52 protein-coding genes (1 of these 52 running past the window's edge) are annotated in these 55,573 nt (G+C 64.0%); 30 read left to right on the forward strand and 22 right to left on the reverse strand.

Translation table 11 applies throughout. The features are described 5' to 3' along the window. Positions 1–106 precede the first annotated feature (106 nt). A complete protein-coding gene (locus R3355_RS18245; protein WP_318962497.1) occupies positions 107–1,207 on the forward strand; it encodes a TRAP transporter substrate-binding protein in 1,101 nt (366 codons plus the stop codon). A gap of 153 nt (positions 1,208–1,360) precedes the next feature. On the opposite strand, the gene R3355_RS18250 is transcribed toward R3355_RS18245, so the two are convergent. Further along, positions 1,361–1,765 (reverse strand): acyl-CoA thioesterase, encoded by a 405-nt coding sequence (locus tag R3355_RS18250; RefSeq protein WP_318950325.1) that lies wholly within the window; start codon positions 1,763–1,765, stop codon positions 1,361–1,363. A 245-nt stretch (positions 1,766–2,010) separates the two neighbouring features. Between R3355_RS18250 and R3355_RS18255 the strand changes: the two genes are divergently transcribed. From R3355_RS18255 to R3355_RS18280, 6 genes are all read left to right on the forward strand, one after another. Continuing rightward, positions 2,011–2,979 (forward strand): phosphate ABC transporter substrate-binding protein PstS family protein, encoded by a 969-nt coding sequence (locus R3355_RS18255; RefSeq protein WP_318962498.1) that lies wholly within the window; start codon positions 2,011–2,013, stop codon positions 2,977–2,979. 181 nt (positions 2,980–3,160) lie between these two features. Next, positions 3,161–5,446: an ABC transporter permease subunit gene (locus R3355_RS18260; RefSeq protein WP_318962499.1), complete on the forward strand. Its 2,286-nt coding sequence runs from the start codon at positions 3,161–3,163 to the stop codon at positions 5,444–5,446. A gap of 174 nt (positions 5,447–5,620) precedes the next feature. Next, on the forward strand, positions 5,621–7,237 hold the full coding sequence (pstA, locus tag R3355_RS18265) for a phosphate ABC transporter permease PstA (protein ID WP_318962569.1): 1,617 nt from the start codon (positions 5,621–5,623) through the stop codon (positions 7,235–7,237). A 64-nt stretch (positions 7,238–7,301) separates the two neighbouring features. Further along, entirely contained in the window at positions 7,302–8,135 is an 834-nt protein-coding gene (gene pstB / locus R3355_RS18270; protein WP_318962501.1) for a phosphate ABC transporter ATP-binding protein PstB, read from the forward strand. A gap of 176 nt (positions 8,136–8,311) precedes the next feature. Then, positions 8,312–9,043, forward strand: coding sequence for a phosphate signaling complex protein PhoU (gene phoU / locus R3355_RS18275; protein ID WP_318950316.1), 732 nt, complete (start codon positions 8,312–8,314; stop codon positions 9,041–9,043). Positions 9,044–9,191: 148 nt separating this feature from the next. Next, positions 9,192–10,112 (forward strand): response regulator, encoded by a 921-nt coding sequence (locus R3355_RS18280; protein ID WP_318962503.1) that lies wholly within the window; start codon positions 9,192–9,194, stop codon positions 10,110–10,112. 12 nt (positions 10,113–10,124) lie between these two features. On the opposite strand, the gene R3355_RS18285 is transcribed toward R3355_RS18280, so the two are convergent. Then, positions 10,125–10,448 (reverse strand): hypothetical protein, encoded by a 324-nt coding sequence (locus R3355_RS18285; RefSeq protein WP_318962504.1) that lies wholly within the window; start codon positions 10,446–10,448, stop codon positions 10,125–10,127. Positions 10,449–10,682: 234 nt separating this feature from the next. Here R3355_RS18285 and R3355_RS18290 point away from each other — a divergent pair, with 234 nt between their 5' ends. After that, the gene (locus R3355_RS18290) at positions 10,683–11,579 is read left to right on the forward strand and encodes a M23 family metallopeptidase (RefSeq protein ID WP_318962506.1); all 897 of its coding nucleotides are present in this window, start codon (positions 10,683–10,685) and stop codon (positions 11,577–11,579) included. 137 nt (positions 11,580–11,716) lie between these two features. Here R3355_RS18290 and R3355_RS18295 read toward each other — a convergent pair whose 3' ends face one another. From R3355_RS18295 to glcC, 6 genes are all read right to left on the reverse strand, one after another. Continuing rightward, the gene (locus R3355_RS18295; RefSeq protein WP_318948427.1) at positions 11,717–13,057 is read right to left on the reverse strand and encodes a hemolysin family protein; all 1,341 of its coding nucleotides are present in this window, start codon (positions 13,055–13,057) and stop codon (positions 11,717–11,719) included. Between the two features lie 77 nt (positions 13,058–13,134). Continuing rightward, positions 13,135–14,478 carry a phosphate regulon sensor histidine kinase PhoR gene (gene phoR / locus R3355_RS18300; protein WP_318948426.1) on the reverse strand — a complete coding sequence of 448 codons (1,344 nt, stop codon included), beginning with the start codon at positions 14,476–14,478 and terminating at the stop codon, positions 13,135–13,137. A gap of 57 nt (positions 14,479–14,535) precedes the next feature. Then, on the reverse strand, positions 14,536–15,225 hold the full coding sequence (gene phoB, locus R3355_RS18305) for a phosphate regulon transcriptional regulator PhoB (protein ID WP_318948428.1): 690 nt from the start codon (positions 15,223–15,225) through the stop codon (positions 14,536–14,538). Positions 15,226–15,401: 176 nt separating this feature from the next. Continuing rightward, positions 15,402–16,295: a 4-hydroxybenzoate octaprenyltransferase gene (ubiA, locus tag R3355_RS18310; RefSeq protein ID WP_318962507.1), complete on the reverse strand. Its 894-nt coding sequence runs from the start codon at positions 16,293–16,295 to the stop codon at positions 15,402–15,404. Positions 16,296–16,413: 118 nt separating this feature from the next. Beyond that, on the reverse strand, positions 16,414–16,965 hold the full coding sequence (locus R3355_RS18315) for a chorismate--pyruvate lyase family protein (protein ID WP_318962508.1): 552 nt from the start codon (positions 16,963–16,965) through the stop codon (positions 16,414–16,416). Positions 16,966–17,159: 194 nt separating this feature from the next. Next, complete coding sequence (gene glcC / locus R3355_RS18320; RefSeq protein WP_318948423.1) at positions 17,160–17,936, reverse strand: transcriptional regulator GlcC; 777 nt, start codon at positions 17,934–17,936, stop codon at positions 17,160–17,162. Positions 17,937–18,192: 256 nt separating this feature from the next. Here glcC and glcD point away from each other — a divergent pair, with 256 nt between their 5' ends. The 12 genes from glcD to R3355_RS18380 all read left to right on the forward strand — a co-directional run bounded on the left by glcD (position 18,193) and on the right by R3355_RS18380 (position 30,279). Further along, positions 18,193–19,692, forward strand: coding sequence for a glycolate oxidase subunit GlcD (gene glcD, locus R3355_RS18325; protein ID WP_318962510.1), 1,500 nt, complete (start codon positions 18,193–18,195; stop codon positions 19,690–19,692). Between the two features lie 5 nt (positions 19,693–19,697). Continuing rightward, positions 19,698–20,756 (forward strand): glycolate oxidase subunit GlcE, encoded by a 1,059-nt coding sequence (gene glcE / locus R3355_RS18330; RefSeq protein WP_413243537.1) that lies wholly within the window; start codon positions 19,698–19,700, stop codon positions 20,754–20,756. Continuing rightward, on the forward strand, positions 20,757–21,974 hold the full coding sequence (glcF, locus tag R3355_RS18335) for a glycolate oxidase subunit GlcF (protein WP_318962513.1): 1,218 nt from the start codon (positions 20,757–20,759) through the stop codon (positions 21,972–21,974). It abuts the gene before it with no gap. Positions 21,975–22,029: 55 nt separating this feature from the next. Further along, on the forward strand, positions 22,030–22,428 hold the full coding sequence (locus R3355_RS18340; RefSeq protein WP_318962515.1) for a heme-binding protein: 399 nt from the start codon (positions 22,030–22,032) through the stop codon (positions 22,426–22,428). A 111-nt stretch (positions 22,429–22,539) separates the two neighbouring features. Beyond that, positions 22,540–24,717 (forward strand): malate synthase G, encoded by a 2,178-nt coding sequence (locus tag R3355_RS18345; RefSeq protein ID WP_318962517.1) that lies wholly within the window; start codon positions 22,540–22,542, stop codon positions 24,715–24,717. A 158-nt stretch (positions 24,718–24,875) separates the two neighbouring features. Next, complete coding sequence (locus R3355_RS18350; protein ID WP_318962518.1) at positions 24,876–26,576, forward strand: L-lactate permease; 1,701 nt, start codon at positions 24,876–24,878, stop codon at positions 26,574–26,576. A 105-nt stretch (positions 26,577–26,681) separates the two neighbouring features. After that, on the forward strand, positions 26,682–26,849 hold the full coding sequence (locus tag R3355_RS18355) for a rubredoxin (protein WP_079203891.1): 168 nt from the start codon (positions 26,682–26,684) through the stop codon (positions 26,847–26,849). A gap of 144 nt (positions 26,850–26,993) precedes the next feature. Next, positions 26,994–27,161: a rubredoxin gene (locus R3355_RS18360; protein WP_318948416.1), complete on the forward strand. Its 168-nt coding sequence runs from the start codon at positions 26,994–26,996 to the stop codon at positions 27,159–27,161. An 80-nt stretch (positions 27,162–27,241) separates the two neighbouring features. Then, positions 27,242–28,414: an NAD(P)/FAD-dependent oxidoreductase gene (locus R3355_RS18365; RefSeq protein ID WP_318962520.1), complete on the forward strand. Its 1,173-nt coding sequence runs from the start codon at positions 27,242–27,244 to the stop codon at positions 28,412–28,414. Positions 28,415–28,602: 188 nt separating this feature from the next. Continuing rightward, the gene (locus tag R3355_RS18370) at positions 28,603–28,875 is read left to right on the forward strand and encodes an HU family DNA-binding protein (protein WP_172148432.1); all 273 of its coding nucleotides are present in this window, start codon (positions 28,603–28,605) and stop codon (positions 28,873–28,875) included. A 177-nt stretch (positions 28,876–29,052) separates the two neighbouring features. Further along, positions 29,053–29,445 carry a helicase gene (locus R3355_RS18375; protein WP_318962522.1) on the forward strand — a complete coding sequence of 131 codons (393 nt, stop codon included), beginning with the start codon at positions 29,053–29,055 and terminating at the stop codon, positions 29,443–29,445. Between the two features lie 81 nt (positions 29,446–29,526). Next, positions 29,527–30,279 carry a hypothetical protein gene (locus R3355_RS18380; protein ID WP_318962523.1) on the forward strand — a complete coding sequence of 251 codons (753 nt, stop codon included), beginning with the start codon at positions 29,527–29,529 and terminating at the stop codon, positions 30,277–30,279. A gap of 272 nt (positions 30,280–30,551) precedes the next feature. Here R3355_RS18380 and R3355_RS18385 read toward each other — a convergent pair whose 3' ends face one another. From R3355_RS18385 to R3355_RS18395, 3 genes are all read right to left on the reverse strand, one after another. Then, positions 30,552–31,958, reverse strand: coding sequence for an aminoacyl-tRNA deacylase and HDOD domain-containing protein (locus R3355_RS18385; RefSeq protein WP_318962525.1), 1,407 nt, complete (start codon positions 31,956–31,958; stop codon positions 30,552–30,554). Positions 31,959–32,052: 94 nt separating this feature from the next. Next, on the reverse strand, positions 32,053–34,128 hold the full coding sequence (gene recG / locus R3355_RS18390; RefSeq protein ID WP_318962526.1) for an ATP-dependent DNA helicase RecG: 2,076 nt from the start codon (positions 34,126–34,128) through the stop codon (positions 32,053–32,055). Between the two features lie 10 nt (positions 34,129–34,138). Continuing rightward, positions 34,139–35,065 (reverse strand): hydrogen peroxide-inducible genes activator, encoded by a 927-nt coding sequence (locus R3355_RS18395; RefSeq protein ID WP_172148436.1) that lies wholly within the window; start codon positions 35,063–35,065, stop codon positions 34,139–34,141. Between the two features lie 112 nt (positions 35,066–35,177). On the opposite strand from R3355_RS18395, the gene R3355_RS18400 reads away from it, so the two are divergent. The 3 genes from R3355_RS18400 (at position 35,178) to R3355_RS18410 (ending at position 37,621) form a co-directional block, all read left to right on the forward strand. Further along, positions 35,178–36,035: an NAD-dependent epimerase/dehydratase family protein gene (locus tag R3355_RS18400; protein ID WP_318962527.1), complete on the forward strand. Its 858-nt coding sequence runs from the start codon at positions 35,178–35,180 to the stop codon at positions 36,033–36,035. A gap of 1 nt (position 36,036) precedes the next feature. After that, positions 36,037–36,834, forward strand: coding sequence for an AraC family transcriptional regulator (locus R3355_RS18405; RefSeq protein ID WP_318962528.1), 798 nt, complete (start codon positions 36,037–36,039; stop codon positions 36,832–36,834). Between the two features lie 172 nt (positions 36,835–37,006). After that, complete coding sequence (locus R3355_RS18410) at positions 37,007–37,621, forward strand: LysE family translocator (protein ID WP_318962529.1); 615 nt, start codon at positions 37,007–37,009, stop codon at positions 37,619–37,621. 97 nt (positions 37,622–37,718) lie between these two features. On the opposite strand, the gene R3355_RS18415 is transcribed toward R3355_RS18410, so the two are convergent. The 5 genes from R3355_RS18415 to R3355_RS18435 all read right to left on the reverse strand — a co-directional run bounded on the left by R3355_RS18415 (position 37,719) and on the right by R3355_RS18435 (position 42,412). After that, on the reverse strand, positions 37,719–38,099 hold the full coding sequence (locus R3355_RS18415; protein ID WP_318948407.1) for a RidA family protein: 381 nt from the start codon (positions 38,097–38,099) through the stop codon (positions 37,719–37,721). A 136-nt stretch (positions 38,100–38,235) separates the two neighbouring features. Next, a complete protein-coding gene (spoT, locus tag R3355_RS18420) occupies positions 38,236–40,344 on the reverse strand; it encodes a bifunctional GTP diphosphokinase/guanosine-3',5'-bis pyrophosphate 3'-pyrophosphohydrolase (RefSeq protein ID WP_318962530.1) in 2,109 nt (702 codons plus the stop codon). Positions 40,345–40,404: 60 nt separating this feature from the next. Further along, complete coding sequence (gene rpoZ / locus R3355_RS18425) at positions 40,405–40,668, reverse strand: DNA-directed RNA polymerase subunit omega (protein ID WP_318950029.1); 264 nt, start codon at positions 40,666–40,668, stop codon at positions 40,405–40,407. 192 nt (positions 40,669–40,860) lie between these two features. Then, positions 40,861–41,481: a guanylate kinase gene (gmk, locus tag R3355_RS18430; protein WP_318962532.1), complete on the reverse strand. Its 621-nt coding sequence runs from the start codon at positions 41,479–41,481 to the stop codon at positions 40,861–40,863. A 67-nt stretch (positions 41,482–41,548) separates the two neighbouring features. Then, positions 41,549–42,412 carry a YicC/YloC family endoribonuclease gene (locus R3355_RS18435; protein ID WP_318962534.1) on the reverse strand — a complete coding sequence of 288 codons (864 nt, stop codon included), beginning with the start codon at positions 42,410–42,412 and terminating at the stop codon, positions 41,549–41,551. A gap of 279 nt (positions 42,413–42,691) precedes the next feature. Between R3355_RS18435 and rph the strand changes: the two genes are divergently transcribed. After that, a complete protein-coding gene (rph, locus tag R3355_RS18440; protein ID WP_318950025.1) occupies positions 42,692–43,414 on the forward strand; it encodes a ribonuclease PH in 723 nt (240 codons plus the stop codon). A 135-nt stretch (positions 43,415–43,549) separates the two neighbouring features. Then, positions 43,550–43,921, forward strand: a complete 372-nt coding sequence (locus R3355_RS18445; protein ID WP_318950023.1) for a DUF4870 domain-containing protein — start codon at positions 43,550–43,552, stop codon at positions 43,919–43,921. A gap of 60 nt (positions 43,922–43,981) precedes the next feature. Here R3355_RS18445 and R3355_RS18450 read toward each other — a convergent pair whose 3' ends face one another. Then, positions 43,982–44,761: an exodeoxyribonuclease III gene (locus tag R3355_RS18450; protein WP_318950021.1), complete on the reverse strand. Its 780-nt coding sequence runs from the start codon at positions 44,759–44,761 to the stop codon at positions 43,982–43,984. A 93-nt stretch (positions 44,762–44,854) separates the two neighbouring features. On the opposite strand from R3355_RS18450, the gene pyrE reads away from it, so the two are divergent. Next, positions 44,855–45,496 (forward strand): orotate phosphoribosyltransferase, encoded by a 642-nt coding sequence (pyrE, locus tag R3355_RS18455; protein ID WP_318962536.1) that lies wholly within the window; start codon positions 44,855–44,857, stop codon positions 45,494–45,496. A gap of 25 nt (positions 45,497–45,521) precedes the next feature. After that, a complete protein-coding gene (locus R3355_RS18460; protein WP_318962538.1) occupies positions 45,522–46,115 on the forward strand; it encodes a DUF4124 domain-containing protein in 594 nt (197 codons plus the stop codon). An 896-nt stretch (positions 46,116–47,011) separates the two neighbouring features. On the opposite strand, the gene argB is transcribed toward R3355_RS18460, so the two are convergent. The 4 genes from argB to coaBC all read right to left on the reverse strand — a co-directional run bounded on the left by argB (position 47,012) and on the right by coaBC (position 52,275). Continuing rightward, a complete protein-coding gene (gene argB / locus R3355_RS18465) occupies positions 47,012–47,917 on the reverse strand; it encodes an acetylglutamate kinase (RefSeq protein WP_318950013.1) in 906 nt (301 codons plus the stop codon). Between the two features lie 24 nt (positions 47,918–47,941). Beyond that, positions 47,942–49,336 (reverse strand): phosphomannomutase/phosphoglucomutase, encoded by a 1,395-nt coding sequence (gene algC / locus R3355_RS18470; RefSeq protein ID WP_318962570.1) that lies wholly within the window; start codon positions 49,334–49,336, stop codon positions 47,942–47,944. Between the two features lie 1,244 nt (positions 49,337–50,580). After that, positions 50,581–51,036: a dUTP diphosphatase gene (gene dut / locus R3355_RS18475; protein WP_318950011.1), complete on the reverse strand. Its 456-nt coding sequence runs from the start codon at positions 51,034–51,036 to the stop codon at positions 50,581–50,583. A 30-nt stretch (positions 51,037–51,066) separates the two neighbouring features. Next, entirely contained in the window at positions 51,067–52,275 is a 1,209-nt protein-coding gene (coaBC, locus tag R3355_RS18480; RefSeq protein WP_318950009.1) for a bifunctional phosphopantothenoylcysteine decarboxylase/phosphopantothenate--cysteine ligase CoaBC, read from the reverse strand. Between the two features lie 187 nt (positions 52,276–52,462). On the opposite strand from coaBC, the gene radC reads away from it, so the two are divergent. Beyond that, positions 52,463–53,137, forward strand: a complete 675-nt coding sequence (gene radC, locus R3355_RS18485) for a RadC family protein (protein WP_318950008.1) — start codon at positions 52,463–52,465, stop codon at positions 53,135–53,137. Between the two features lie 99 nt (positions 53,138–53,236). Here the strand turns inward: radC and R3355_RS18490 are convergent, their stop codons facing one another. Next, complete coding sequence (locus R3355_RS18490) at positions 53,237–54,826, reverse strand: ABC transporter substrate-binding protein (RefSeq protein ID WP_318962539.1); 1,590 nt, start codon at positions 54,824–54,826, stop codon at positions 53,237–53,239. Positions 54,827–55,189: 363 nt separating this feature from the next. On the opposite strand from R3355_RS18490, the gene rpmB reads away from it, so the two are divergent. After that, entirely contained in the window at positions 55,190–55,426 is a 237-nt protein-coding gene (rpmB, locus tag R3355_RS18495; protein WP_079203858.1) for a 50S ribosomal protein L28, read from the forward strand. Positions 55,427–55,436: 10 nt separating this feature from the next. Beyond that, a protein-coding gene (gene rpmG, locus R3355_RS18500; RefSeq protein WP_090499893.1) for a 50S ribosomal protein L33 crosses the window boundary here: on the forward strand, positions 55,437–55,573 show its 5' portion. 19 nt of this gene lie beyond the right edge of the window; the window shows 137 of its 156 coding nt (coding positions 1–137); the start codon lies at positions 55,437–55,439; its stop codon lies off the right edge, out of view.

The following is a 55,573-nucleotide window of genomic DNA, read 5'->3' on the forward strand; positions in this document are numbered from 1 at the left end:
AGTCGCTAAGCTTGAGAGGCATAGATTCCTGTGTTACTCAACGTATAGCTGAATACCGGCGATCCCGGTGCTCAGACCATTAAGTACAACAACAAGGAGTTATTACATGAAGCGTCGTCAAATTCTCGCAGCAGCGGGTGTAGGCCTTGCAGCCACGGCATTGGCCGGTTGCAACAAAGAGGCTGAGACCGCCGCCAAGCCCGAAGAAGGTGCGAGTAGCGAGACTTTCAGCTGGAAGATGGTTACCTCCTGGCCGAAGAATTTTCCGGGCGTAGGCGTGGGTGCCGAACGCTTCGCCACGCTGGTCGAGCAAATGAGTAATGGCCGCCTGAAGGTCAAGGTGTATGCCGCCGGCGAGCTGGTGCCGGCTCTGGAAGTGTTCGATGCGGTATCCCGTGGCACCGCCGAGATGGGCCATGGTGCGCCTTATTACTGGAAAGGCAAGGTGCCTGCTGCGCAGTTCTTCTGTGCTCTGCCATTCGGCCCCAATGCCCAGGAAATGAACGCCTGGCTGCACAAGGGCGGCGGCATCGAGCTGTGGGAAGAGGTCTACAAACCCTTCGGCGTACTGCCGATGGCCTGTGGTAACACGGGCGTGCAGACCGCTGGCTGGTTCAACAAGGAAATCAACAGCGTCGAGGATTTCCAGGGGCTGAAGATGCGTACCCCGGGCCTGGGCGGCGAAGTGCTGACCAAGATGGGCGGCACCGTGGTCAATATGCCGGCCGGCGAGATCTTCACCGCCATGCAGACCGGCGCCATCGACGCCACCGAGTGGATCGGTCCATACAACGATCAGGCCCTGGGCCTGCACAAAGCGGCCAAATATTACTACACCCCGGGCTGGCAGGAGCCGAGCGTGCTGTTTGAGCTGGACATCAACATCAAGGCCTGGGAAACCCTGCCGGCCGACCTGCAAACCATCGTCCGTGCCGCGGCGCGTGATGTGAACGGCGACATGCTCGACGATTACAACGCCAAGAACATGGAAGCCCTGGAGCAACTCAAGGGCGAAGGCGTGGACGTACGCCGCCTGCCGGACGAGGTGCTGGCCAAACTCAAGGAAGTGGCCGCCGAAGTGGTCGATGCCAGCGCCGCAGCCGATCCGGTGGCGAGCAAGGTGTGGGAGCAGCAGAAGGCCTATCTGCAGCGTCTGTACGACTACGCCGAGCTCAACGAGAAGGACATCTACAATATCCGCGGCTGATTCCGGGCCACAAAAAAACGCCGGCTCTCGAGCCGGCGTTTGCGTATCTGCTGTCCGGGTTTTTCGCGCGAAGAAGGCGTAGGCGATGGTTCGGTAGGACGCGGCCCGCACATCCTGCGATTTGCAGTCCGCAGGATGGCTCGGCTGGTTGCTTCAGCGGCGCGCCGGTACCGGGCGGGTGCGGCCGCTGCCGTCGATGGCGACGAAGACGAATACCGCCTCGGTGACCTTGCGCCATTCGCTGGACAGCGGGTCGTCGCTCCACACCTCGACCAGCATCTGGATCGAGCTGCGGCCGATCTCGAGGGCCTGGGTGTAAAACGACAGTTGTGCACCGACGGCGACCGGCACCAGAAAGGCCATGCGATCGATTGCCACCGTTGCCACGCGGCCGCTTGCGACCTTGCTGGCCATGGCGGTACCGGCCAAATCCATTTGCGATACCAGCCAGCCACCATAGATGTCGCCGAAACCATTGGTTTCGCGTGGTAGCGCGGTGATCTGCAGTGCCAGATCGCCTTGGGGAATCGGATCATCCTGTTCGAAGTCGTTGTTCATCTCGAGTACGGCTCGCGGCGCGGTTGTTGTTATTGGTGCAGGCCCGTAAGGATGCGGGTTTGGCGAGTATAGCGACTGAATGGTCGGCGGGCGACCATGGCGCTATGCCTTCAATGCAGGTAGCCGGTGGCCGGTGAAGTCGCGCGCGGTCATCTAACTGTCACATTGTTTTCATAGATTGGTCACAGGAGCTGCAGATACTTGGGCTCGTTCAATCCAACACTAAATTCTGCTAGGAGCAAGGCATGAAACTTAAGCGTTTGATGGCGGCCATGACTTTCGTCGCCGCTGGCGTCGCCACCGCCACTGCGGTCGCCGCTGTCGACCCGGCTCTGCCGACCTATGAAAAGACTTCCGGTGTGTCAGGCAACCTGTCCAGCGTCGGCTCCGATTCGCTGGCCAACCTGATGACCCTGTGGGCCGAAGAGTTCAAGAAGAACTACCCGAACGTCAACATCCAGATCCAGGCCGCCGGCTCCTCTACCGCGCCACCGGCGATGACCGAAGGCACTGCCAACATGGGCCCGATGAGCCGCGCCATGAAGGACAGCGAGATCCAGGCCTTCGAGCAGAAGTATGGCTACAAGCCGACTGCCATTCCGGTGGCTATCGATGCCCTGGCGGTCTTCGTGCACAAGGACAACCCGATCAAGAGCCTGTCGATCGAGCAGGTCGACGCGATCTTCTCCAGCACCCGCCTGTGCGGTGGCGCCAGCGACATCAAGACCTGGGGCGACGTCGGCCTGACCGGCGAGTGGGCCGCCAAGCCGCTGCAGCTGTTCGGGCGTAACTCGGTATCCGGCACCTACGGCTACTTCAAGGAAGAAGCCCTGTGCAAAGGCGACTACAAGGCTAACGTCAACGAGCAGCCGGGTTCGGCTTCCGTTGTACAGTCGATCTCCAGCACCCTGAATGCCATCGGCTACTCGGGTATCGGCTACAAGACTTCCAGCGTCAAGGCTGTAGCGCTGTCCAAGAAAGGCGGCGAAGCCTTTGAAGCCAACGAAGAAAACGCCCTGGCTGGCAAGTTCCCGCTGGCCCGCTTCTTCTACGTGTATGTCAACAAGGCGCCGAACAAGGCCCTGAGCCCGCTGGACGCCGAGTTCGTCAAGCTGGTGCTGTCCAAGCAAGGCCAGGAAGTCGTGGTCAAGGATGGCTACATCCCGCTGCCGAGCAAAGTGGTCGAGAAGACCATGAAGGAGCTGGGTCTCTAAGCACCTGGCTCTACTGGCAGGGACGCCAGCTTTGTAGCCACGCCCGCCTCTCGGATAGAGAGGCGGGCGTCGCTTTGTCAGCACGCTGTAACTTTTCTGTCACATAAGCTGGCTAGATTATTCAGCCTGTGCCACGAATGAATTTACGGCGCGCTCATGGCCGCGCAGAGATGCCCTTACTATGAATGACCTGGCTCGAGAAACCGTGACTGCCTCGCCCAAATCCCTGAGGCTGGACTTCAATACCCCGGCCTTGCTGCGCAAGCGCCGCATCCGCGCGCTGAAAGATCACCTGGCCCGCTGGCTTGTGTCCATTGGCGGTATGGCGGTGCTTGGCGCCATCATGCTGATCTTCTTCTACCTGGCCTATATCGTCTTGCCGATGTTTCAGGGCGCTGACCTCGATACACGCCAGCCGGTGCAGCCGGCCTGGTTGGCGAATGCCGGCAAACCCTTGTTGATGGCGGTGGAAGAGCAGAACCGCGTGGCCATGCGCCTCGATGAGCGTGGTCAGGTGCAGTTTTTCAATGCCAAGAGCATGGCCTTGCTGAGCGCGGTAACCCTGCCGCTGCCGGCCAATGCTCAGGTAGCTTCCGTGGGTCTCGATCAACCGGGCAGTAACCGGGTGGCCTTGGGCCTGTCCAACGGCCAAGTGCTGGTGTTCGAGCATGCCTACCCGGTCAGTTACCCGAACGACGTGAAAACCATCACGCCGCGGATCGACTACCCGTTCGGTGAAGCCGCGATCAGTCTCGACGAGCAAGGACGCGCGCTGGATCACGTCGGCGTCAGCCTGAACGGCGGCACCCTGTTGCTGAGCGCTTCCACCGGTACCGATCTGCATGTGCTGAGCCTCGGCCGCGAAGAAAACATGATGACCGGTGAGGTGACCCTCAGCGAGGACCGCATCGCCCTGGCGCAGATCTCCGAACCGATCAAGGCATTGATCGTCGATCCGCGCCATCAGTGGCTGTACGTGATCAATGGCCGCGCCACGGCGGATGTCTTCAGCCTGCGCACCAAGGAACTGAATGGTCGCTACAAGCTGCTCAGCGATGGCGCCACCGATGTCACCAATGCGACTGGGCTGCTCGGCGGTATCTCGCTGATGATCGGCGACAGCAAGGGCGCTATCCAGCAGTGGTTCATGGTTCGCGACAAGGACGGCAAGCAGTACCTGAAGTCGATTCGCAGCTTCCAGATGGGCGACAGCGCCATCACCCAGATTCTCCCGGAGGAGCGGCGCAAGGGCTTCATGGCCCTGGATGCCAAAGGCAACCTGGGTATCTTCCACAGCACCGCGCACCGCACCCTGCTGGTCGAGCCGGTGGCCGACGGCGCCGCCCTGGCCGGCTTGTCGCCGCGCGCCAACCGTGTGCTGGTCGAGTCGCAAGGGCAACTGCAGCGCCTGTTGATCGACAACCCGCACCCGGAAGTCTCCTGGAGTTCGCTGTGGGGCAAGGTCTGGTACGAAAACTACGACGAGGCTGACTATGTCTGGCAGTCGACTTCCGCCAGCACCGACAACGAACCCAAGCTGAGCCTCGCGCCACTGGCGTTCGGTACCCTGAAAGCCGCGTTCTACGCGATGTTGCTGGCGGCGCCGCTGGCAATTGCCGCGGCCATATACACCGCCTACTTCATGGCCCCGGCCATGCGCGGCAAGATCAAGCCGGTGATCGAGCTGATGGAAGCGCTGCCGACGGTGATTCTCGGCTTCTTCGCCGGCCTGTTCCTCGCGCCCTATGTCGAGGGCCATCTACCCGGCATCTTCAGCCTGCTGATCTTTACCCCGATCGGCATCCTGCTGGCCGGTTTCGCCTGGAGCCGTCTGCCCGAGTCGGTCCGTCTGCTGGTTCCGGATGGCTGGGAAGCGGCGCTGCTGATCCCGGTGATCCTGCTGATTGGCATCGTCTCGTTGGGCATGAGCGGCCACCTGGAAGTCTGGCTGTTCGACGGCAACATGCGCGCCTGGCTGAGCAATGACCTGGGCATCGCGTTTGACCAGCGCAACGCCCTGGTGGTCGGCTTGGCCATGGGTTTCGCGGTGATCCCGACGATCTACTCGATTGCCGAAGACGCCGTGTTCAGCGTGCCGAAGAGCCTGACCTTCGGTTCCCTGGCCCTCGGTGCGACGCCCTGGCAGACCCTGACGCGGGTGGTCATCCTCACCGCCAGCCCGGGCATCTTCTCGGCGATCATGATCGGCATGGGCCGCGCGGTCGGCGAAACCATGATCGTGCTGATGGCCACCGGCAACACCGCGATCATGGACATGAACATCTTCGAGGGCCTGCGCACCCTGGCCGCCAACGTGGCGGTGGAAATGCCCGAATCGGCGGTCGGCGGCACCCATTACCGGGTGCTGTTCCTCTCGGCGCTGGTGCTGCTGTCCTTCACCTTCGTCATGAACACGCTCGCGGAACTGGTGCGCCAGCGTCTGCGCGTCAAGTATGCGTCCCTATAAAGCATGGCCTGCGCAGCAGGCCCATCCGACGGCCCTCTCCCTCAGGGAGCGGGTGCCCGCAGGGTGGGTGAGGGCTTCAGCGCACGTTGCGGCAAGCGATTTCAGTGAAGGTGTAGCACTGTGAAAAAGAATTCCGTAAAAGCCTGGGTCAAAAGCGGTTCGCCGTGGATCTGGATGAATGCCGGTGCGGTGTCCATCGCCGTGATCATGACCCTGGGTCTGCTCGCCGTGATCGCCACCCGTGGCCTCGCACACTTCTGGCCGGCCGATATCGTCGAGGCGGTCTATCAGGTGCCGGGCCAGGAGGCCAAGGTCATGGCCGGCGAGATCACCCAGATCGAAGAGATTCCGCGTGCGCGCCTGGCCGCTTCCGGCTTGCCGGTGGCGGCCGAGGGTGGCGAGTTCATGACCCGCGAGCTGTTCAAGGTGGGCAACCGCGATCTGTACGGCGCCGACTTCACCTGGGTGGTGGGCGAATGGTTGAGCGACCTGCGCACCCCGGAGGCCCTCACGGCATTCGAGCGCCGTGAATGGGGCAACCTCTACGGCTACCTGGTCAACGTCAAGGAAAACGGCCAACTGGTCGCCGAGGGCGATGCGGCCTGGACTGCCCTGCAGGAGCGTCTGGCGCGGGTCGACGAACTGCATGCGCAAGTGGTGCGCCTGGAAAAGAAAGACATCGGCCGGATCAATGCCGGGCTCGAACGCATTCGCCTGCAAACCCGCAAGCTGGAACTGCAGGGCAAGCTGGATGCACAGGCCCAGGCTGATCTGGACATGGACCAGGCGCAGTGGGATGCCGAGTACAAGGTGCTGGAAACCCAGTTGGTGGCGCTCTACGCGGCCTTCAACCGCGATAGCGCCATGGTGCGCACCGCCGATGGCCGCGAGGTCGAACTGAGCCTGGGCAAGGTGGTGCGGGCCTATCAGCCGAACGCCATGTCGCCCCTCGGCAAGCTGCAGTTCTACGGCGCCAAGCTGTGGGAGTTCGTCAGCGAGGACCCGCGCGAGGCCAACACCGAGGGCGGCATCTTTCCGGCGATCTTCGGTACGGTGATGATGACCCTGATCATGGCAGTGATCGTCACCCCGTTCGGCGTGGTGGCGGCCATCTACCTGCGCGAGTACGCCAAGCAGGGGCCGTTGACCCGGGTGATCCGCATTGCGGTGAACAACCTGGCCGGCGTACCGGCCATCGTCTACGGGGTGTTCGGTCTGGGCTTCTTCGTCTATGTACTGGGTGGTTCGATCGACCGCTTGTTCTACCCCGAGTCCGCGCCGGCACCGACCTTCGGTACGCCGGGGCTGTTGTGGGCCTCGCTGACCCTGGCGCTGCTTGCCGTGCCGGTGGTGATCGTCGCCACCGAGGAAGGCCTGGCGCGAATTCCGCGGGCGCTGCGCGAAGGTTCCCTGGCCCTCGGCGCGACCAAGATCGAGACCCTGTGGCGGGTGGTGCTGCCGATGGCCAGCCCGGCGATGATGACCGGTCTGATTCTCGCCGTGGCGCGTGCCGCCGGCGAAGTGGCGCCGCTGATGCTGGTCGGCGTGGTCAAACTGGCGCCCTCGCTGCCCCTGGACGGCAACTACCCGTACCTGCACCTGGATCAGAAGATCATGCACCTGGGTTTCCACATCTACGACGTCGGCTTCCAGAGCCCCAACGTCGAGGCCGCGCGGCCGCTGGTCTACGCCACGGCATTGCTGCTGGTGCTGGTGATCGCGATTCTGAACCTCACCGCGGTGTTCATGCGTAACCGCCTGCGTGAGAAGTACAAGGCGCTGGATCACTAAAGACTTTTGTCCTCTGCCTGCGGGCGGAGGATGATCAACGAATTGTTAGCGTAGGGAGCATCCCATGCAGCACCAAGCACACACACACGGCATCGACATCACGGCCCTGGGCCGGGACAAGCAGAGCCTCAACCTGGCCGGGGAAACCGTGGCGATTCAGGTGCCGGGTCTGAACCTGTACTACGGCGACAAGCAGGCGCTGTTCGACGTCAAGCTGAAGATCCCCAAGCAACGCGTCACCGCCTTTATCGGCCCGTCCGGTTGCGGCAAGTCGACCCTGCTGCGCACCTTCAACCGGATGAACGATCTGGTCGACGGTTGCCGCGTCGAGGGTGAAGTCAACCTCGATGGGCGCGACATCTACCGCAAGGGCGAAGACGTCGCCGAGCTGCGTCGCCGGGTCGGCATGGTGTTCCAGAAGCCCAACCCCTTCCCCAAGAGCATCTACGAGAACGTGGTCTATGGCCTGCGGATCCAGGGCATCAACCAGAAGCGCGTGCTCGACGAAGCGGTGGAGTGGGGCCTGAAAAGCGCGGCCTTGTGGGACGAGGTCAAGGACCGCCTGCACGAGTCGGCCCTCGGCCTGTCCGGCGGTCAGCAGCAGCGCCTGGTAATCGCCCGTACCGTGGCGGTGCAGCCGGAAGTGCTGCTGCTCGACGAACCCTGCTCGGCGCTGGATCCGATCTCGACGCTGAAAGTCGAAGAGCTGATCTATGAACTGAAATCCAAATACACCATCGTTATCGTCACCCACAACATGCAGCAGGCGGCGCGGGTGTCGGATTACACCGCCTTCATGTATATGGGTAAGCTGATCGAGTTCGGTGATACCGATACGCTGTTCACCAACCCGGAGATGAAGCAGACAGAAGACTACATCACCGGCCGCTACGGCTAAGGCCATGGCAAATACTCCCTGGCTTTGTCGGGCGCGCTTGCCGTACTACTCGTACTGTCAGCGCGCGCCCTTCGCGCCAGAGAGCATTTTCCAAGGGCCTTAGTACTGAACTCAACGTGTAGGGTGCGCTGTGCGCACCACGGCCACCCAAGCCGGCAGCTTTCGCGGAGCGAAATATGATCAACAAAGATAACCTCACCCAGCACATCTCCCAGCAGTTCAACGCCGAGCTGGAGGAGGTGCGCAGCCGTCTGCTGGCCATGGGCGGGCTGGTCGAGAAGCAGGTCAACGACGCGGTGACCGCGCTGATCGACGCCGACTCGGGCCTGGCTCAGCAAGTGCGCGAGATCGACGACCAGATCAACCAGATGGAGCGCAACATCGACGAAGAGTGCGTGCGCATCCTCGCCCGCCGTCAACCGGCGGCCTCCGACCTGCGCCTGATCATCAGCATCTCCAAGTCGGTGATCGACCTCGAGCGCATCGGCGACGAAGCGACCAAGATCGCCAAGCGCGCCATCCTCCTGTGCGAGGAAGGCGAGGCGCCGCGCGGCTACGTGGAAGTGCGGCATATCGGCGACCAGGTGCGCCGGATGGTGCAGGAGGCGCTGGACGCCTTCGCCCGCTTCGATGCCGACCTGGCGCTGTCGGTGGCGCAGTACGACAAGACCGTCGACCGTGAATACAAGACCGCCCTGCGCGAGTTGGTCACCTACATGATGGAAGACCCGCGTTCGATCTCGCGGGTGCTCAACATCATCTGGGCCCTGCGCTCGCTGGAGCGCATCGGCGACCATGCACGCAATATCGCCGAATTGGTGATCTACCTGGTGCGTGGCACCGACGTCAAGCACATAGGCCTGACCCGCATGAAAGAAGAAGTAGAAGGCATCGGCAAGGACCGTTGAGTGCCGCGCCTGCGAGCCTGATGCAGCGGAGTCCTGGCGCCCTCGGCAAGGCCGATCGACCAACCCTAAAATGGCGAACAGCCACTTTAGGGTTGGCCTTTGGCCAGTCGCCGCGCTTATGCTTGGGCCATTCGAACAGGAGTGGCCGATGAGCAAAGTCAGCGTACTGGTGGTGGACGACGCCACCTTTATCCGTGACCTGGTGAAGAAAGGCCTGCGCGACCACTTTCCCGGCGTGCAGATCGTCGAAGCCATCAATGGGCGCAAGGCCCAGCAGTTGCTCGGCCGGCAGAGCGTCGACCTGATTCTCTGCGATTGGGAAATGCCCGAGCTGTCCGGACTCGAGTTGCTCAGCTGGTGCCGTGAGCAGGACAATCTGAAAACCGTGCCCTTCATCATGGTCACCAGCCGTGGCGACAAGGACAACGTGATCCAGGCGATCCAGGCCGGTGTTTCCGATTTCATAGGCAAGCCCTTTTCCAACGAGCAGTTGGTGACCAAGGTCAAGAAGGCCCTGAGCCGTGCCGGCAAGCTGCAAGCCCTGATGGCCAGTGCGCCGCCGAAAATGCTCAGCAGTGGCGGCTTTGCCAATGACTCCCTGGCAGCGCTGACCGGTGGTCAGACCCAGGCGATCAAGCCGGCGGCCGCCGCTCCGGCAGAGGCCGTGGCGGCGCGTCAGGAGGCTCCCGCAGCGCCCGCCGCTTCGGCCAAGTCGGCGGGGCAGGCTCCGGGCGGACGTGGCCAGGGTCAATTGCGCCTGCCTGGCGGCACCATGAACTGCGTGATCAAGGCGCTCAGCCTCAAGGATGCGCAACTGGTGGTCAAGCGCGCCGAACTGCTGCCGCAAGTGCTGGAGAGTGCGGTGCTCGATCTGGAGCAGGGCGAGGGGGCGGAGGTGGCGCGGCTCAATGGCTACCTGCATGCGGTGGCGGCGCTGGAGCCCAAGCCGGACAGCGAATGGCTGCTGCTGACGTTCAAGTTCGTCGACCGCGATCCGCAGAAACTCGACTACCTGTCACGCCTGATCGCCCGCGGCACCACGCAGAAACACTTCGTCCCTGGCGCCTGATCTGTTACCTGCTCAGCCCAGGCGCTGCAGCAGCAGGAAGGACACCAGCAGCAGCGTATTGATCGCCCAGGCGGCGGTGAGGACGCGGGCGATGTCACCGTGGGTTGGGTTTTTCACGTTGCCGCTGCAGTACCAGATCTCGCCGATTATCCAGGCGGTATAGCCCAGCAGCACGGCGAACATGAGCACCACTGTGGCCAGTGCGGCGCCGCTGAAATACACCGCGAGGGTTACGGCCCAGAGCATATTGCTGGGGATCACGCCGTAGAACCAGAAAATCTCCCGCAGCGGTTTGTCGATCAGCAGGGTGTTGAACATCGAGGTTTTCATGGTCATTAATCCTCCTGGCAGTACAGGCACGCTGGTGTTGCCCGGTGGCCCGTTGCGTGTCGCCCCGCCGGCAATCACTCACCTTGAGGTTAGCTTGCCCAGGCGTTGCGTCAAAAAGCTGCACGGGCTCGGGCGCAGTGACAAATGCGCCAGGTCACATTCCATGGCCCTGGCCCTCGCATGCATGCAGCCGCGCTGCTAGTCTCAGTGCTCTGGAGAGCCACCGCAGTCCGTGAGCCCATGCCCCTTCGCCTGATCGTTCTTTGCGCCCTGCTGCTGGTTGCCAGCCAGGCCGCCGCCCTGACCATCTACAAATACACCGACGCCAACGGTGTGGTGACCTATACCGATAAAGCGACGGCGGGCGCCCAGGTGTTCGTCTTCCGCGATCGAATGGTCGAGCGTCTGGACACTCAGGTGAAGCTGGAGACCCAGAAGCACGCCGCCGGCGACACCCTGCTGGTGCGCAACGACCTGTATGCGCCGGTGCAGATCGAACTGAAGCTGGAACAGGTCGACAACGCCATCGGCGCCCCGGATAAACCCATCACCTGGGTATTGCCGCCGCGCAGCAAGATTCGTCTCGCCACCCTGACCGCGCGCGATGCCAGCAAGCCGCTGCGCTACACACCGAAACTGCGTTACGCCATGGGTGACCCGCGCCTGCTACCGACGCAGAAGAACTACCCGCTACCCTGGCGTGGCGGGCCCTTCCGCCTGACCCAGGGGGCCAACGGCAAATACAGCCACTTCACCGCCAAAGGGCGTTACGCCATGGACATCGCCATGCCCGAGGGCACGTCGATAGTCGCGGCCCGCGGCGGCGTGGTGGTCAAGACCGAGAACCAGCAGAGCGGCCGGGGCAACAACCCCTCAGGCAACTATGTGCGCATCCTGCATGACGACGGCACCATGGGCGTCTACCTGCACCTGATGCAGGGCTCGGTCAGCGTGCGCGAAGGCCAGCGGATCAACAGCGGCAGCCCCATTGCCCGTTCAGGCAACACCGGCAACAGCACCGGCCCGCACCTGCACTTCGTGGTGCAGCGCAACGTCGGCCTGGCCCTGGAATCCATCCCCTTCGACTTCAGTCAGCCGGTCAACAGCCTGCCGAACTTTGCGGTGGGCGGGGAGTAGGTTGGGGATGTCGATGCGCGGTCTACCGCGGGTCGTAGGTTGGTGCTGAGCGCAGCGAAGCCCAACAATGGGGATTGTCACGTTGGGCTTCGTCGCGCCGCTCCTCAACCCAACCTACAGCTCCTGCCCGGAATCACTCAATCCAGCTTGAGCACCTTGGCCAGGACGATCTTCGGCCCCTTCATCTTCTTGACGATGATGCGCAGGCCGTCGACCTCCAGCACTTCCTCTTCCTCGGGCATGCGCTTGAGGGTTTCGTAGATCAATCCGGCCAGGGTTTCCGCCTCGACATGGTCGAGGTTGACCCCCAGCAGGCGCTCGACCTTGAACAGTGGCGTGTCGCCGCGCACCAGCAGCTTGCCCGGCTGGTAGGCGAGGATGCCGCGTTCGGTCTTGTGGTGCTCGTCCTGGATATCACCGACCAGGGCTTCCAGCACGTCCTCCATGGTCAGGTAGCCGATCACCTTGCCGTCGGCCTCCTCGACCAGGGCGAAGTGCGAGCCGCCCTGGCGGAACTGCTCAAGCAGGTCGGACAGAGGCATATGCCGGCCAACCCGCTCGATCGGGTGCATCAGCTCGGCCAGTTTCAGCGCCGAGGGCAGCATCTCCAGCAAGGAGAGGTGTAGCAGCAGGTCCTTGATGTGCAGCACGCCGACGAACTCGCCGGCGGCTTCGTCGAAGATCGGGTAGCGACTGTACTTGTGCCGGCGGAACACGCTGAACACCTCGTCCAGCGGTGCGTTCAGCGCCAGGTAGACCAGGTCTTCGCGCGAGTTGGCCCAGTCCACCACCTCCAGTTCGCCGAGCTCTACCGCCGAGGCCAGCACGCGCATGTCCTGGTCGCTGGGGTTTCTGGCGCGGCTGGAGTGCAGGATCAGCTTGAGTTCGTCACGGCTGTAATGATGCTCGTGGTGCGGTCCCGGCTCGCCCTGGCCGGCAATGCGCAGGATGGCGTTGGCGCTGGCATTGAGCAGGAAAATCGCCGGGTACATGGCCCAGTAGAACAGGTACAGCGGCGCGGCCGTCCACAGCGACAGCCGTTCGGGCTGGCGAATCGCCCAGGATTTGGGTGCCAGCTCGCCGACCACGATGTGCAGGTAGGAAATGATCGAGAAGGCGGCGAAGAAGGCGATGCCGTGCACCAGCTTGGCCGACTCGATACCGATGGCGCCGAGTAGCGGGGTGAGCAGTTCGGCGAAGGCCGGTTCACCGACCCAGCCCAGGCCCAGCGAGGCCAGGGTGATGCCCAGCTGGCAAGCCGACAGGTAGGCATCCATCTGGTTGTGCACGGTACGCAGGATATGCCCGCGCCAGCCGTTTTGGTTGGCCAGGGCCTCGACCTTGGTGGCGCGCAGGCGGACGATGGCGAACTCGGCGGCGACGAAAAAGCCGTTGAGCAGCACCAGCAACAGGGCAAAGAGAAGGAGGCCGAAATCGGCGAAGAAACTAGCGACAGAGTGACTCGTGGAGGGGTCCATAAAGGTTTCGGTAGGCCAATGACTGCTAAAGGGTGGGGCCAAGCAATCAGCTTTGCAAGCTGCGCTTACGCCGCCGCCTATCGGAGTCTGTTGCCGCGGCGTACCACCTGGGTGTCGGGGAAGTGGCAGGTGAAGGTGCTGCCCTTGCCAGGGCTGCTGGTGATCTCCAGGTGCGCACGGTGGCGCAGCAGCACATGCTTGACGATGGCCAGGCCAAGGCCGGTGCCTCCGGTGTTACTGGCGCGACTGGAGTCGACCCGGTAGAAGCGTTCGGTCAGGCGCGGCAGGTGCCTGGCCTCGATGCCCAGGCCACAGTCCTGCACGCTGAGGTGCGCGCCCTGTTCGTCGCCCCACCAGCGGATGTGGATTGCCCCTTCGTTGGGGCTGTACTTGACCGCGTTGAACACCAGGTTGGAGAAGGCGCTGCGCAATTCAGCCTCGCTGCCCTTGAGTTTGAGGTGCGGGTCGGCCTCCAGGCTGATGCGATGCTGGCGGTCGCCGGACAGCGCCTGGGCATCGCTCTTGATCGACAACAACAGTAGATCGACCGCCACCGGCTGGTTGTCCGAGGGGTAGTCGGTGGCCTCCAGCTTGGCCAGCAACAGCAGGTCGTTGAGCAGGTTCTGCATGCGTCCGCCTTGTTGTTGCATCTGCTGCAGCGCCCGCAGCCAGCGCGGATTGACGTCTTCGACGTTGTCCAGCAGGGTTTCCAGGTAACCGGCGATCACCGTCAGGGGCGTGCGCAACTCGTGGGAGACGTTGGCGACGAAGTCCTTGCGCATCTGCTCGAGCTGATGCAAGCGGGTGACGTCACGCACCAGCATCAGGTGTTCGCGATTGCCGTACTGGGTGATATGGAACTGCAGGCGCCGGCGGTCGTTGAGCGGCGAAGGCAGCTCCAGCGGTTCGAGGTAGCTGCCGCGCTCGAAATATTCGATGAAGCGCGGGTCGCGCAGCAGGTTGGTAATCGACTGGCCGCTGTCCTGCGGGGTCTTCAGACCGAGCAGGGTCTCCGCGGCGAGGTTCCACCATTCCAGGTTGCCGTCGCGATCGAGCATGATCACCGCGTCCTTCAGCGCGGCGGTGGATTCCTGCACCCGATCGATCACCGCCTGCAGGCGGCCGCGGGCACGCTGGTTACGCCGTTGCAGGTGGTAGATGCTGTCGAACACCTCGCCCCACAGGCCATAGCCATCCGGTGGCGGCTCGTCCGGTCGGTGATCTTTCAACCATTTGTGCAGGCGCAGCAACTGGCTCAGGGTCCAGCCCAGGTGGACGGCCAGGCCAGCCGCCAGCGCCCAGGCATACTCGCCGGTGAGCAGGCCGAGCAGCAGGCAGGCGCCGATTAACAACAGCAGGCGGCGCATCACGGCGCCACGCCAGTTTTGCTTCACTTGGGAGTCATCCGCCAATCGATCCATTGAGCCGCTGAGGCAAGCCGGCAATCCTAACCCACACCGTCATCGGCCGGGGGGCTGCTAGCTTTTGGTGGAGAAACGATAGCCCGTGCCGCGCACGGTCTGCACCAGGTTTTCGTAGGCGTCGCCGAGTGCCTTGCGCAGGCGGCGGATATGCACATCGACCGTGCGTTCTTCGACATAGACATTGCCACCCCAGACCTGGTCGAGCAACTGGCCGCGGGTGTAGGCGCGTTCCTGATGGGTCATGAAAAATTGCAGTAGACGGTATTCGGTCGGGCCGATCTCGGCCGGTTTGCCGTCGATGGTCACCCGGTGGCTGATCGGGTCGAGCAGCAGGCCGCCGACTTCGATCGGTGCTTCGCTGTCGCTGGGGCCGGCACGGCGCAGCACGGCTTTCAACCGGGCGACCAGCTCGCGCGGCGAGAACGGCTTGGTGATGTAGTCGTCGGCACCGACCTCCAGGCCCTGGATCTTGTTGTCCTCTTCGCCCTTGGCGGTGAGCATGATGATCGGGATGTCGCAGGTCAGTTCGTCACGCTTGAGCCGGCGCGCCAGCTCGATGCCGCTGGTGCCGGGGAGCATCCAGTCGAGCAGGATCAGGTCGGGTTTGCGGTCGACGATGATGGCGTGGGCCTGCTGGGTATTTTCCGCTTCCAGGCACTCGTAACCGGCCATTTCCAGAGCCACCGCGATCATTTCGCGGATCGGTGCTTCGTCATCGACGATCAGGATGTTCTTGCCAACCATGGATCCGGCCTCGAGTCGTTCAACTGTCATGCGTGGCATTAGATAACGGAATTATTGCAGTGATATGACAGCTGGGCGGCGAAGACGCCGCCGCTAGGATGGGCTGAGCAGTGCGATACCCATCACCAGCCAGCGTCTGGGTATCGCTGCGCTCAACCTGCGCGGCCCGCCTCGTCCTACCCGCGCAGGGCATAGTCCAGCACCAGACCGACAAAGATCGCCAGCCCGGCCCAGTGGTTGTGCAGGAAGGCGTTGAAGCAGGCCATGGGTTTGCGGTTGCGGGTCTTGTGGTACTCCCAGGCGAAGCAGGCCGCCGCCGCCAGCAGGCCGAGGTGGAAAGACAGGCCCAGTTCGAAGCGTGCAGCGGCCAGCAGCAGGCACAACAGGGCCAGGCCCTGGAGGATGACGATGATCAGGCGGTCGGCATCGCCGAACAGGATGGCGGTGGATTTGAGCCCGATCTTCAGGTCGTCGTCGCGGTCGGCCATGGCGTAGTAGGTGTCATAGGCCACCGTCCACAGCAGGTTGGCGATGTACAGCAGCCAGGCTTCCGGCGGCACCGTGCCGGTCTCGGCGGTGAAGGCCATGGGCATGCCCCAGGAGAACGCCGCGCCGAGCACCACCTGGGGGTAGAAGGTGTAGCGTTTCATGAATGGGTAGCAGGCGGCCAAAGCCAGGCCGCCGAAAGACAGCCAGATGGTCGCGGCGTTGGTCAGCAGCACCAGGCCGAAGGCCAGCGCCACCAGCACGGCGAACAGGATCAGCGCCTCACGCGGCGTCACCTTGCCGCTGGCCAGGGGCCGCGCCTGGGTGCGTTTGACGTGGCCGTCGAAGTTGCGGTCGGCGTAGTCGTTGATCACGCAGCCGGCGGCGCGCATCAGGATCACCCCGACGACGAAGATGAACAGGTTCTTCGCGCTCGGCACACCCTCGGCCGCGACCCACAGGGCCCAGAGCGTCGGCCATAGCAGCAGGTAGATGCCGATGGGTTTTTCCAGGCGCATCAGCTGGATGAAATCCCAGGTGCGCGGGTGCAGGCGATTCAGCGGTTTGAGCAGGCGGGTGTACATCGAGCGCGTCTCCGTGCGGGGTGCGTGGATTATACGGAGTCGGCGCCCGGGATGGGGGGATGCGTGCCATGGTTCCCACGCTCCTGAGTGGGAATGCAGGGGTTTGCCACCGGCCGGATCAAGCCTCGATCCCGGCGGCCGGCCAGAACTCGGGCAGAAACACTTCGGCTACCAGCACCCCGAGGGCGCCGCGGCTGAAACAGGAGCGGCGCGCCCACAGGCGGTCTGCGCGCACCTCGGCGGGCAGCCAGGGCGCCGGGTAACGACAGGCCTGCAGGGTACTGCGGTCGAAGGCGCGGTCGCTGAACAGCAGCTCGCCGAGGGAGCGGCTGCCGAGCTGTTCCAGGGCCAGGCCGGAGCCTTCCAGGGCGCTGCGCGCGGCCACGCTGCGGGCGAATACCCAGGGCTGGCCGTGGCCGCGCAAATACACCTCGCGCACCCAGCCCTGACTGCCGGCCGCTACGTTGAGGGCGCTGCATTCGTCGCTGCGCAGGCGCTGCCAGCCCTCGACCAGCGGGGTGACGCTGAAGCCGTCATCGGACAGCGCGGTCAGCCGGCGGGTCAGCGAGTCTTGATTGAACAGCCAGTCGCGCACGCCGGCAGCGGGGGCCGGGTGCAGTTGGCTGGCGGTCAGCCAGCGTGGCGGATGGGCGAGGGCGGTGTGGGGCACGGCAGAAATCACCATGAATCGGAAGCGCGCGAGTCTAGCATGGTGCCGCCAGCGATTTGCCGAGTCGAATCGCAGGATGGGTGGGGCCGCCTAGGTTGAGCGTAGCGATACCCATCGCCGACATGCGCTGATGGGTAACGCCGCTTCGCGCCTAACCCAGGCGGCCCCACCCATCGGTTCTAACCCACGCCCCATCACGCCCAGCCTTCCAGGCGCATGGTTGCGCGCACCAGGCGTTGCTCCTCCTGCTCGATCTCCTTGAGGTTGTCGCGGATGCTGAGGATATGCTCGCGCGCCGCGCGTTGCGCCTGTTCCGGCAGGCGTTCGATCACCGCGTGGTACAGGCGCGAATGCTGGCGGTCGATCTGGCGTTTCTGCAGCGGCCGGTGATAGAGGTTGTTCACCGAGGCGAACACCGAGTTGAGCATCAGGTCGGTCAGCGATTGCAGGGTGTGCAGCAGCACCGGGTTGTGCGACGCCTCGCAGATGGCCAGGTGGAAGGCATGGTCGAGGCGCGCATGTTCGCGCGGTTCGACCTCGCTCGGCGGCTCGTTGTGGGCGGCGAGCATTTCCTCGTAACGCCGGGTCAGCAGGACGAAATCCGCGTCGGTGCCGCGCAGGGCGGCCAGGCGCGCCGACTCGGCCTCGAGCAGGGCGCGCACTTCGAGCAGGTCGAACAGGGTGCGTGGCTGCGAACTGAACAGGTGCATCAGCGGGCTGGCGTCGCGCGGCCCGCTGAGGGTGGCGACCCGTGAATCGCGGCCCTGGGCGGTCTCGATGATGCCGCGCCCGCGCAGCACCTTGAGCCCTTCGCGCAGTGCCGAGCGGGAGATGCCGAGCTTCTCGCACAGGCGCCGTTCCGAGGGCAGGGCCTGGCCGACCTTGAGCACGCCATCGACGATCAGCCGCTCAATTTTTTCGGCCACCACATCGCTGACCTGACGGCGTACTGCGGGCTGTTCTGCATCCATCGTGGTGTACTCGCTGACTGGTAGGACCAGTTTAAGTTTGTTGAAATTCGGCTGGCCAATATAGGCGTGTTAGCCAGTCTGGATAAAGCCTGAGTCGATAAGTGGTGACGCGCCAGTCTAAAAAAACTGGTCATACCAGTATGAACAGCGATGGACGGCCCGGTTGCCTGGGACTAACTATGCCGTACAACCAGCGCACCACTGTGCGGATGCGCCATAACGATTACATCCGCTACACCACCCGAGTGAGCCTGCCATGAGCATTCTGTACGACGAGCGCATCGATGGCCCGCTGCCCAAAGTCGATAAGCCAGCCCTGCTGGCCGCATTGCGCGAGCAGCTGCCCGACCTGGAAGTGCTGCACACCCAGGAAGACCTCAAGCCCTACGAATGCGATGGCCTCTCGGCCTACACCGCCACGCCGATGCTGGTGGTGCTGCCCGAGCGCATCGAGCAGGTCGAGGGTCTGCTCAAGCTCTGCTACCAGCGCGGCGTGCCGGTGGTGGCGCGTGGCGCCGGCACCGGCTTGTCCGGCGGCGCCTTGCCGCTGGAGCAGGGCATCCTGCTGGTGCTGGCGCGCTTCAACAAGATTCTCGAGGTCAACCCGGCCGGGCGCTTCGCCCGGGTCCAGCCCGGCGTGCGCAACCTGGCGATTTCCCAGGCCGCCGCGCCCCATGAGCTGTATTACGCGCCGGATCCGTCCTCGCAGATCGCCTGTTCGATCGGTGGCAACGTGGCCGAGAACGCCGGCGGCGTGCATTGCCTGAAATACGGCCTGACCGTGCATAACCTGCTCAAGGTGGAGGTCCTCACGGTCGAGGGCGAGCGCATGACCCTGGGTAGCGATGCCCTGGATGCGCCGGGCTTCGACCTGCTGGCGCTGTTCACCGGTTCGGAAGGCATGCTCGGCATCATCACCGAGGTCACGGTCAAGCTGCTGCCCAAGCCGCAGGTGGCCAAGGTGCTGCTGGCCAGTTTCGACTCGGTGGAAAAGGCCGGGCACGCGGTTGGCGCCATCATCGCCGCCGGCATCATCCCCGGCGGCCTGGAGATGATGGACAACCTGGCGATTCGCGCCGCCGAAGATTTTATCCACGCCGGCTATCCGGTGGACGCCGCGGCGATTTTGCTCTGCGAGCTGGATGGCGTCGAAGCCGATGTGCATGACGACTGCGAGCGGGTGCGCGCGGTGCTGACCGAGGCCGGCGCCAGCGAAGTACGGCTGGCCCGCGACGAGGCCGAACGGGTCCGGTTCTGGGCCGGGCGCAAGAACGCCTTCCCGGCGGTCGGACGCATCTCGCCGGACTACTACTGCATGGACGGCACCATTCCGCGCCGCGAGTTGCCGGGCGTGCTCAGGGGCATCGCCGAGCTGTCCGCCGAGTACGGCCTGCGCGTGGCCAACGTGTTCCACGCCGGCGACGGCAACATGCACCCGCTGATCCTGTTCGATGCCAACCAGCCCGGCGAGCTGGAGCGCGCCGAAGCCGTCGGCGGCAAGATCCTCGAACTCTGCGTGAAAGTCGGCGGCAGCATCACCGGCGAGCACGGCGTCGGCCGCGAGAAGATCAACCAGATGTGCGCCCAGTTCAACAGCGACGAGCTGACCCTGTTCCACGCGGTGAAAGCGGCCTTCGATCCCAAGGGTCTACTCAACCCCGGCAAGAACATCCCGACCCTGCACCGCTGCGCCGAATTCGGCGCCATGCATGTGCACCACGGCCAGCTGCCCTTTCCCGACCTGGAGCGTTTCTGATGCCCATGCCGCATGATTTCGATGCCAGCACGGCGCTGCTGGAACAGGTCAATCACGCCCTCAACAATGCGCTGCCGTTGCGCATTCAGGGCGGCAACAGCAAGGCCTTTCTCGGCCGCCCGGTGACCGGCGAAGTGATCGACAGCCGGGCCCACCGCGGCATCGTCAGCTACGATCCGACCGAACTGGTGATCACCGCCCGCGCCGGCACCCCACTGGTCGAATTGCAGGCGGCGCTGGACGAGGCCGGGCAGATGCTTACCTGCGAGTCGCCGAGCTTCGCTGACGGCGCCACCGTTGGTGGCATGGTTGCCACGGGCCTGTCCGGTCCGCGCCGGCCCTGGGTCGGTTCGGTGCGTGACATGGTCCTGGGCACGCGCCTGATCAGCGGTCACGGCAAGCACCTGCGTTTCGGCGGCGAAGTGATGAAGAACGTCGCCGGCTATGACCTGTCGCGTCTGCTGGTGGGCAGTTTCGGGTGCCTGGGGCTGATCACCGAGGTGTCGCTCAAGGTGCTGCCAAAGCCCCGTCAGTGCCTCAGCCTGCGCCTGCCGATGGACGCCGAGAGCGCGCTGCGCAAGCTCGCCGAATGGGGCCAGCAGCCGCTCCCGCTGAGCGCTGCCAGCCATGACGGTGGCGCCCTGCACCTGCGCCTGGAAGGCGGCGAAGGTTCGGTGGCCGCGGCCCGCGAGCACCTTGGCGGCGAGCCGCTCGACCCGGCCTATTGGCAGCAGTTGAACGAGCAGCGCCTGGCGTTCTTCGCCGATCCGCGACCGTTGTGGCGCCTGTCGCTGCCCAACAATACGCCGCTGCTGGCGTTGCCCGGTGATCAGTTGATCGACTGGGGCGGCGCTCAGCGCTGGCTGAAGTCGACTGCCGAGGCGGCGCAGATCCGCAGTATCGCCAGCGCCGCCGGAGGGCATGCCACCTGCTTCACGGCGGGTGTCTGCGACAGCCCGTTCCAGCCCCTGTCCGCGCCTTTGCTGCGCTATCACCGGCAGCTGAAAACCCAGCTCGACCCGCAGGGGATCTTCAACGCCGGTCGCATGTACGCCGAGGTTTAGATGCAGACGAATTTAACTGAACAGGCCAAGCGTCTGCCGCGCGGTGAAGAGGCCGAAAGCATCCTGCGCAGCTGCGTGCATTGCGGCTTCTGCAACGCCACCTGCCCGACCTACCAGCTGCTCGGCGACGAGCTGGACGGCCCGCGTGGGCGCATCTACCTGATCAAGCAGGTGCTGGAGGGCAACCAGGTCACCGCCAAGACCCAGTTGCACCTGGATCGCTGCCTGACCTGCCGCAACTGTGAAACCACCTGCCCGTCCGGGGTCGACTATCACAACCTGCTGGACATCGGCCGCGCCGTGGTCGACCAGGCGGTGCCGCGTCCGCTGGGCCAGCGCCTGCTGCGCGAAGGCCTGCGCGCCCTGGTGCCGCGACCGGCCCTGTTCAAGGCCCTGGTCCAGACCGGTGAGGCCTTCCGCCCGCTGCTGCCGGCCGTGCTCAAGGCCAAGCTGCCACGGCAGATCCGCCCGGCCAAGCCGCGCCCGCCGACGCAGCATGGCCGCCGCGTGCTGATCCTCGAAGGCTGCGTGCAGGCCGGCCTGTCGCCCAACACCAACGCCGCCACCGCGCGGGTCCTCGATCGCCTCGGCATCAGCATCACCAGCGTGCGTGAGGCCGGCTGTTGCGGCGCCGTGGATTATCACCTGAATGCCCAGGAACAGGGCCTGCAGCGTGCCCGGCGCAATATCGACGCCTGGTGGCCGGCTATCGAGGTCGGCGCCGAAGCCATCGTGCAGACCGCCAGCGGTTGCGGTGCCTTCGTCAAGGACTACGGTCACCTGCTCGAACAGGACCCGGCCTACGCGGCGAAAGCCAAGCGGGTCAGCGAATTGGCCAAGGATCTGGTCGAAGTGCTGCGCGGCGAGCCGCTGGAAGCGCTCGGCGTGCAGGGCGAGCAGCGCCTGGCCTTCCATTGCCCGTGCACCCTGCAGCATGCGCAGAAACTCGGCGGCGCCGTCGAAGACGTGCTCGCCCGCCTGGGCTTCCAGCTCACCGCGGTGGCCGATGGGCACCTGTGCTGCGGTTCGGCCGGCACCTACTCGATCACTCAGCCGGAGCTGTCCAGGCAGTTGCGCGACAACAAGATGAACGCCCTGGAAAGCGGCAAGCCGCAGGTGATTGTCACCGCCAACATCGGCTGCCAGACCCACCTCGATGGCGCCGGCCGCACCCCGGTGCGCCACTGGATCGAAGTGGTGGAAGAGGCCATGGGCTGAGAGTCACGGCCCACGAATTCGCGCATCACGCGCCAATCAATCATGAGGAAAGAACATGCAAAGCAAAGCCGTACTGGGTCAAGCCGAAGTCGCCCGCATCCTCGCCGCTGCGCGCGCCGAGGCGCAGCAGCACAACTGGGCCGTGAGCATTGCCGTGGTCGATGACGGCGGTCATCCGCTGGCCCTCGAACGCCTCGACGGCTGCGCGCCGGTCGGCGCCTATATCGCCGGCGAAAAGGCGCGCAGTGCGGCGATCGGCCGGCGCGAGACCAAGGGTTACGAGGACATGGTCAACGGCGGGCGCAGCGCCTTTCTGTCCGCACCGCTGCTGACCTCCCTCGAAGGTGGTGTGCCGCTGATCGTCGACGGCCAGGTGATTGGTGCGGTTGGCGTGTCCGGGGTCAAGGCCGAGCAGGACGCCCAGGTCGCCAAGGCCGGTATTGCCGCCCTTTGAATAGCGCGGCGTTGCCGCCAGCAGATGGCCTTCTCCCCGCTGGGGAGAAGGTGGCACGTAGTGCCGGATGAGGGGCTTCCCTCCAGCAACGCTCAGAACAGGAGAAACCAGATGACCGATCGCGTGAACTGCCAGCGCCTGCAAGTGGCCGCCAACCTGCAACGTTTCGTTGATGAAGAAGTGCTGCCGGGCAGCGGTATCGAGAGCGCCGCTTTCTGGGCGGGCTTCGATGCCCTGGTGCACGACCTGGCGCCACAGAATCGCGCGCTGCTGGCCGAGCGCGATCGTCTGCAGGCCGAGCTGGACCAATGGCACCGCGCCAACCCGGGTCCGGTGACGGATATACCGGCCTATCGCGCCTTCCTCGAAGCCATCGGTTACCTGCTGCCGCCACCGGCCCAGGTACAGGCCAGCACCGCCAATGTCGACAGCGAGATCAGCAGCCAGGCTGGCCCGCAGTTGGTGGTGCCGGTGATGAACGCGCGCTACGCGCTGAACGCCGCCAACGCTCGCTGGGGGTCGTTGTACGATGCCCTGTACGGCACCGACGCGATCAGCGAAGCGGGCGGGGCGCAGAAAGGCCCCGGCTACAACCAGGTGCGTGGGGCCAAGGTGATTGCCTTCGCCCGGGCCTTCCTCGATCAGGCCGCGCCGCTGGCCAGTGGCAGTCATGTCGATTCCGTAAGCTACCAGGTGGTCGACGGCCAGCTCCGGGTGACCCTGGCGAACGGCAGCCAGACCGCGCTCCAGCAACCGGAGAAGTTTCTCGGTCATCAGGGCGAGGCCGCTGCACCAACGGCCGTGCTGCTGAAAAACCATGGCCTGCACGTGGAAATCCAGATCGACCCGAACAGCCCGATCGGCGCCACCGATGCCGCCGGGGTCAAGGACCTGCTGATGGAGGCGGCGCTGTCGACCATTCTCGATTGCGAAGACTCGGTCGCCGCGGTCGATGCCGACGACAAGGTGCTGATCTATCGCAACTGGCTGGGCCTGATGAAGGGTGACCTGAGCGAGGAACTGGACAAGGGCGGCAAGCGCATCACCCGCCGCCTCAACCCGGACCGCGAGTACAGTGGCGCCGACGGCAGCACCCTGACCCTGCACGGCCGTTCGCTGCTGTTCGTGCGCAACGTCGGTCACCTGATGAGCAACCCGGCGATTCTCGACGGCGAAGGTCGCGAGATCCCCGAAGGCATTCTCGACGGGGTGATGACCAGCCTGATCGCCCTGCACGACCTCAAGCGCCAGGGCAATTCGCGCAGCGGCAGCGTCTATATCGTCAAGCCGAAGATGCACGGCCCGCTCGAGGTGGCCTTCGCCGACCAGCTGTTCGGCCGTATCGAAGACCTCCTGGAACTGCCGCGCAACACCCTGAAGATGGGCATCATGGACGAGGAACGGCGCACCAGTGTCAACCTCGAGGCCTGCATTGGCGCCGCCAGCGCGCGGGTGGCCTTCATCAACACCGGCTTCCTCGACCGCACCGGCGACGAGATGCACACGGCCATGGAAGCCGGGCCGATGTTGCGCAAGGGCGACATGAAGAGCACGCCGTGGATTCAGGCCTACGAGCGCAACAACGTGCTGGTCGGTCTCAGCTGCGGCCTGCGCGGTCGCGCGCAGATCGGCAAGGGCATGTGGGCCATGCCGGATCTGATGGCCGCCATGCTCGAACAGAAGATCGCCCACCCCAGGGCCGGCGCCAACACCGCCTGGGTGCCGTCGCCGACCGCCGCCGTGTTGCATGCCTTGCACTACCACCAGGTCGACGTGCAGGCGGTGCAGCGCGAACTGGAAGCCATCGACTTCAACGCCGAGCGCGACCGCCTGCTCGACGACCTGCTGACGGTTCCGGTGGCCCTCGAGCGCAACTGGAGCGAGGCGGATATCCAAGAGGAACTGGACAACAACTGCCAGGGCATCCTCGGTTACGTGGTGCGCTGGGTCGAACAGGGCGTCGGCTGCTCCAAGGTGCCGGACATCCACAACGTCGGCCTGATGGAAGACCGTGCCACCTTGCGCATCTCCAGCCAGCACATCGCCAACTGGCTGCACCACGGCGTGGTCGAGCGGGCGCAGGTCGAAGAGACCCTGCAGCGCATGGCCCGGGTGGTCGATGGGCAGAATGCCGGCGATCCGCTGTACCGGCCGATGGCGAGCAATTATGCCGGTTCGGCGGCGTTCCAGGCCGCCAGTGACCTGGTGTTCAAGGGCCGTGAACAGCCCAGCGGCTATACCGAGCCGTTGCTGCACGCCTGGCGTTTGCGCTTCAAACAGGAGGGGTAACGCCCAGCGACCGAACTTCAGCCCCGTGCGCGCAGGCGTCCGGGGCTTTTGAGCATGAATGCCGCAGGCGCGGTGTTCGCGGGCCTGACAGGCTCCGATGCGTGATACCGGGTCATTCCGGGCAACAGTGGTTCACAACAACTAAAAAGGACCCACCCATGAATCAAACGCTACTGTCCATCCTTGCCTTCGTACCGCTGGTGCTGGCAGGTGTGCTGCTGATCGGCTTTCGCTGGCCGGCCAAGTACGCCATGCCGGTGGTCTTCCTGCTCACCGCCCTGATCGGCCTGACCGCCTGGGACATGTCCTTCAACCGGGTCGTGGCTTCCAGCCTGCAAGGGCTGATACTCACCGCGGCGATCCTCTGGATCATCTTCGGTGCGATCCTGCTGCTCAACACCCTTAAACACTCCGGTGGCATCACTGCGATCCGCCATGGCTTTGCCGGCATCACCCCGGATCGGCGGGTGCAGGCCCTGATCGTCGCCTGGCTGTTCGGCTGCTTTATCGAGGGCGCCTCCGGTTTCGGCACCCCGGCCGCGGTGGCCGCGCCACTGCTGGTCGCGTTGGGCTTTCCGGCTCTGGCGGCGGTGGTTTTGGGGATGATGGTGCAATCCACTCCGGTGTCCTTCGGTGCGGTCGGTACGCCGATTCTGGTGGGTGTGGCTGGCGGCCTGGACAAGGTCGGCATGAGTGAGCAATTGCTCGCCCTGAACAGCAACTGGGAGGTGTTCTTCCACCTGATCTACTCGCGGGTGGCGATTGTCCACGGCCTGATCGGCCTGCTGATGCCGCTGATCATGGTGATGATCATGACCCGCTTCTTCGGCAAGAATAAGTCGTGGAAAGAAGGCCTGGCGGTGGCGCCATTCGCCATCTTCACCGCGCTCTGCTTCTCCGTGCCGTACATGGCCGCCGGAGTGTTCCTCGGTCCGGAGTTCCCGTCGATGATAGGCGCCATGGTCGGTCTGGCCATCGTCGTGCCGGCTGCCAAGGCGGGCTTCCTGCTGCCGAAGCAGACCTGGGACTTCGCCGAGGCGAAAGACTGGCCGTCCGAGTGGATGGGCAAGCTCGAGATGAAGATCGAGGACGTCGCGGGCAAGTCCCCGGTGTCGGTCCCCATGGCCTGGGCCCCTTACCTGTTGCTGGCGATCTTCCTGGTGATGTCGCGGATCTTCCCCGAGCTCAAGGCGGCGCTGATCGCGGTCAGTTTCGGCTGGAAGGACATCCTCGGCGAAACCGGTGTCTCCGGTACTCTGGAGCCGCTGTACCTGCCGGGCGGGATTCTGTGCATGGTGGTGATCGTGACCTGCTTCCTGCACCGCATGCGCTTCAGTGAAGTGAAGGCCGCAGTCAGCGAGTCGAGCCGCACCCTGCTGGGTGCCGGTTTCGTGTTGATCTTCACCATTCCGATGGTGCGTATCCTGATCAACTCCGGGGTCAACGCTTCCGACCTGATGTCGATGCCGGTAGCCATGGCGCAACTGGTGGCCGACAGCGTAGGCGGGGTGTATCCGTTCTTCTCCCCGGCCGTGGGCGCACTGGGCGCCTTTATCGCCGGCTCCAACACCGTGTCCAACCTGATGCTCTCGCAGTTCCAGTTCAACACCGCCGGCCTGCTCGGCGTGTCCGGAGCGATGATGGTGGCGGCGCAGTCGGTCGGGGCGGCCGCGGGCAACATGATTGCGATCCACAACGTGGTGGCCGCCTCGGCCACCGTGGGCCTGCTCGGGCGTGAAGGCATCACCCTGCGCAAGACCATGCTGCCGACCCTGTACTACCTCCTGGCAGCCGGTAGCCTGACCATGATCGCCATGTATGGCATGGCCATCACCGATCCGCTGCTTATCGCCCGCTGATAGTGGCCTGCCGCCGGGCGCAATTGCCCGGTCGGCGGCTTGGCGCCCCCGTCAATTTCCGGTAGCGTGCCTGCATGCACTACCCGAGAGGCACCCGAGGACGTTATGAAGAAGTGGCAATGTGTGGTCTGTGGATTGATTTACGACGAAAGCCAGGGCTGGCCCGACGAAGGCATCGCCGCGGGTACGCCGTGGCAAGACGTACCGCAAGACTGGCTGTGCCCGGACTGCGGCGTGGGCAAACTGGATTTCGAGATGATTGAAATCGGCTGATCACAGCCGATAAACAACGGCGACCCCAGGGTCGCCGTTTTTTATGGGCGTTGCCGGCCGATCCGCCGTTGGCGTGGCTCGGGCTTGGCGTCAGCGGGGCAATTGCGCTAGGGTCGGGGAAATTCCCCGCGTGCGGAGGTCGCCATGCGCAAGTGGCAATGCGTCGTCTGTGGCTTTATCTACGATGAAGCCGCAGGTCTGCCCGAAGAAGGCCTTGCACCGGGTACCCCCTGGGAAGACATCCCCGCGGATTGGCTGTGTCCGGACTGCGGCACCGGCAAGCAGGATTTCGAGATGATCGAGATCAGCTGAGTCGCCAGGTTTTCTGAATAGTTCATGACATGGCCACAGCCCGAGACCGCGGCCCGGTTTTGTCGATCGAGGAAGTGCAGATGAGTGCAGCTGTGGCGACACCCGTAGCTACGCCCGTAGTGATAGTCGGTACCGGCCTGGCCGGCTACAACCTGGCCCGGGAATTTCGCAAGCTGGACGGCGACACGCCGTTGCTGCTGATCAGCGCCGATGACGGGCGTTCCTACTCCAAGCCGATGTTGTCCACCGGCTTCGGCAAGCACAAGGACGCCGATGGCTTGAGCATGGCCGAACCCGGCACCATGGCCGAACAGCTCAAGGCCGAGATTCACACCCACACGCGCATCACCGGCATCGACCCGGGGCAGCGGCGGTTGTGGATCGGCGAGGAGGCGGTGGCCTACCGCGACCTGGTGCTGGCCTGGGGCGCCGAGCCGATCCGGGTGCCGGTTGCGGGCGACGCCCTGGACGCGATCCGGCCGATCAACGACCTGGAAGACTACGCCCGCTTTCGCGCCGCCGCGGCCGGGAAAAAGCGTGTGCTGCTGCTCGGCGCCGGCCTGATCGGCTGCGAGTTCGCCAACGACCTCAGCCTCGGTGGTTATCGGGTCGAGCTGGTGGCGCCCTGCGAGCAGGTCATGCCCGGCCTGCTGCATCCGGCGGCGGCAGCGGCGGTGCAGGCAGGGCTGGAAAGTCTCGGGGCGCGCTTCCACCTCGGCCCGGTGCTGGTCAGCCTCAACCATGCAGGCGAGGGCCTGCAAGGACGCCTATCCGACGGCACGGCGATCGCCTGTGATCTGGTGCTCTCGGCGGTCGGGTTGCGGCCACGCACCGAGTTGGCCGCAGCGGCCGGGCTGCAGGTCAATCGCGGGATCATGGTCGACCGTGAACTGCGCAGTTCCCACGCCAACATCTATGCCTTGGGCGATTGCGCCGAGGTCGATGGCCTCAACCTGCAGTACGTCATGCCGCTGATGCACTGCGCTCGCGCCCTGGCTCAGACCCTGGCTGGCAAACCGACTGCAGTCAGTTACGGGCCGATGCCGGTCACGGTGAAGACCCCGGTGTGCCCCTTGGTGGTTTCGCCGCCGCCGCGCGGTCTGCAGGGCGAGTGGACGGTGGAGGGCAGCGGCAGCGACATCAAGGCGCTGTGTCGCGATGCCGCCGGCAGCCTGCTCGGCTACGCCTTGACCGGTACGGCCGTGCAGGAAAAGCTCGCGCTGAATAAGCAGTTGCCGGCGCTGCTGGCGTGAATGCCAGCCGTTCTGTCGGATACGCCCTGATTTTGTCCGTTTAAACTGTCGGACAAGACTGGCGCAGGTCTTGATCACATGCCATTCTCCCTGTGGTCTGCCGCAGCGCAGAGCTGTTGCGGCGCCTTGGGCGCTGTTCTGGATGAGCAGCACGGACACAACAACAAAAAACCGTCAAAGGGGCATTTATGCGTAAACCGGAACTCGCCGCCGCCATCGCCGAAAAGGCGGATCTGACCAAAGATCAGGCAAATCGTGTACTCAACACCGTACTGGAAGAAATCACCGGTGCACTGAACCGCAAGGACAGTGTGACCCTGGTGGGCTTTGGCACTTTCGTGCAGCGTCACCGCGGTGCTCGCACCGGCAAAAACCCGCAAACCGGCCAGCCGGTCACGATCAAGGCCAGTAACACCGTCGCCTTCAAGCCGGGGAAGTCCCTGAAAGACGCGGTCAACTGAGCCTCGTCAGCCCGGAGCCGGCTGGCTCCGGGTTCTCTCCGCCCACTGTCGAGCCTGCTCAGGCAGTCGACGTTCGACAGTTTCTCCGCTTCTCGCCGGCTTCGATGCCAGGCTGTAGTTCCGGGCAAAAAACACTACAATGCGCCGCCAATTTCCTTCCCCGTCGAGGCCGTGCGCATGAAATTCCGTTTTCTCCTGTGGATGCTGGGGCGCCTGATGGCCAAGGCCAGTCGCGATAACCCGGCGTTCCAGCAGCAACTGGTCGGCCGCGACATGCAGTTCCAGCTGCACACCCTGGACGGCAAGGTTGCTCGTCACTTCATCGTCAAAGACCAGCGCATCACTAGCAAGCGTGGCCCTGCCAGCCAGCCGGCCTTTGCCCTGGGCTTCAAGGATGCCGCCTACGGCTTCGCCACCATGAACGCGAAGAACAAGCAGCTGGCCTTTATGCAGGGCATCCAGAACAAGGACATCCAGATCCAGGGCAACCCGGCACTGGTGATCTGGTTCCAGGGCCTGACCAAGTACCTGATGCCGAAAAAGAAAACCAGCGAGCAACGAGCCGCCTGATCGCCCTCGCAGGTCGGCGTCGCTGGCCTGTGCCGGCTGCATTCGCTAGGCTGGACCAGACGTCACCGTGGATGCCCGCTTATGCGCTTGTCGATGTTTGCCCTGCTCCTCATCAGCAACCTGGCATACGCCACCCCGGCCAAAGTCGAAGCCTTTGCCCCGGTGTTCGAGCTGGTCGGTATTCGCCTGCTCTGTGAACAGAGTGCGCCGTTACTGACGCGTGGCTTGAATGAGCAACAGCAGGCGCAACTGGGCGAAGCCTTCGCCGCCGATGCGCTGTGCCTGGACCTGGCCAAGCAGCTGGCCGGCACGTTCGACCAGGCCGTGCTGCAGCAGATCCAGGGCGTGCTCGACAGCCCCGTGGCCCAGCGCTTCAGCGAGGCGGAACGCTCGGTCGGTGAAGACGGTGGCACGGCGCTGGCCAGCTACCGGGTGCAACTTGGCCAGCGGCCGCCGCGCAAAGAACGTCTGGCATTGGTGCGGCGCCTCGATAGCGCAGCGCACACCACCGCACTGGCCAGCCTGCTGCGTTACGAAGTGGGCAAGACCCAGGCGCTGCTGGCCCTCATGGCGCGTGACGAGACCCTCGACGAGCAAGCGCTGAGCGATCAGACCGCGAGCCAGGCCACAGCGCTACGGGCCTCGAGCGTCGAGGCGGTGGAGTCGTTCATGCTCTATGCCTACCGGCAGATGCCCAGCGCGCAACTGGCCGAATACGCCGCGCTCTATGAGCAGCCGATGGTCAAGCTGCTGCTGGAAAGCAGTTTGCAGGTGTTGCCGCGGCTATTCGCCGAGCGCCGGGCGGCGCTCAGGAAAGCGGCGGCCAAACCTTAGGGGGGGCGCACGGACCGGCGTACGCGCAACCCGCGGACGAGGTGCGCCGCGTAACCCTCCGATATGGTCGTAGCCACGTCCACGGCTCTGCGCTCACACCTGACGCGGAGCGTCACAAACCGTGTCCCCACGCTGGAGCGTGGGGAAAATCAACGCGGTTTCGTGGCCTGGATAAGCGACGTGGCTGTCGAGCGGCGATGGGTATCGCTGCGCTCAAGCCTACGCGGCCCGCCATCCTACAAAGGCGTTGCAACCCCGGGTTTCCAGCGACTTCAATGTGGCGAATGAAACTGGCTGGCCAGTTCGCGTAGCGCGACTTCGGCGGCGAGGACCTTGTTCACCGCCTCCTCGGCCTTCTCGCGGCTCAGATCCAGGGCGTCGAACAGGCTCTGTGGAATCTCGCGTTGCGGGCCGGCACCGATGCCGTGGTTGCGCAGCAGGTTGACCGCCAGGCACACCAGGTTCGGGTAGGCCGCATGAATGCCGGCATACTCGGGGTCGTGCTGGAAGCGCAGGGCAATGGCCAGTTCTTCGGGCATGTCCCAGAAGCGCATCAGCCAGGTGCCGATCTGCTCGCGACTGATGCCCAGCAGATGTTGCTCGATGTAGCTGTGCGACAGGTGAGGATTGACTTCCATGTGCCGGCAGATCAGCGAGAAGTGCGGCGGAAACACATGCGCCAGCACCAGATAGCCGAAGTTGTGCAGCAGCCCGGCGAGGTAGGTCAGCCCTGCTTCCGGGCGCTGGGCGCGGGGCATGGCCCGGGTCAGGCCCTCGATCACGGCGGCGGTGTAGATCGCCTGCTGCCAATAGGGCGTGGCCTGTTGCGGCTGGTCTTTGGGCAGGCTGAGGGTCTTGCCCAAAGCCAGGCCGAGGGCCAGGTTGATCACCAGATCGAAGCCCAGTACGCGGACGATGGCATCTTCCACCGAGCGAATCTTGCCGGGCGCGGCGTAGTAGGGCGATGCCGCCCAACTGACCACCTGGGCGGCCAGCGCCGGGTCGGTTTCAACCACGCCGGTGATGTCGTCTACCGTGGCATCCGGGTCGACCCGCAGCTTGATGATCTTCTGTGCGGTTTCCGCCAGCGGCGGGATCTCGATGGTTTCTTCCAGGCGTTGCTGGATGCGTCGTGCAGTGAAGGCCTGAACCGCCTGGGTAATCTCGGCGCGGTCGTCGTCGGGGCGGTCGAGGTTGGGCCGGATATTGCTCAGCGGTTCGCCGATACGGGCGGCGCTGGCCTTGCTCAGCAGGGTCTTGAAGGTTTCGCTGGCTATTTCCAGGAGGACCCCGGGTTGACCGGATTCGATAAACAGGCTCGGCACGTGCAGCAAGCGCTCATCGTACAGGCAGGGTGAGCTGGTCAACTGTGGCAGGCCGGGCAATACGCCGAGGGCATGCTTGGCGAGCATGCGCTGCAGACGCTCGGGTTTCACCGCCACGAGTTTGCGCCCGGTCAGTTCGGCCAGATGATCCAGGGCAAGCAGTTGATTCTGTGGATAGAGCACCAGCAAGGCACCAATCGCATCATCGAGCAGCACCGCTTGTACGCGTTGCGCGGCGGGTAACCCGCAATGCTCGTGGTGTACCCGATAAGCCAGGCCGAGTTTATCCAGCAGTTGCACGATTACCGGCGGCGGGGTCGCTGCGGTGTCTGGGGCGAGGGCTACATCACTCATAACGGCATCCGGTTCGAGGGGCGCAAGTGCCCGAAGTATAAACAGCAGGTCAATGGGTCAAGGGGTTGAGGCGACGGATGCCCTGTGAACTGGTTCACACTTGTCCGTATTGCTGGCCATGGCGCAACCAGCGCTCGAGCAGCGGGCTGACATGCTGCGGCCAGTGTTCCAGCAGGGCTTGCGCGGCATCGCGCACGGCCGGCAGCAGGTCGGCATCACGCATCAGGTCGGCGACCTTGAACTGCAGCAGGCCGGTTTGCCGGGTGCCGAGCATTTCTCCCGGGCCGCGCAGCTCCAAGTCTTTTTCGGCGATGACGAAACCATCGCAGGTCTCGCGCATGATGCCAAGCCGTTCCCGGCCCAATTGCGACAGGGGCGGGTGGTAGAGCAGTACGCAATGGCTGGCGGCACTGCCGCGGCCGACCCGCCCGCGCAGCTGGTGCAGCTGGGCCAGGCCCAGGCGCTCGGGGTTCTCGATGATCATCAGGCTGGCATTGGGCACGTCGACGCCGACCTCGATCACGGTGGTGGCGACCAGCAATTGCAACTGGCCCTGCTTGAACTGTTCCATCACCGCGGCTTTTTCCGCCGGCTTCATGCGCCCGTGAATCAAGCCGACATTGAGCCCGCCGAGCGCGGCGGCGAGATCAGCGAAGGTGGTCTCGGCGGCCTGGCAGGTCAGCTCCTCGGACTCCTCGATCAGGGTGCAGACCCAGTAGGCCTGGCGACCTTCGTTGCAGGCCGAACGGACCCGTTCGACCACTTCCGGGCGGCGGCTGTCGGCGATCACCAGGGTGTTCACCGGGGTGCGGCCGGGCGGCAGCTCATCGAGGATCGAGGTGTCGAGGTCGGCATAGGCGCTCATCGCCAGGGTGCGCGGGATCGGTGTGGCGGTCATGATCAGCTGGTGCGGGCACATGCGTCCGTCGATGCCTTTCTGGCGCAGGGCCAGGCGCTGTTGCACGCCGAAGCGGTGCTGTTCGTCGATGATCACCAGGGCCAGCCGGGGGAATCGAACCTCGTCCTGAAACAGTGCATGGGTGCCGACCACCATGGCCGCGCCGCCGGCGATCCGCTCCAGCGCCGCTATGCGAGCCTTGCCCTTGAGCTTGCCGGCCAGCCAGGCGACCTCGATGCCGAGTGGCGCCAGCCACTTGCTGAAGTTGAGGAAGTGCTGCTCGGCGAGGATTTCGGTGGGTGCCATCAGGGCGACCTGATAGCCGGCCTCCAGCGCCTGCAGGGCGGCGAAGGCGGCGACCACGGTCTTGCCGGCGCCGACATCGCCCTGGATCAGGCGCAGCATGGGTTCGTCCTGGCTGAGGTCATAGGCGATCTCGGCGCCGACCCGTTGTTGCGCACCGGTGGGGGTAAAACCCAGGTTGGCGAGGTACTGCTGCGGCAGGCGCTTGGCCGGCGGCAGCGCCGGTGCCTGCTGGGCGCGCACGCTTTCGCGCAGGCGTTGCAGGGACAGCTGGTGGGTCAGCAGTTCCTCGAAGGCCAGGCGGTGTTGCGCCCAGTGGCGGCCCTCGGCGAGTTCGGCCTGGTCGGCATCCGGCGGTGGCCGGTGCAGGTAGCGAATCGCCTGGTCCAGAGGACTGAGCTGGTAGTCGCGGGCCAGTTCGCGTGGCAGCCAGTCCGGCAGGCTGTGCGGGCCGAGGCGGGCCAGGGCCTGTTCGCTCAGGCTGCGCAGGCGCTGTTGGGTCAGACCTTCGGTACTCGGGTAGATTGGCGTCAGGGTCTGTTCCACGGCAATCGGCTCGCTGGCCGAGAGCGCACGGTATTCCGGGTGGTAGATCTCCAGGCCGGAAGAGCCGGGGCGCACTTCGCCGTAGCAGCGCACCTGGGTGCCGCGCTTGAGACCTTCCTTCTGCGCCTGGCTGAAGTGGTAGAAGCGCAGGGACAGGCTGCCGCTGCCGTCCTGCAGGCGCACCAGCAGGCTGCGCCGGCGGCCCATGACCACATCGGCGCCGACCACCGTGCCTTCGACCACGGCGTCCTGGCCGGGACGCAGTTCGCCGATCGGTACGATGCGGGTGCGATCCTGGTAACGCAGGGGCAGATGGAACAGCACATCCTGCAGGGTTTCCAGGCCGACCCTGGCGAGTTTCTCGGCCAGGGCGGCGCCGACACCCTTCAGCGCGGTGACGGAAACCGCAGCGAGCTCGGTCATGGGGCGTGCCTTAGGCGGTTTTTGCTTGCGGCTGGGCCACCGAGCACAGGCGGATCGAGTCGGCGAGGATTTCGATGGCTTTCGGCCGCGGGAAACTGGCGCGCCAGGCAATGGCCACGGTGCGGAACGGCGCCGGGGCGCTGAGCGGGCGCACTTCGATGATCCCGGGGGCATAGTGGTGGCTGTCCACCGCCGAGAGCGGTAGGATCGACACGCCAAGGCCGGAGGCGACCATATGGCGGATGGTTTCCAGCGAGCTGGATTCCACGGTGGTGTGCTGGGCGTGTTCTTCGCCGCCCTTGCGCAGGCTCGGGCAGGCCTCCAGTACCTGATCGCGGAAGCAATGGCCTTCGCCGAGCAACAGCAGGCTCTTGTCGTTGAGCAGCTTGGTATCGATGGTCTTCATCGCTGCCCAGGGGTGACCGGCCGGCAGTAGCGCGTAGAAGGGTTCGTCGTAGAGCGGCAGGGTCAGTACGTCGGCTTCCTGGAACGGCAGGGCGATGATGATCGCGTCCAGCTCGCCGGTGCGCAGCTTGTCGCGCAGCACATGGGTGAAGTTCTCTTCGATATACAGCGGCATCTGCGCCGCCACCCGGTGCAACTGCGGAATCAGGTGGGGGAACAGGTAGGGGCCGACGGTATAGATGGCGCCGATCTTCAGCGGCGCGGTCAGCTGGTTCTTGCCGGCCTGGGCCAGCTCGCGGATGCCCTGGGCCTGCTCCAGGACCTTCTGCGCCTGGGTGACGATGCCTTCGCCGACCGGGGTCAGGCGCACCGCGCTCTTGCTGCGCTCGAAGATCAAGACGCCGAGTTCGTCCTCGAGCTTCTTCACCCCCACCGACAGGGTTGGCTGGCTGACATGGCAGCGCTCGGCGGCACGGCCGAAGTGCTGTTCCTGGGCGAGAGTGACGATGTAGCGCAGCTCGGTGAGGGTCATAGTGTTTATCCATTAAGTTGCTGCCAAGCATAGCCTTTGCATTGCAATCAACCAACCGGGCTAGACTGTCTGCCAGCGAATTACTGTGGCTAGTTAATTGAGGGAGGGTTTCATGTCGACTTGCCCAAGTCTGATGATTGCCGGTTGCGGCGATGTCGGTACGCGGCTGGGCCTGCGCCTGGCGACGGCGGGATGGACGGTGTATGGCCTGCGGCGTGCGGTCGAGAAGTTGCCCGCGCAGATCCTGGCGGTTGCCGGGGACCTGCAGGGCGATGGCTGTCCGCCTGGCTGGCCTGCGGGTGGACTGGATTATCTGGTGTACTGCGCGGCGGCGACCGAGCGCGACGAGGCCGGTTATCGCGCCGCCTACGTCGACGGCCTGCGCCGGGTGCTCGGCTGGCTGGCGCAACATGGGCAACGCCCCAAACGCCTGCTGTTCGTCTCCAGCAGCAGTGTCTATGCCCAGCAGGACGGCGAGTGGATCGACGAGGGCTCGCCGGCCGAGGCCGCGAGTTTTTCCGGTCGAGTCATGCGCGAAGCCGAGCAGCTGGCGCTGGCCAGCGGAATTGCCGCCAGCCTGGTGCGCCTGACCGGTATCTACGGACCGGGCCGGGAGTGGCTGCTCAATCAGGTACGCCAGGGCTACAGGGTGGCGAGCGAGCCGCCGCTGTATGGCAATCGGATTCATGTCGACGATGCCGCCGGCTTGCTGGCCAGCCTGCTGCAAGCCGATGCCCGTGGGCTGGAGTTGGCTGACTGTTATATCGGCGTCGACGATGAGCCGGCGCCGCTGCACGAGGTGGTGGCCTGGTTGCGCGGGCAGTTGGGCGTCAGCCATTGGGCCGAGCAGTCGACGGTGCGCCGCTCCGGCAGCAAGCGCTGCAGCAACGCCCGTGCCCGGACCCTGGGCTGGGCGCCCGAGTACCCGAGCTACCGCGAGGGCTATGGCGCGATTCTGGCGGAGCGCTGAGGTGGACGCCAATCGACTGCTGGCGCGTGCCTGGTTGCCGGGGGTGGAATTGTTCCATGCCGATTTTTCCGGGCAGGCGTTTGGTCGGCACAGCCACGATGCTTTCGCCGTCGGCGCTATCCTGCAGGGCGTTGGCGGTTACCAGTGTCGGGGAGCGCGGCATGCCCTGCCTGCCGGGACCCTGTCGCTGATGAATCCGCAAGAGCCGCATACCGGGCATGCCGAGTCCGAGCGCCTGGTGTACCGCATGCTCTATGTCGAAGAGAGCCGTCTGCCGCAATTGCTGGGGCGCAAGCGCCTGCCGCGAGGTTTTGTCGAGTTGAACCCGGCGGATGATGGCGCGGTGGCCCTGGGGCTGGCGCGCCTGGCAACGGCGTTCGAGCAGGCGGACGTTCTGGCGCTGGAGAGCGAGCTGCTGGCGCTGCTGGAGTTGGTGTTCGTGCGCCATGGTGGCTTGCGTGCGGCCCGGGCCGGCCCGCGTGACGGTGGCGTGACCGCTTATCTGCGCGACTACCTGGAAGCGCATTATGCACAGATGGTTAGCCTGGAGCAGTTGGGCAAGGTGTTACAGCGCCATCCACGCCACCTGATCGAGGCGTTTCGCCGGGTCTACGGTGTGCCGCCGCACACCTATCTGTTGCAGCGCCGGGTCCGCGAGGCCAAGCGCCGCCTGCTGAGCGGTGAGGCGGTGGTGGACGTGGCGCTGGACCTGGGCTTTTACGATCAGGCGCATTTCTCCGCAACCTTCAAGCGTTTCACCGGGGTCAGCCCCGGGCGCTTCCGCCACGCGGCCCTCTGAGCGGCGGTGAAAAAACTCCCGCCTACTGCGGCCGCCGCCAAGCGCCTTGTCGCGAGCGCCTGGAGACAGCCTCGTGCCGGTGCTCGATATTTTCACAACCTCTGAGTTTCTTCCAAGACCGACAAGGGCAAGGCTGTTGAAACTGGCGTCTGGTCATGCCGGGAGCCTTTCGATGTTTGCCTTGTTTCTGCTGGTCGCCAGCACCCACTTTGCCGCCCTGTTGTCACCGGGGCCGGACTTCTTTCTGCTGATACGTACGGTCTTGCTCAAGGGGCGGCGACAGGCCGATGGCTGCGCGGCCGGAATTGCTCTGGCCAATCTGTTGAGCATGCTGTTGGTGTTGCTCGCACTCAGTCTGCTGCCGGCCGAGGGCGGTTGGTTGTGGCGTGGACTGCAAGTTGCGGGCGCAGGCTATTTCCTCTGGATCGGCTGGCAGGGGTTGCGCTCGAACCGGCAACTGCAGCTGCCACATGATGCGCGGGTCGACACCCGCGGGACTTGGTTCAAGGGCTTGGGCGAGGGGCTGCTGGCCAGCAGCCTGAACCCCAAGCTGCCGATTTTCTACGCCGGCTTGTTCGGCGTGCTGCGCGAAGCGGCGATGCCCGCCTGGGGGCTGGTCCTGAGCATGCTGTGGATGACCCTGGTGGTGCTGGTCTGGGACCTGGCCCTGGTGCGCTTGCTTGGCCGGGCGCACTGGCGGGCCTGGCTGCAGCGGCGAGTGGGCTGGTTGGATAAGCTGTGCGGGGGGCTGTTGCTGGCGCTCGGCCTGTGGTTGCTGCTGGGGTAGTGGTGTTGCCATCGCCAGGCGCCGGGCGGCACGGCGGAGCCGGGACGGCGTGCCCCGGTCGAGCCGGACGGCGGGGCACGGTGCCCCGCCAGCGGACTTATTCGAGTACCAGGATCGCGTCCATTTCCACCTGGGCGCCCTTCGGCAGTGCCGCTACGCCGATGGCGGCGCGGGCCGGATAGGGTTGCTGGAAGTAACGGCCCATGACTTCGTTGACGGTGGCGAAATGCGCCAGGTCGGTGAGGAAGATGTTCAGCTTGACCACGTCCTTGAACGAGCCTCCAGCCGCTTCCATGACGGCCTTGAGGTTCTCGAAGACCTGCACGGTCTGGGCTTCGAAGCCTTCGACCAGTTCCATGGTCTGCGGGTCCAGCGGGATCTGCCCGGACATGTACAGGGTGTTGCCGGCCTTGATCGCCTGGGAATAGGTACCGATGGCGGCAGGGGCCTTGTCGCTGTTGATAACGCTCTTGCTCATGGGAACTCCTTGATTGAAAAGGCTGTATTGAAAATGCTGCCTCAAGCTACAGGCTTGAGGCCGCAAGTAGAAGCGTTGCGCGGTACTTGGTGGGGGCGGGCAGTCTGCTGCACGTTTGATTCGCTGCAGCTTGCGACTACGCCTTTACCCGCGTGATGCGCATCACGCCCTTGAGCGCGCGCAGCTTCCTGATCACCCGGGCCAGGTGCACGCGGTCATGCACGCTGACCACCAGTTGCACGACGCTGATGCGGCCGTCGCGCTCGTCCATGCTGATCTTCTCGATGTTGCCGTCGGCGGCGTTGACGTTGCCGGCCAGCAGGGCGATCAGGCCGCGCTGGTGTTCCAGTTCGATGCGCAGTTCGACATTGAATTCGCCGACCACGTCCTTGGCCCAGGACAGCTGGATGCACTTTTCCGGATTGTGGCGGATCTCGCCTATATTCCTGCAGCTGTCCAGGTGCACCACCATGCCCTTGCCGGCGGAAATGTGGCCGACGATCGGGTCGCCGGGAATCGGTGTGCAGCACTTCGCGTAGCTCAGCACCAGGCCCTCGGTGCCGCGAATCGCCAGCGGCCCTTCGGTGCTCGGCAGTTGCTCGCCGTCGCTGGCCAGCAGGCGGCGCGCCACCACATAGGCCATGCGGTTACCCAGGCCGATGTCTTCGAGCAGGTCCTCGATCACTTCCTGGCGGTATTCGCCGAGTACCGCTTGTACGCGTTCGGGAACCAGCTTGTCCAGGTGGCTATTGAAGCCGGTCAGGACCTTGTTGAGCAGGCGTTCGCCGAGGCTAATCGACTCGGAGCGGCGTTGCAGCTTGAGGGCGTGGCGAATATGCGTGCGCGCCTTGCCGGTGACCACGAAATTGAGCCAGGCCGGGTTCGGTCGTGCGCCTGGAGCACTGACGATTTCTACGGTCGAACCGCTTTCCAGGGCCTGGGACAAGGGCGCCAGGCGACGGTTGATGCGGCAGGCGATGCAGGTATTGCCGACGTCGGTGTGCACCGCGTAAGCGAAGTCGACTGCAGTCGAACCCTTGGGCAGCTCCATGATCCGGCCCTTGGGCGTGAACACATAGACCTCGTCGGGGAACAGGTCGATCTTTACGCTCTCGATGAACTCCAGCGAGTTGCCGGCGCGCTGCTGCATTTCCAGCACGCCCTTGACCCACTGGCGGGCACGGGCGTGGGTGCCTTTGGGCTGGTCGACTTCGTTGGACTTGTACAGCCAATGCGCGGCGATGCCGTTGTTGGCCATCTCTTCCATCTCGCGGGTGCGGATCTGGATCTCGATGGGCACGCCATGCATGCCGAACAGGGTAGTGTGCAGCGACTGGTAGCCGTTGGCCTTGGGGATCGCGATGTAGTCCTTGAAGCGTCCGGGCAGTGGCTTGTACAGGTTGTGCACGGCGCCGAGCACGCGGTAGCAGGTGTCGACCTTGTCAACCACGATGCGGAAGCCGTAGACGTCCATGATTTCGTTGAACGCCCGACGTTTGCCGCGCATCTTCTGATAAATGCCGTAGAGGTGCTTTTCGCGGCCGAGCACCTCGCCCTCCAGGCCTTCGCGGGTCAGGCAGTGGGTCAGCGACTCTTCGATCTTGTTGACGATTTCCTTGCGGTTGCCACGGGCGCGGCGCACGGCGGCGCGGATGCGTTCGGAACGCATCGGGTGCATGGCCTTGAAGCCCAGGTCCTCGAATTCCACGCGCATGCTGTGCATGCCCAGGCGGTTGGCGATGGGGGCGTAGATTTCCAGGGTTTCCTTGGCGATGCGCCGGCGTTTTTCCCCGGACAGCACTTCCAGGGTGCGCATGTTGTGCAGGCGGTCGGCCAGCTTGACCAGGATCACGCGAATGTCGCGGGCCATGGCCATGGCCATTTTCTGGAAGTTTTCGGCCTGTGCCTCGGCCTTGGTCTCGAAGTTCATCTGGGTCAGTTTGCTGACCCCGTCGACCAGTTCGGCCACGGTCTCGCCGAACTGGGTGTTCAGCGCTTCCTTGGCGATCCCGGTGTCTTCGATCACGTCGTGCAGCATGGCCGCCATCAGGCTCTGATGGTCCATGTGCATGTCGGCAAGGATGTTCGCCACCGCCAGCGGATGGGTGACGTAGGCTTCGCCGCTACGGCGGCGTTGGCCGTCGTGGGCTTGTTCGGCGTAGAAATAGGCGCGACGAACCAGATTGACCTGGTCGTTGTCCAGGTAGCTCGAAAGTCGATCGGCGAAGGCGTCTATGCTCGGCATGGATGATCTCCTTGCCGACCCTTGTGACCCTGCGCCGTACGACTTCGACCAGGCATAGGCTTACAGAGGCTCGGTGGCCTCATCCTCGAAGGCCGCGAACAGCGGCTCTTCTTCGATGATTTCGTCTTGGGCGATGACGTCGTAGCTCATCAGGCCGGCGGCGATTTCACGCAGGGCGACCACGGTTGGCTTGTCATTTTCCCACGCGAGTTTCGGCTCTTTGCCGCCGGTGGCGAGCTGGCGCGAACGCTTGGTGGCGAGCATGACCAGTTCAAAACGGTTCTCAACGTGATCCAGGCAATCTTCGACGGTAACGCGAGCCATGGTCTTCCTCGTAGCGTATGCAAAATAAGGCTGGCCCAGTGGGGCGAGCGGACTGAGTAGTTTAAAAAACAACCAGTAGTAATGGAAGCTTTGTTTTCACCATCTATAAGCTTATGTCATAAGCAGCATCTGCAGAGCCTCTGCTCGAGGCGGCTCTGCGTGCAGCTCAAAGCTTACAGGGTGCGGCTGCCGTTAGGCCAGTAGCTCGCTGAGCAGGCCGCGGTGCCGCTGTTGTTGCGGGCTTTGCAGCAGCTGGTTGGCGCGAAAGATGGCCTTCAGGTCGCTGAGCGCGTGGGCAAAATCGTCATTGATCAGCAGGTAGTCGTATTCGACGTAGTGGCTCATCTCGCTGACTGCCTCGCGCATTCGGTGCTCGATGATCTCGCCGCTGTCCTGGCCGCGATTGGTCAGGCGGTGGCGCAGCGCTTCCTGGGTCGGCGGCAGGATGAAGATGGACCTGGACTGGGGCATCAGGTGGCGCACTTGCTGGGCGCCTTGCCAGTCGATTTCCAGAATCAGGTCGAAGCCCTCGAGGAGCGTCTGCTCGACCCAGGCTTGCGAGGTGCCGTAGAGGTTGCCGAAGACTTCGGCGTGCTCGAGCAACTCGCTGTTGTCGATCATCGCGAGAAACTGCTCGCGGCCGACGAAGTGGTAATTCACCCCCTCCACCTCGCCAGGGCGCATGGCGCGCGTGGTGTGCGAGACCGACACGCGGATCTGTGGCTCGCTGTCGATCAGCGCCTTGACCAGGCTGGTCTTGCCGGCGCCGGATGGGGCGGAAATGATGTAGAGGGTGCCGGTGGTGATGGCCATAAGAGTTTCCCGGGACTGGCTGTTCTTTTTTAGGTCTTAAAAACGTAGCGAGCTGGCGCAGTAGTTTTTACTCGATGTTCTGCACTTGTTCGCGCATCTGTTCAATCAGCACCTTGAGGTTGACCGCGGCCTGGGTGCTGCGGGTGTCGAAGGCCTTGGAGCCGAGGGTGTTGGCTTCGCGGTTGAGTTCCTGCATCAGGAAGTCCAGGCGCCGGCCGGCTGCGCCGCCGCTCTTGAGTACGCGGCGCACTTCACTGACATGGGTGCTCAGGCGGTCCAGTTCTTCGGCGACATCGCTTTTCTGCGCGAGTATCACCAGCTCCTGCTCCAGGCGCTGCGGGTCGAGTTCGACCTGCAGTTCGGCGCTGCGGTCGAGGATTTTCTGCCGTTGCATGGCAAGCATCTGCGGCACCAGTTCGCGCAGGGCGGCGACTTCGCCGTCAATGCTGTCCAGGCGTTCGCTAAGCAGTTTGGCCAGTTCAATGCCTTCGCGCGAGCGGCTTTGTTTCAGCTCTTCCAGCGCTTGCTTGAACAGGCTCATGGCGGCTTTGTTGAGTGCTTGCGGGTCGGCGGCATCGGCGACCAGCACGCCGGGCCAGCTCAGGACTTCCAGGGGGTTGAGTGGCGCCGGATGCTTGATCAGGCTGGCGACGCTTTCTGCGGCGGCGACCAGTTGGGCGGCGCGCTCGCGATCCACTTGCAGTGGCTGGCCGGCGCTGTCTTCGGCGAAACGCAGGGTGCATTCGACTTTGCCGCGCGACAGGCCATTGCGCAGCGCTTCGCGTACTGCGCCTTCGAGGTCGCGGAAGGCATCCGGCAGGCGCAGGTGCGGCTCCAGGTAACGGTGGTTGACCGAGCGTAGCTCCCAGCTCAGGGTGCCATTGGTTCCGGCCTGCTCGGCGCGGGCGAAGGCAGTCATGCTGTGGATCATGGGCGAACCTCGCGGAAAGTCGGTGCTGACGGGCGTGCCCTGCGGGGCGCGCGGAATCATGAAAGTCGTGCGCGGCACGTCCGTTGCCCTCATCCGGCGCTATGAGCCACCTTCGCCCTGAGGGAGAAGGATGCAAGGAGGGTGTCGCTACGCGACTTTCATGGTTAAAGGGCCGAGATTGTAGCGCAGTGCGTCGGTCGCTCCCAATTCGGCATGTCGCTGCTGGCGTACGCCCCCTATAATGGCCCGCAGATTTCTATTCAGAGTAGGTATTCCTTGATGAAACGTCCCAGTGGCCGCAGTGCCGATCAGTTGCGCTCGATCCGTATCACTCGCAACTACACCAGGCATGCCGAAGGCTCGGTACTGGTGGAGTTCGGCGACACCAAGGTGATCTGCACGGTCAGCGTCGAATCGGGTGTGCCGCGCTTCCTCAAGGGCCAGGGCCAGGGCTGGTTGACTGCCGAGTACGGCATGCTGCCGCGCGCCACCGGCGAGCGTAACCAGCGCGAGGCCAGTCGCGGCAAACAGGGCGGGCGCACCCTGGAAATCCAGCGCCTGATCGGTCGCTCGCTGCGCGCCGCGCTGGATATGAGTAAGCTGGGCGAAAATACCCTGTACGTCGACTGCGACGTGATCCAGGCCGATGGCGGTACCCGTACTGCCTCGATCACCGGCGCCATGGTGGCGCTGATCGACGCGCTGAAAGTGATCAAGAAGCGTGGTGGCCTGAAAGGCGGCGATCCGCTCAAGCAGATGATCGCCGCGGTGTCGGTCGGCATGTACCAGGGCGAGCCGGTGCTCGATCTGGATTATCTGGAAGACTCCGCCGCGGAAACTGACCTGAACGTGGTCATGACCAGTGCGGGCGGCTTTATCGAGGTGCAGGGCACTGCCGAAGGCGCGCCATTCCAGCCGGCAGAATTGAACGCCATGCTGGCGCTGGCGCAAAATGGCATAAATGAACTGTTCGAGTTGCAGCTGGCGGCATTGGCCGACTGAAAGGTTGCAGTAACCGGTCGGCCGTTGAGCACTGGAATAAGCGCCGACTGGGCAGAGACGTCCGGTCGGGGTGAAATCGACTATAACGCCACATAGACATATTGGTTTTGCAGCGGCCTGCTAAGGAGGGTAACGATGGACGAAAACATGCAAACCCCGGTGCCGACACCCAGTCAGGAAGCCCGTCAGTGGGCAATGTTCTGTCACTTTGCCGCATTCCTGGGGCTGGCGTTCCCCTTCGGCAATCTGCTCGGCCCGTTGATTATCTGGCAGATCAAGAAGGACCTCGATCCTTTCGTCGACCAGCAAGGCAAGGAAGCATTGAATTTCCAGATCAGCGTGGCTTTGGCCGTGGTGCTGTGCTTCCTGCTGATGGTGCTGGTGATCGGTTTCCCGCTGTTGGTGCTGGTGGGGGTGGGTGCCCTGGTGCTGACCATTATCGCCGGGATCAAGGCCAACGAAGGCCAGGCGTATCGCTACCCCTTCAGCTGGCGCTTGGTGAAGTAAGCCTCGCAGCAGAAACAATAAAGCCGGCGGATGCCGGCTTTATTGTTTCTGCTGGTCGCGTTAGACGCTGAGAATCCAGTCGTAATCGACGATCAGCGGCGCATGCTGGGAGAAGCGTGGCTGGCGCGGCAGGCGCGCCGTGCGCACGCTGCGACGCATGCCGGGAGTGAGCAACTGATAGTCGAAGCGATAGCCCAGATTGAGCAGTTCGGCCTGCTCGCTGTCCGGCCACCAGCTGAACTGGTCGCCTTCGCGGCTGACTTCACGCAGGGCATCGACATAGCCCATGGTGCCGATCACTTCATCCAGCCAGGCCCGTTCCGGCGCCAGGAAGCCCGGTGATTGCTGACAGTCGCGCCAGTTTTTCACGTCGATCTTCTGGTGCGCCACGTGCAGCGAGCCGCAATAGATGTACTCGCGGCGCTTGCGCCGTTGCTTGTCCAGGTAATGGGTGAAGTCGTCCATGAACTTGAACTTCTGATTCAAGCTCTCGTCGCCGTCCTGCCCGGATGGCAGCAGCAGGGTGGCGATACTCACCTTGTCGAAATCGGCCTGCAGGTAGCGCCCGTAGCGATCGGCCATTTCAAAGCCGAGGCCGCTGATTACCGCCTTGGGTTGCAACCGCGAATACAGTGCCACGCCACCTTGGCTTGGTACTTCTGCATCGCAGGCATAGAGGAAATAGCCATCCAGTTGGAGGGCTTGGTCGTCCAGTTCAAAGGCGGAGGCGCGGGTGTCCTGCAGGCAGATGACGTCGGCATTCTGTGCTTGCAGCCAACTGAGCAAACCGCGCTCGACTGCAGCATGAATACCATTCACGTTCACACTGATGATCCGCATAAATGGCCCCTAAAAACACGTGCGTGTATGATACCCGAGCTCGTCTCCAATAAGCTAAATTCCTAGCTAAATCCGTGCCGTCCGGGACTTTTCATGCAAGCGTACCAGCGCGATTTCATTCGTTTTGCCATTGAGCGCGGCGTTCTGCGCTTCGGTCAGTTCACCCTTAAGTCGGGGCGCATCAGCCCGTATTTCTTCAATGCCGGGCTGTTCGACAGCGGTCTGGCGCTGGCCCGGCTGGGGCGTTTTTACGCCGCTGCGGTGGTCGACAGCGGTATTCCCTTCGATGTGTTGTTCGGCCCGGCTTACAAGGGTATCCCGCTGGCGGCGACCACCGCGGTGGCTCTGGCCGAGCATCATCAGCGCGATGTGCCCTGGTGTTTCAATCGCAAAGAGGCCAAGGATCACGGTGAAGGGGGCAGCCTGGTCGGCGCGCCGCTGGCCGGTAAGGTGCTGATCGTCGACGACGTGATCACCGCCGGTACCGCGATTCGTGAGGTGATGCAGATCATCCAGGCCCAGGGCGCGCAGGCCGCGGGCGTGCTGATTGCGCTGAATCGTCAGGAACGTGGTCAGGGCGAGTTATCGGCGATCCAGGAGGTCGAGCGCGATTTCGGCATGCCGGTGGTCAGCATCGTGTCGCTCGAGCTGGTGCTGGAATACCTGGCAGACGATGCCGAACTCAAGCAGTATCTGCCAGCGGTGCAAGCCTATCGCGCCGAATATGGAATCTAACTCCTCGATCTAGGGTGTTGTCTCGATGCGCAAGCCGGCTCTGCTCCGCTGTTCGCTGTTGTTCGGTTTGCTGCTGCCGATTGTTGCGGGCGCCACCGAGTTGTATCGCTATACCGATCATCAGGGCGTCACCGTGCTCGGTCGTCAGGGCGTGCCGCCGGAGCTCATCGGCAAGGGCTATGAGGTGCTCAATGACCAGGGGCGGGTGATCAAGGTCGTCCCGCCGGCCCCGAGCGCCGAGGAAATGCAGCGTTTACTGGCCGACAAGGCCCGCGCCAACTCCGATGCCCAATTGCTGCGCCTGTACAGCACGCCCGAGGACATCGATCGAGCACGCGATCGCAAGCTGGCCGAGTTGGACGGGTTGATCGGCGTGGCGCGCAGCAATCTGCAATCGGCGCGCACGCAGCAGGGCAACTTGCAGAGCCAGGCGGCGGATCATGAGCGTGCCGGGCGCGCAGTGCCGGAAAATCTGCTGGCGCAGATCGACAACCAGAAAGATGAACAGCTGCGTCAGTACAAGGACATTGCCCGCTACCAGGAAGCGCGCAAACAGGCCCAGGCCAGTTTTGCCGCCGATCGCCAGCGTCTTGCCGAGCTGCTGGGCAAGCGCCGCTAGCAGCCGGTCCGAGCTGGCGATTTTTTGGCTCTTCGCATTATCGCGGGGACGTTGAGCTTGACACCGGACTGGCAAGTTTGTGTGCGGTGCGGAAAATGGCGCGGCATGGCCGATTATCGCGTGTACTGGGCGTTTGGGTTGCGCCCCTCACGGGCGCCACACCTTTCTTGCTTGCCCAAGAAAGGTGTGCCAAAGAAGGGCACCCGGCATTCGGGTTTCGCTGCGCGAAACTCCCCTCGCTCCGGTGCCGCTCCGGGGGCCGGCTTACAAGGGCCATCCTTGGCCCATTAAGCCTCTCGCCGCATCCATGCGGCTCGTCCCCCTACGCAACACCTACGCTCGGCCTGCTGACGGGACCGGGTCGCGAGCTTGCGAGATTTCCGCAGAATCGAGTTCGGCGGCGTCTGTTTTTGCTTTTGTTCTTAAAGCTGCGATCGCACAGACGACGCCCAAGCCCCCTTCAGGAGGCCGAGTGGAATCGCCGCGTAAGGGGTTGAGCGACATGGATGTCGCGAGAGCCACGATGGGCCAGGGATGGCCCTTCGTGGCGTGCCCCTGGAGCGGTGATGGAAAGAGGGAACCCCGGCGCAGCCGGGGCCGGATGGTGGGGTGCCCTTCTCTTTGGTTACTTTCTCTTGGGCAAGCAAGAGAAAGTGACTCGCCCGTAGGGGCGAAACCCATCAGGCCAGACGGCACGGTAATGGATAGAGCCAAGTCATCGGCAACGCACACTTATTTGCCAGTCCGGTGTCAACCGGCACTTTCCCCAAACTATGCGAAGAACCATTTTTTTGCAGCGTCGTAGCCCAATGAAAGAAGCCTGGGCGCAATCCGGGAAACCCTCTCCCGGATTGCGCTGGAGCTAATCCAGGCTACGTCTGCGCGAGCGGATGCGCTCAGTGACGCTTGCGGTTGCAGATCTGGGTGCCGACACCGCTGTCGGTGAAGATTTCCAGCAGCACCGCGTTGGGTACCCGGCCGTCGATGATGTGCGCGCTGGTCACGCCGCCCTGGACCGCCTCGAGGGCGCAGCGGATCTTCGGCAGCATGCCGCCGTAGATGGTGCCATCGGCGATCAGGCCATCGACCTGTTCGGTGGTCAGGCCGGTGAGCACCTCGCCCTGCTTGTCCAGCAGGCCGGCGATATTGGTCAGCAGGATCAGTTTCTCGGCCTTCAACGCCTCGGCTACCTTGCCGGCGACCAGGTCGGCGTTGATGTTGTAGGACTCGCCCTCCGAGCCGACGCCGATCGGCGCGATGACCGGGATGAAGTCACCTCTGACCAGCATGTTGAGCAGGTCGGTATTGACCCCGGTGACTTCGCCGACGTGGCCGATGTCGATGATTTCCGGGGTGGTCATCTCGGGGGTCTGGCGGGTTACCGTGAGCTTCTTGGCGCGGATCAGTTCGGCATCCTTGCCGGTCAGGCCGATGGCGCTGCCGCCGTGGCGGTTGATCAGGTTGACGATGTCCTTGTTGACCTGGCCGCCGAGGACCATTTCCACCACGTCCATGGTCTGCGCGTCGGTCACGCGCATGCCGTCGATGAAGTGGCTCTCGATCGACAGGCGCTTGAGCAGGTCGCCGATCTGCGGGCCGCCGCCATGCACCACCACCGGATTAATGCCGACCGCCTTCATCAGTACGATGTCACGGGCGAAGTTGGTTTTCAGTTCGTCGCTTTCCATGGCGTTGCCACCGTACTTGACCACCAGGGTCTTGCCGACGAAGCGGCGAATGTACGGCAACGCTTCGGACAGAACTTTGGCGACGTTACTGGCAGCATCACGTTCGAGGGTCATGCGGGTCTCCATGGCTAATCTCAATCAAAACGGCAAAGTGATATCGGGTGCAGCGCTGTACAGTTGCGCGCGGAAGACTTCCTTGATGCGCTCGAGTTCGTTCTCGCTGTCGGCTTCGAAGCGCAGCACCAGCATCGGTGTGGTGTTGGAGGCACGTACCAGGCCCCAGCCCTTGGGGTAGTCGACGCGTATGCCGTCCAGGGTGGTGAGGTTGGCCTCGCCCCAGTGGCCGTCGCGCTGCAGGGTGTCGATGATGCTGAATTTGCTCTGTTCGGTAACCTGGATATTGATTTCCGGGGTGGATATATCGCAGGGGAAGGCGGCGAATACCTGTTCGGCGTCGCGCTTGTCCTGGCTGAGGATTTCCAGCAGGCGGGCAGCGCTGTAGACGCCGTCGTCGAAGCCGAACCAGCGTTCCTTGAAGAATATATGCCCGCTCATCTCGCCGGCCAGCAGGGCGCCGGTTTCCTTCATCTTTTTCTTGATCAGCGAGTGGCCGGTTTTCCACATTACCGGGCGGCCGCCGTAGCCGCTGATCAGCGGGGTCAGGCGGCGGGTGCATTTGACGTCGAAGATGATGTCGGCACCGGGATTGCGCGACACCACGTCCTTGGCGAACAGCATCAGCAGGCGATCGGGGTAGATGATGGTGCCTTTGTTGGTCACCACGCCGACCCGATCGCCGTCGCCGTCGAACGCCAGGCCGAGGTCGGCCTGCTCTTCCTTGACCTTGGCGATCAGGTCGACCAGATTCTCCGGCTTGCCCGGGTCCGGGTGGTGGTTGGGGAAGGTGCCGTCGACATCGCAGAACAGTGGAATCACCGTGCAGCCCAGGGCTTCGATCAGCTGTGGAGCGATCACCCCGGCGGCGCCGTTGCCGCAATCGACCACCACTTTCAGTGGTTTGGCCATGGCGATGTCGTCACGGATATGGTTGAAGTAGCGCTCCAGCACATCAACCTGCTCGACTGTACCGACGCCGCTGGCCAGGTCATTGGTGTCGATGCGGGTCTTGAGCGCCTGAATCTGTTCGTTGGCCAGGGTGTCGCCGGCGATGACGATCTTGAAACCATTGTAATCTGGCGGGTTGTGGCTGCCGGTGAGCATCACCGCGGATTTGCCCGCGAGGATATGGCCGGCGTAGTAGACCACCGGGGTTGGCACCATGCCGACATCGCTGACGTTGCAGCCGCAGTCGAGCAGGCCTTGAATCAGTTGCTGGACCAACTCCGGGCCGGACAGGCGGCCATCGCGGCCCACCGCGACGTTCGGCTCGCCTTGCGCCAGGCTCTGTGAGCCGATCGCCCGGCCGACCCAGTAAGCGGTTTCTGCGGTCAGGCTGCTGCCAACCACGCCGCGTATGTCGTAGGCGCGGAAGATGTCGGCGGGTAATTTTGGCGCGATTTGCTGGGTGGTCATAACGGGGGGGTGCTCCAATCCCAGGAGATCCTGGTCTTCGTCGAGAATGTCGATATCGAGGATATCGGTGTCTTGAAACAGCGGATCAATCAGCCCGGCTGTCTGGCCAGGCTCCGCTGCAGGAGAAGCTTGGCCGGCGCTGTCGTGGGTTTCCGCTGGCATGCTGGCGCGGCGCGGTAGGCGGGCCAGGGACTGTGCCAGGCTATCGAGCACCGGCAAGCTCAGGCTGAAAGCTTTGACGGCTTTACCGGCTGAGAGTTCTTTAACCAGTTGGCCAAGTTGCAAGACATCCTGATACAGGCGTCGTTGCTGGCCGCTGTACACCAGGTAGAGACCGAGCAGGGCACCGGCCAGTGCGAGCAGCGTCGCCAGGCCAGGCAAGGTTGCCGAGAAGGCCGCTGCGGTCAGGCGCAGGCCCGGGGTGAAGCCAAGCTGCCAGTTCGGGTTGCCGCTATCGAAGCGCTGTGCATCGCCCTGGGCCTGGCCGCGTTGCGTCAGCACCTGACCGGAGGTATTGCCGAATTGCTGAAGCAGTTGCAGTTGGCCGACGTCGGCCGGTAGCGGCGGCAAATTGGCCAGCAGGCGGTCCAGCTCGACGGCCAGCAGCAGGGTGCCCTGCGCGGGTTGATCATCGCTCTGGCGCAGTGGCGCTGCGCTATAGACCAGCCAGCGTTGGCCGATCTTGTAAGCCTCGACAGCAGGCGTCTGGCCGTTTTCCACGCGGCGCAGCATGTCCAGCGCGGCAAAGTTCATCGGCGCGTCCCGGCCCATATCCTGAACGGCTTCGCCACGGGCATTGAGGTGCGCATCGATCACGCCGTCCCAGTAGCGCAGGTTGCGTTCGGCCGCCCGCAGCTGTTGGCTGTCCCGGCTGTGCACGGCCTGCAGCAGCTCGGGGTTGCGTGCCGCGGCGCGGGTGTCGGCGGCCAGCTGGCGTATTGCCTGTTGCAGCGCGGCGGCCTGGGCGCCGCCCCAGGCCTGGGTGAGTTGCTGTTGTTGCCGTTGTTGCACGTTGTTGAACAGGCCGAACCAGAGCAGCGCGCCGGCCAGAACCAGTCCGCTGATGACAGCCAGCAGGCCTGGAAACAGGGCGCTGGCGGTCTGTTTGCCGGTGCTGGTGGCGTTGGCATCCTTGGCAGTGCGCTTGAAGCGTTTCATCGAACGTCTCCCTGGCGGTTCATCCTGTTGGCGGTTGGTCTTGTTAGGCAGTACGTCTTGTTCGCAGTTCGTCTTGAAAGTGGCACTCAGTGACTGCCGGAATGGCCAAAACCGCCGCTGCCGCGCTGGCTTTCGTCGAACTGCTCGACCAGCTCGAAGTGCGCCTGCACCACCGGCACCAGGATCAGCTGGGCAATGCGCTCGCCGATGGCCATGCTGAAGGCGCTTTGTCCTCGGTTCCAGCAGGACACCATCAGCTCGCCCTGGTAGTCCGAGTCGATCAGACCGACCAGGTTGCCGAGGACGATGCCGTGCTTATGGCCGAGGCCCGAGCGCGGCAGGATCAGCGCCGCCAGGCCGGGGTCGCCGATGTAGATCGACAGGCCGGTGGGGATCAGCACGGTTTGCCCGGGCTCGAGGATCAGTTCCTGCTTGAGCATGGCGCGCAGGTCGAGGCCGGCGGAACCCGGGGTAGCGTACTGCGGCAGGGGGAATTCGCTGCCCAGACGCGGGTCGAGGATTTTGGCTTGTAAGGCGTGCATGTCAGGCTCTGCGGTCGGTGAGTGAGGGTGTCAGGTGCGGTGCAAGCGGTCGGCGATAAAGGCCACCAGTTGACGGGCGATCTTGCCTTTGCTGGTTTGCGCGAAGCTGCTTTGCTGGAGGTCGCGATCGATGATGGTGATGGCGTTTTCCTCACTGTTGAAGCCGATGCTCGGGTTGGCCACGTCGTTGGCGACGATCAGGTCGAGGTTCTTGTCCTGCAGCTTGCGCGAGGCATAGCCCAGCAGGTTCTCGGTCTCGGCTGCGAAGCCGACACTGAACGGTCGGTCGGCGCGCCCTGCCAGCGTGGCGAGGATATCCGGGTTGCGCACCATCTGCAGGAGCAAGCCGTCGCCGCTAGAGGGGTCTTTCTTCAATTTGTGCTGGGCGACCACTTCCGGGCGGTAATCGGCGACAGCGGCTGCGGCGATAAGCAGATCGCAGGGCATGGCTGCTTCGCAGGCGGCGAGCATGTCGCGGGCGCTGACCACGTCGATGCGGCTGACCCGATCCGGGGTCGGCAAGTGCACCGGGCCGCTGATCAGGGTGACCCTGGCACCTGCTTCGGCGGCGGCCTCGGCGAGGGCGAAACCCATCTTGCCGGAACTGTGATTGGTGATGTAACGCACCGGGTCGATGTTTTCCTGGGTTGGCCCCGCGGTGATCAGCACATGCTTGCCAGTCAGAGCCTGGTTCTGGAAACAATCGGCGGCGCATTGCGCCAGGTCGTCGGCTTCGAGCATGCGACCGAGGCCGACATCGCCGCAGGCCTGGCTGCCTGCCGCGGGGCCGAACAGGTGCAGGCCGCGTTCGCTGAGCAGTTGGGCGTTGGCCTGGGTGGCCGGGTCGCGCCACATTGCCTGGTTCATTGCTGGCGCCAGGGCGACCGGGGCATCGGTGGCCAGCACCAGGGTGGTCAGCAGGTCATCGGCGACACCCTGGGCCAGGCGCGCCATCAGGTCGGCGGTGGCCGGGGCGATCAACACCAGATCGGCCCAGCGCGCCAGTTCGATATGGCCCATGGCTGCCTCGGCGGCGGGATCGAGCAGATCCAGGTGCACCGGATGCCCGGACAGGGCCTGCAGGGTCAGCGGCGTGATGAATTCGCGGCCGCCGCGGGTCATGACCACATGCACGTCAGCGCCCAGATCGCGCAGACGGCGAACCAGCTCTGCGCTCTTGTAGGCGGCAATGCCGCCACCCACGCCGAGAACGATGCGTTTTCGATATAGCCGCTGCATAGGCCTGCCTTGTGTTGGGTGGATGTGCGCCGCGGCGGTGACGCCTCCCCAGGCCAGTCGCCGCGCAAAAAGATGGGCTAAGATAGCACAGCAGCCGCAGCGGAAAAGCGGCACCAGGCGCTTGCCAGACCCAGCCCGCAAGGGCTGTTTCAGGTTCGGCAGGCTCAGGGCTCGACATGGAGGTGCTATGAGCATTCGCGATTGGCCCGCGGCGGAACGCCCGCGGGAGAAACTTCTGGCCCAAGGGGCCGCTACCCTGACCGACGCCGAATTGCTGGCGATCTTCCTGCGTACTGGGGTGGCCGGGCAGAGTGCCGTGGATCTGGCGCGCCATCTGCTCGGCGATTTCGGTGGACTGCGCGCGTTGATGCAGGCGGATTTACCGTCTTTCAGCCAGCGTCTGGGGCTGGGCCCGGCCAAGTTCGCCCAGTTGCAGGCGGTGCTGGAGATGGCCCGCCGGCATCTGGCCGAGCAATTGCGCCGCGACTCGGCGCTGGAAAGCCCGCAGGCGGTGCGCGATTACCTCAAGGCGCTGCTGCGCCATGAGCCCCATGAGGTGTTCGGTTGCCTGTTTCTCGATGCCAAGCATCGGGTGCTGGCCTTCGAGGCGCTGTTCCACGGCTCCATCGACAGCGCCAGCGTCTATCCCCGCCAGGTAGTCAAGCGTGCCCTGGCGCACAACGCCGCGGCGCTGATTCTGACCCATAACCATCCCTCGGGCGTGGCCGAGCCGAGTCAGGCGGACCGGGTGCTGACCAAGCGTCTGAAGGAAGCCCTGGAGCTGGTCGATGTGCGGGTGCTCGATCACTTCATCGTCGGCGACGGCGAGCCGCTGTCGATGGCCGAGTACGGTTGGTTGTAGCGGGATAGCCTGCTGGCTCTGCGGGTGAGGCCTTGGCCGCGAAGCCCTGTTCGCGGCTGAAGCGGAGTGTGCCGCCCAGCCGCTTTCACAAAGGCAAGGCTAGGGCGTGATCCGCACCTTGGCGAAATCCTGGCGGCCGAAGGGGCTGACCTGATACCCCTCGACTTCCTTGCGGATCAGGGCGTAGGCGGTCGGGTGGGCCAGGGGCAGCCATAGCGCCTGCTGCTGGATGATCCGCTGCGCGTCCCGATAGATCTGGCTGCGCTGCGCCTGGTCGCTGGTGGTTTTGCCGGCGGCGATCAACTTGTCCAGTTGCGGGTCGCAGTAGCGGGCGAAGTTCAGCCCCGACTCGAGCGAGGCGCAGGCGAATTGCGGGGTGAGGAAGTTGTCCGGGTCGCCATTGTCGCCGGCCCAGCCCATGAACAGCAGGTCGTGTTCGCCGGCCTTGGCGCGGCGGATCAGTTCGCCCCATTCGATCACGCGGATCTCGGCCTGAATGCCGACCTTGCCCAGGTCGGCTTGTAGCAACTGGGCGCCGAGGCTCGGGTTGGGGTTGAGCAGGCTGCCACTGGGGCGGGTCCAGATGGTGGTCTTGAAACCCTCGGCCAGGCCTGCCTCGGCCAGCAGGGCACGGGCCTTGGCCGGGTCGTGGGCATAACCGGGCAGTTCTGCGGCATAGCTCCAGGTATTGGGCGGATAGGGGCCGTTGGCCGCCTCGGCGCTGTTCTCGAATACCGCCTGCAGGTAGCTGGCCTTGTCGAAGGCCAGGTTGATCGCCTGGCGCACCGCGGTTTTATCCAGTGGCGCATGCTGGCTGTTGATGCCGACGAAGGCGGTCATGAAGGCGGCGGTGTGCACGCTCTTCAGCTCGGCATCGGCGGCGCTGGCCTGTACGTCCTGCGGTTTGGGCGAGAGGGCGATATGGCACTCGCCGCGGCGCAGCTTCTGCAGGCGCACATTGGCGTCCGGGGTGATGGCGAACACCAGGCTATCCACCGCTGGTTTGCCGGCAAAGTACTCGGGGTTGGCGTCATAGCGCACCACCGCGTCTTTCTGGAAGCGCTTGAAGACGAAGGGGCCACTGCCGATCGGCTGGCTGTTGAGCCGCTCCGGGGTGCCGGCGGCGAGCAACTGGTCGGCGTACTCGGCGGAATAGATCGAGGCGAAGCCCATGCTCAGGGTGGCGAGGAAGGTGGCGTCGGGGCGGCTCAGGGTGAAGCGCAGGCGGTGTTCGCCGAGTTTGTCGATGCTTTTGATCAGGCTGGGCAGCTGCATCGATTGGGCGTGTGGATAGCCGCCGGGGGCAGTCTTGTGCCAGGGGTGGGTCGGGTCGAGCATGCGCTGGAAGCTGAACAAGACGTCGTCGGCGGTCAGTGGGCGGCTGGGGCTGAAATAGTCGGTTTCGTGGAAGGCGACATCCTCGCGCAGGACAAAGCTGTAGCTCAGGCCATCCTCGCTGACTTGCCAGCTTTGCGCCAGGCTGGGCAGCAATCGGCCGCTGCCTGCGTCGAACTCCACCAGACGGTTCATCAATACATCGGCCGAGGCATTGGTGGTGGTCAGCGAGTTGTATTGCACAACGTCGAAGCCATCCGGGCTGGCTTCGGTACAGACACTGAGCGTGGCTGCCTGAACCAATAGCGGACTCAGCAGGCCGGTCAATAGCAGCGTTTGGGTGGCGAGGCGCATGACAGACTCCTTGATAATGCGGTGCGCGCGCACAAGGCGCGCCGACAAAGGTTTCACCCTAGACCATAACGCGCGGCCGGAACAGCGGACTTGTCGACGAGCGGTAGGCTGGCGCTGCCGCCTGTGCTGCTGGCCCGGCGACCGCTGTTGCGCAGCAGGCGCGTGCGGGTCGAAAGTGCGTTTAATCTTGTTGCACGCTGGGCTTTCTGGTATAAAGCAGCGCTCTTTTGTAGGGGCCCGGTACTTGCGCTTTCAGGTGTAGCCGGTAAGACCCTCGAGAAACGCGGCGCCGAGCGCCAATGATATTGAGTTTATGCGGCCAACCCATGCCGGGTTGGGCATGTGGTTTTAGAGGGCTGAGGCATGTCGAAAGTCTGTCAAGTTACCGGTAAGGGTCCGGTAACCGGGAACAATGTTTCCCACGCACACAACAAAACCCGTCGTCGTTTCCTGCCGAACCTGCAGCATCACCGCTTCTGGGTCGAGTCTGAGAACCGTTTCGTGCGTCTGCGCGTTTCCGCCAAGGGCATGCGTTGCATCGACAAGCGTGGTATTGACGTCGTTCTGTCCGAGCTGCGTGCTCGCGGCGAAAAGGTTTAAGGAGTAAGTCATGCGCGAATTGATCCGTTTGATCTCGAGTGCCGGTACTGGTCATTTCTACACTACCGACAAAAACAAGCGCACCATGCCGGACAAAATCGAAATTAAAAAATTCGATCCGGTTGTGCGTAAGCACGTGATCTACAA

The sequence above is a fragment of the Pseudomonas sp. genome, assembly GCF_033723075.1.
Classification (GTDB): Bacteria; Pseudomonadota; Gammaproteobacteria; order Pseudomonadales; family Pseudomonadaceae; genus Aquipseudomonas.

Excerpts from the sequence above, each read along its gene's own strand:
- algC (WP_318962570.1), bottom strand. The coding sequence starts at position 49,336 with ATGACCACCCAGCAAATCGCGCCAAAATTACCCGCCGACATCTTCCGC.
- coaBC (WP_318950009.1), bottom strand. The coding sequence starts at position 52,275 with ATGCAGCGGCTATATCGAAAACGCATCGTTCTCGGCGTGGGTGGCGGC.
- R3355_RS18345 (WP_318962517.1), top strand. The coding sequence starts at position 22,540 with ATGACCGATCGCGTGAACTGCCAGCGCCTGCAAGTGGCCGCCAACCTG.
- R3355_RS18370 (WP_172148432.1), top strand. The coding sequence starts at position 28,603 with ATGCGTAAACCGGAACTCGCCGCCGCCATCGCCGAAAAGGCGGATCTG.
- glcE (WP_413243537.1), top strand. The coding sequence starts at position 19,698 with ATGCCGCATGATTTCGATGCCAGCACGGCGCTGCTGGAACAGGTCAAT.
- R3355_RS18250 (WP_318950325.1), bottom strand. The coding sequence starts at position 1,765 with ATGAACAACGACTTCGAACAGGATGATCCGATTCCCCAAGGCGATCTG.
- R3355_RS18395 (WP_172148436.1), bottom strand. The coding sequence starts at position 35,065 with ATGACCCTCACCGAGCTGCGCTACATCGTCACTCTCGCCCAGGAACAG.
- R3355_RS18415 (WP_318948407.1), bottom strand. The coding sequence starts at position 38,099 with ATGAGCAAGAGCGTTATCAACAGCGACAAGGCCCCTGCCGCCATCGGT.
- ubiA (WP_318962507.1), bottom strand. The coding sequence starts at position 16,295 with ATGTACACCCGCCTGCTCAAACCGCTGAATCGCCTGCACCCGCGCACC.
- R3355_RS18375 (WP_318962522.1), top strand. The coding sequence starts at position 29,053 with ATGAAATTCCGTTTTCTCCTGTGGATGCTGGGGCGCCTGATGGCCAAG.
- pstB (WP_318962501.1), top strand. The coding sequence starts at position 7,302 with ATGCAGCACCAAGCACACACACACGGCATCGACATCACGGCCCTGGGC.
- R3355_RS18450 (WP_318950021.1), bottom strand. The coding sequence starts at position 44,761 with ATGCGGATCATCAGTGTGAACGTGAATGGTATTCATGCTGCAGTCGAG.
- R3355_RS18360 (WP_318948416.1), top strand. The coding sequence starts at position 26,994 with ATGCGCAAGTGGCAATGCGTCGTCTGTGGCTTTATCTACGATGAAGCC.
- R3355_RS18255 (WP_318962498.1), top strand. The coding sequence starts at position 2,011 with ATGAAACTTAAGCGTTTGATGGCGGCCATGACTTTCGTCGCCGCTGGC.
- R3355_RS18435 (WP_318962534.1), bottom strand. The coding sequence starts at position 42,412 with ATGATCCACAGCATGACTGCCTTCGCCCGCGCCGAGCAGGCCGGAACC.
- spoT (WP_318962530.1), bottom strand. The coding sequence starts at position 40,344 with ATGCCGAGCATAGACGCCTTCGCCGATCGACTTTCGAGCTACCTGGAC.
- recG (WP_318962526.1), bottom strand. The coding sequence starts at position 34,128 with ATGACCGAGCTCGCTGCGGTTTCCGTCACCGCGCTGAAGGGTGTCGGC.
- radC (WP_318950008.1), top strand. The coding sequence starts at position 52,463 with ATGAGCATTCGCGATTGGCCCGCGGCGGAACGCCCGCGGGAGAAACTT.
- R3355_RS18385 (WP_318962525.1), bottom strand. The coding sequence starts at position 31,958 with ATGAGTGATGTAGCCCTCGCCCCAGACACCGCAGCGACCCCGCCGCCG.
- R3355_RS18445 (WP_318950023.1), top strand. The coding sequence starts at position 43,550 with ATGGACGAAAACATGCAAACCCCGGTGCCGACACCCAGTCAGGAAGCC.
- dut (WP_318950011.1), bottom strand. The coding sequence starts at position 51,036 with ATGCACGCCTTACAAGCCAAAATCCTCGACCCGCGTCTGGGCAGCGAA.
- phoR (WP_318948426.1), bottom strand. The coding sequence starts at position 14,478 with ATGGATCGATTGGCGGATGACTCCCAAGTGAAGCAAAACTGGCGTGGC.
- phoU (WP_318950316.1), top strand. The coding sequence starts at position 8,312 with ATGATCAACAAAGATAACCTCACCCAGCACATCTCCCAGCAGTTCAAC.
- R3355_RS18290 (WP_318962506.1), top strand. The coding sequence starts at position 10,683 with ATGCCCCTTCGCCTGATCGTTCTTTGCGCCCTGCTGCTGGTTGCCAGC.
- glcF (WP_318962513.1), top strand. The coding sequence starts at position 20,757 with ATGCAGACGAATTTAACTGAACAGGCCAAGCGTCTGCCGCGCGGTGAA.
- R3355_RS18295 (WP_318948427.1), bottom strand. The coding sequence starts at position 13,057 with ATGGACCCCTCCACGAGTCACTCTGTCGCTAGTTTCTTCGCCGATTTC.
- glcC (WP_318948423.1), bottom strand. The coding sequence starts at position 17,936 with ATGGATGCAGAACAGCCCGCAGTACGCCGTCAGGTCAGCGATGTGGTG.
- R3355_RS18245 (WP_318962497.1), top strand. The coding sequence starts at position 107 with ATGAAGCGTCGTCAAATTCTCGCAGCAGCGGGTGTAGGCCTTGCAGCC.
- rpoZ (WP_318950029.1), bottom strand. The coding sequence starts at position 40,668 with ATGGCTCGCGTTACCGTCGAAGATTGCCTGGATCACGTTGAGAACCGT.
- pyrE (WP_318962536.1), top strand. The coding sequence starts at position 44,855 with ATGCAAGCGTACCAGCGCGATTTCATTCGTTTTGCCATTGAGCGCGGC.
- R3355_RS18365 (WP_318962520.1), top strand. The coding sequence starts at position 27,242 with ATGAGTGCAGCTGTGGCGACACCCGTAGCTACGCCCGTAGTGATAGTC.
- rph (WP_318950025.1), top strand. The coding sequence starts at position 42,692 with ATGAAACGTCCCAGTGGCCGCAGTGCCGATCAGTTGCGCTCGATCCGT.
- gmk (WP_318962532.1), bottom strand. The coding sequence starts at position 41,481 with ATGGCCATCACCACCGGCACCCTCTACATCATTTCCGCCCCATCCGGC.
- glcD (WP_318962510.1), top strand. The coding sequence starts at position 18,193 with ATGAGCATTCTGTACGACGAGCGCATCGATGGCCCGCTGCCCAAAGTC.
- R3355_RS18280 (WP_318962503.1), top strand. The coding sequence starts at position 9,192 with ATGAGCAAAGTCAGCGTACTGGTGGTGGACGACGCCACCTTTATCCGT.
- pstA (WP_318962569.1), top strand. The coding sequence starts at position 5,621 with ATGAATGCCGGTGCGGTGTCCATCGCCGTGATCATGACCCTGGGTCTG.
- R3355_RS18355 (WP_079203891.1), top strand. The coding sequence starts at position 26,682 with ATGAAGAAGTGGCAATGTGTGGTCTGTGGATTGATTTACGACGAAAGC.
- R3355_RS18410 (WP_318962529.1), top strand. The coding sequence starts at position 37,007 with ATGTTTGCCTTGTTTCTGCTGGTCGCCAGCACCCACTTTGCCGCCCTG.
- R3355_RS18285 (WP_318962504.1), bottom strand. The coding sequence starts at position 10,448 with ATGACCATGAAAACCTCGATGTTCAACACCCTGCTGATCGACAAACCG.
- R3355_RS18340 (WP_318962515.1), top strand. The coding sequence starts at position 22,030 with ATGCAAAGCAAAGCCGTACTGGGTCAAGCCGAAGTCGCCCGCATCCTC.
- R3355_RS18260 (WP_318962499.1), top strand. The coding sequence starts at position 3,161 with ATGAATGACCTGGCTCGAGAAACCGTGACTGCCTCGCCCAAATCCCTG.
- R3355_RS18350 (WP_318962518.1), top strand. The coding sequence starts at position 24,876 with ATGAATCAAACGCTACTGTCCATCCTTGCCTTCGTACCGCTGGTGCTG.
- R3355_RS18460 (WP_318962538.1), top strand. The coding sequence starts at position 45,522 with ATGCGCAAGCCGGCTCTGCTCCGCTGTTCGCTGTTGTTCGGTTTGCTG.
- R3355_RS18380 (WP_318962523.1), top strand. The coding sequence starts at position 29,527 with ATGCGCTTGTCGATGTTTGCCCTGCTCCTCATCAGCAACCTGGCATAC.
- argB (WP_318950013.1), bottom strand. The coding sequence starts at position 47,917 with ATGACCCTCGAACGTGATGCTGCCAGTAACGTCGCCAAAGTTCTGTCC.
- R3355_RS18400 (WP_318962527.1), top strand. The coding sequence starts at position 35,178 with ATGTCGACTTGCCCAAGTCTGATGATTGCCGGTTGCGGCGATGTCGGT.
- phoB (WP_318948428.1), bottom strand. The coding sequence starts at position 15,225 with ATGGTTGGCAAGAACATCCTGATCGTCGATGACGAAGCACCGATCCGC.
- rpmB (WP_079203858.1), top strand. The coding sequence starts at position 55,190 with ATGTCGAAAGTCTGTCAAGTTACCGGTAAGGGTCCGGTAACCGGGAAC.
- R3355_RS18490 (WP_318962539.1), bottom strand. The coding sequence starts at position 54,826 with ATGCGCCTCGCCACCCAAACGCTGCTATTGACCGGCCTGCTGAGTCCG.